The following is a 56,772-nucleotide window of genomic DNA, read 5'->3' as shown; positions in this document are numbered from 1 at the left end:
GCCATCCGTTCGGTGAGCCTGCTCACCCGCATCGTCGCCGACGCCGCGGCTGAAGGCCTTATCGAGCGTCACCAGAAGCCCGAGGCCGAGGGCAACGTCTCCGCCGTCGAGCCGCTTGCCGAGTGGGAGCAGGAGCTGCTCCAGGCCGGCACGCCCGAGCAGTCCTCGCCCGAGACCGACAAGGTCGACGGCGCAGCGGCCGAGGCCGAAGAGGTTGCCGAGGTCGTCGAGATCCTTTCGTCGGATGTCACCGCGGAAGCCGCGACCGAGTCGGCCGACGACGCTGAAGCAGCCGTCGAGGCCGAGCCGGTTGTCGAGGCCGAGCCGGTCGTCGAGGCTGACGCGGCCGTCGAGGCCGAGCCCGCAGCAGAGTCCAAGTAAGACCACGAGTCCAGGAGACTTACAGATATGGCCAACTTCACTCTCGAAGACGTCAAGAACCTGCGCGAGCGCCTCGGCACCGGCATGGTCGACACGAAGAACGCGCTCGTGGAAGCCGACGGTGACCTCGAGAAGGCCGTCGAGATCCTCCGCCTGAAGGGTGCGAAGGGCAACGCGAAGCGTGCCGATCGCTCCACCGCCGAGGGCCTCGTCGCCGCCGTCGACAACGGCGACGGCACGGCAACGCTCATCGAGCTCGCGTGCGAGACCGACTTCGTCGCCAAGGGCGTCAAGTTCGTCGGACTCGCCGACCGTGTCCTCGCCGCCGTCGCTGCGGCACGTGCCGAGACGGTCGAAGCCGCACTGGCTGCGCCGGCCGAGGGCTCGACCGTCGCGACCGTGATCGACCAAGAGGCTGCGATCCTCGGCGAGAAGGTCGAGCTTCGGCGCATCCGTCTCGTCACGGGCGAGCAGTTCTCGATCTACCTGCACAAGACGTCGAAAGACCTCCCGCCGCAGGTCGGCGTCGTGCTCGGCTTCGCCGGTGCCGATGTCGAGACCGCACGCTCGATCGCCCAGCACATCTCGTTCGCGAACCCGGAGTACCTCACCCGTGAGGACGTTCCGACGGAAGCGGTCGAGAAGGAGCGCGGCATCGTCGAGCAGATCTCCCGTGAGGAGGGCAAGCCCGAGGCCGCCCTTCCGAAGATCATCGAAGGCCGCCTCGGCGCGTTCTTCAAGCAGGTCGCCCTGCTCGAGCAGGACTACGCGAAGGACAACAAGCTGTCCGTCGCCAAGGTCCTCTCCGACGCAGGCCTGACCGTGAGCGACTTCGCTCGCTTCAAGGTCGGCGCCTAACACCAACGAAGGAGTCCGGATCGAACTCGATCCGGACTCCTTTGCTGTGTCCGGAGCATGTCCGGACGCCCGGCGAGTCGAACTCGTCGATATTTCCCGAGCACCGGCACTGCGCCGAGCTCGGCGAACCAGTAGCTTTGAGACGCGGAAGCGGAAGGATCGGTCGGGATGACGGAACACAAGCGCAGGGTCCTGCTGAAACTCTCTGGCGAGGCATTCGGGGCGGGGTCGCTCGGGGTGAACCCCGACGTGATCAGCGCACTCGCTCGCGAGATCGCCGACGCTGCTCGTACAGTCGAGATCGCCATCGTGGTCGGCGGCGGCAACTTCTTCCGCGGGGCCGAGCTCTCCCAGCGGGGCATGGACCGGGGCCGAGCCGACTACATGGGCATGCTCGGCACGGTCATGAACGCACTCGCCCTGCAGGACTTCCTCGAGCAGGCCGGCGCAGAGACTCGCGTGCAGTCCGCGATCTCGATGACGCAGGTGGCCGAGCCGTACATTCCTCGACGGGCCGAACGGCACCTCGAGAAGGGCAGGGTCGTCATCTTCGGTGCCGGCGCCGGGCTTCCGTACTTCTCGACCGACACCGTCGCCGCGCAACGCGCGCTCGAGATCGGCGCCGAGGTCGTGCTCGTCGCGAAGAACGGCGTCGACGGGGTCTATTCCGACGATCCCCGCACGAACCCCGATGCGCACAAGATCGACCGCATCAGCTACCAGGAGGCACTGCAGCGCGGACTCAAGGTCGTCGACTCGACGGCGTTCAGCCTGTGCATGGACAACGGCATGCCGATGCAGGTCTTCGGCATGGCTCCGCACGGCAACGTAACCGCGGCGATCCTCGGGGCCGATCTCGGCACGATCGTCAGCAACGGCGAAGAAGCCGTCAGTCGATAGACTGACCAGAGTAGCGAACCAGAAGGAGCCCCCGTGATCGCGGACGTACTTTCCGATGCCAACGCACGAATGCACAAGGCGGTGGAGGTTGCCAAAGACGACTTCTCGAGCGTCCGCACCGGTCGCGCGAACCCCCAGCTCTTCCAGAAGATCATGGTGAGCTACTACGGCACGCCGACGCCGCTCGCACAGCTCGCATCGCTCGCGAACCCCGAAGCGCGAACGCTCGTGGTCACTCCGTACGACAAGGGTGCGCTGCGAGACATCGAGCAGGCCATCCGCGACACGCCGAACCTCGGCGCGAACCCGTCGAACGACGGAAACATCATCCGGGTCACGTTGCCCGAGCTCACCGAGGAGCGACGTCGCGAATACGTGAAGATCGTGCGTGGCAAAGCCGAAGACGCTCGTGTCTCGGTGCGCAACATCCGTCGCAAGACGAAGGACGACCTCGATGCGCTCAAGGGCGAGGTCGGCGATGACGAGGTGTCCCGCGCCGAGAAGGAACTCGAGCAGCTCACGAAGTCTAACGTGGATGCGATCGACGACGCCTTGAAGCGCAAGGAAGCCGAACTCCTCGAGGTCTGAGGCACACAACGATGTCAGGCGTCCCAGAAGAGGATCAGTCGGACGCCGGGGGAGCTGAACGAACCTCGCGCGAGGAGTTCCGAGCGCAGGTGCACGCACGTAAGGCCGACCTCGAGCGTCAGTTCGAGGTCGGCAGGGCGCAGTTCGACCAGGCGCAGGAGAAGATCAAGGCTCGAACCGGCCGTAATCTGATACTCGCGATCCTGATCGGCCTCGCGTTCGGCGGGGCGCTGCTGCTCAGCCTGCTGGTCATCAAAGAGCTCTTCATGCTCTTCGCGGTGCTCATCGCGGCCTTCGCGAGCTACGAGCTCGCCCAGGCCTTGCGGAACGGCGACTATCACGTCCCACGCATTCCGACGGTCGTCGTTGCGGTCGCCGCGGTGCCGCTGTCGTACTACGGCGGCGCGGGCGGGCAACTCCTCGCAGTACTCGGCGGCATCGTGGTCGTGACGCTGTGGCGCATCGGCGAACAGGTGGTGCCTTCGCGGCGACGCTCGGGTCGTGATCTCGGTCGCGATATCGCTGCTGGAGCCTTCGTGCAGGGCTATGTGACGTTTCTCGCGACGTTCGCGGTCGTGCTGACCGCCGCCGAGGGCGGCGAACTCTGGACCCTGGCGTTCATCGCCGTCGCCGTCGCCGCAGATACCGGCGCCTACGCGTTCGGCCTCATGTTCGGCAAACACAAGATGGCGCCGATCATCAGCCCGAAGAAGACCTGGGAGGGCTTCGCCGGCGGAGCCGCCACCAGCCTCGTGGCCGGCGTACTGCTCGCGACCCTGATGCTCGGCAACACGTGGTGGTTCGGCATCATCTTCGGAGCGGCCATCTTCCTGAGTGCAACCCTCGGAGACCTCGTCGAGTCCTTGATCAAACGTGACATCGGCATCAAGGACATGAGTTCCTGGCTGCCCGGCCATGGCGGGTTCCTCGATCGACTCGATTCGATCCTGCCCTCGGCCGCCGTCGCCTTCGTGGCGTTCCGGATCTTCGGGTGAGCCTCCGCAATAATGGAGCGGTGGACTCCACCTTCCCTCGCGCAAGAAAGCCGAAGCTCGGGTACAACGCCGCCCAGGTCGAGGCGTTCCTTCAACTCGCCCGCCGCGCGTACGACGGCACTGCCCGGCCTGACGACGAGCCGCTGACGTCCGATCGCATCAGGCTCACCGCGTTCGCCATGCAGAAGGGCGGCTACTCCACCTCGCACGTCGATCAGGCACTGGAACGCTTGGAAGACGCATTCGCGGCGCAGGAACGCCAGGTCGCCGCCCGCCTGCACGGGGGCGAAGCCTGGCTCCGCGAAGCCCGGACGACTGCCCAAGTGGTCTCCAACCGGCTCGCGCGGCCCGAGGGTCACCGCTTCGACCGGGTCAGTCCGCTCGTTCGCGGCTACAGCGTGCGAGACGTCGACCGGTTCGCCGACAAGCTCACGCGGTATTTCCGCGACGGCTGGCCGATCTCGATCGAAGACGTGCGTACTGTCGTGTTCAAGACGCAGCGCGGCGGGTATCGCGAGGCGCAGGTCGACCTCCTGCTCGATGCGGTGGTCGATGTGATGCTGGCCGTTCGATGAACCTCCGAGTCGGACTCGCTCCGGCATCCGCTCCTCCGATACACTCGACGAATCGTGGGTAGGCATGCAGGCACAGACGAGGCGCTCGCGCCTCGTTCGGCGATTCCAGCTGCACCATCCGCCGTCGTGAGACCGACTCGGCACGGTCGTATCAAACAGGCCGTCACGGTCGTCTTCGCCTTCACGGCATCCGTGAGCTTTCTGCTCGTGAACATCGTCGACCCCTTCTCGGGCGCGACGGCATCCTCGACGTTCGCCGACGACGGCGATCGCTTCGGCGGAGCCGAAGTGCAGGCGATCGAGGTCGGCGGCGAGCACACGATAGAGGTCGGTCGCGAAGCCTACGTGGTCGAGAAGAAGCCCGAGATCAAGCTCGCGCCCGCCTCTACGAGTGCCGGCAGCGGATGGGCGCCTCCGGCCGTCACACCAGATCCCGGCTCCGCGCAGGCGTATGCGGCGGGCGCCGTCGCCGCGCGCGGCTGGTCGTCCGGAGAGTTCGACTGCCTCGTGTCGCTCTGGAACAAGGAGTCGGGCTGGCGCGTGAACGCTCACAACGCCTCCAGTGGCGCCTACGGCATTCCGCAAGCCCTGCCGGGGTCGAAGATGGCGACGGCGGGCGCCGACTGGGAGACGAATGCCGCGACTCAGGTCGAGTGGGGCCTCGGGTACATCTCAGGACGCTACGGCACGCCCTGCGGCGCGTGGGCGCACTCGCAGGACGTCGGCTGGTACTGACCCAGCCTGACGACCGCTTCGCCCGAAGCGCGGGCGGGCCGGCGCAGGGACCCACGGGAGCTCGCCTAGACTGGGTTCCATGGCACGCTCGAACCGATCCCGGAGCCGGGCGGATCGTGCCCGAGAAGAGCATCCCGAACTCGACGTCGAGCGACTCACCTCTGGTTGGCGTCGAACAGAATCGCGAGGCGGTCGCGAATGGAACGTGCAGCCCGTTTCCGAGGCACAGGCGGTGAAGGCCTACCTCTGCCCTGGTTGCGGCCTCGACGTCGCGCCGGGTGTCGCGCATCTCGTCGCCTGGCGTGCCGATGGCGTGCTCGGCGATGCCGCTGATCTCGCGTCTCGCCGGCATTGGCACCTCCACTGCTGGAAGATCGGCATCCTGTGACTGACGCACCCGTCGAGATCCGCGCGGGGGTCGAACTCCCGGCGCGGCGCGAAGAGATCGAGTTGCAGACCGCCGACGGCCTGACTCTCGTCGGAGAACTCGCCACGCCGATCGACCGCGCACCCGTGGCGACACTCGTCACGCTGCATCCGCTGCCGACCGCGGGCGGCTTCATGGACTCGCACATCCTGCGCAAGGCGGCCGCGCGGCTGCCGGCGCTCGCAGACCTCGCCGTGCTGCGCTTCAACACTCGAGGCACCTCGTCGCCACGTGGTCTGAGCGACGGCGCATTCGGCGATGGCATCGGTGAGCGGGCGGATGTCGCGGCGGCGATGTCGTTCGTGACCCAGCGAGCGTTGCCGCACCCGTGGCTCCTCGGCTGGTCGTTCGGCACCGAGCTCGCCCTGAAGTACGGGCTCGATCACGACATCGACGGCGCGATCCTGTTGTCGCCGCCGCTCCACCGCACGAGCGATGCGGAGCTCGCCCGTTGGCAGCAGGCCACGCCCGCGCTGGTAGCGCTCATCCCCGAGCTCGATGACTACCTGAGGCCGTCCGAGGCTGCGGAGCGGTTCGCGAGCGTGCCGCGCATCACACGCATCGACGTGGCCGGCGGAAGGCACCTCTGGGTGGGGGAGTCGCAGACCCGTCGCGTACTCGACGAGATCGTCGCCATCGTGAACCCGGCCGCTGCAGTGCCATTGCCGCGGGTGTGGCCGGCACAGGCCGTGGTCTGACGAGGGAACCGGTCGGCACCCGCCGGGCCAGTGGTCAGAGTTCGTTCTGGCGCGGGATCACGACCTGCTTGATGATCAGGAGGGTCGCTGCTGCCACCGGGATCGCAACAAGCGCTCCGAGTACGCCGCCGAGCGAACCGCCCGCCAGCGCGGCGATCACGACGAGCGCGCCCGGCACTTTCACCGCCCGGTTCATGATGCGAGGGCTCAGCACGTATGCCTCGACCTGCATGTAGACGATGTAGTAGATGGCCGCGACGAGCGCGGTCAGCGGCGATGAGCCGATGCCCGGGATCAGGCACACCAGCACGATGATCACCGAGCCGCTGAGGGTGCCGACGAGGGGGACGAGCGAGAACAGGAACGCGAGCAGGGCGAGGACCGCCGTGAACGGTGCTCCGATGATCGACAGGAAGATGAAGCTCGCGATGCCGTTGACGGCTGCGAGCGACACCTGCCCGAGCACATACCGTCCGACGGATTGAGTGATCTGCTCGGTCAGGTCGGCGAACCGTGCTCGCTTCGACGAGGGGACGAGCTGGTAGGTCGCCCGCTTCATGGTGTTCAACGATGCGGCGAAGTACAGCATCAGGATGAATACGATCACCACGCCGAAGACGCCCGTGCCGATCGCCAGGGCGACCTGCAAGACACCGCCGGCGAGCTCGCTCAGCTTGTCGGGGTTCGTGAAGAAGTCGGTGAGACCGGTGGTCACCTGCTCGTTGATCTCGTCGATCGGTACCTGCGGGAGCTGATCCTTCAGGTTCTCGATCCACTCCTGGGAGTTCACCCGTTCGACGATGCGGGGAATCTCCTCGACGAGCTGGCTCACCTGGTCGACGATGATGGGCACCACCGCGAGTACCAGGGCTGCGACCAGAAACCCGACACCGGTCATCACGATCAGGATGGCGGCCCATCGAGGAAGCCCTCGGCGCTCAAGCCAGCTCATCGCCGGGTCGAGGCCGAGGGCCAGGAAGAGCGCCGCTCCGATGTAGGTGATGATCGTCGACAACGTGACGATCGAGGTGAGGATGAGGAGGCCGACGCCCACACCGAGGGTACCGACGAGCCCGATGCGGAACGCGTTCTGGATCTTCATGGAACGGCCCGCGCCCCCTCCTCGCCGGCTACTTGGTCTTGGCCGCGATCTGCTCCGCCTGCGTCAGCACGCCGCGGAGGCTCTCGAAGTACCCGGCGACGGCGTCGCGTTCGATCTTGATCTGCGAGAGCCGGTCCTCGGCATCGGCGACGAGCGCACGAGTGCGCTCCTCTGCGTCGGCGATGAGTTTGCGCGCCTGCTCGTGTGCCGCGGCGATGCGATCGCGTGCCTCGTCATCTGCCTTGTCGCGAACCACGGCGATCTCGGAACGCACCTCGGTCTCGAGTCGGTCGGCCTCGGCTCGGCTCTCGGCCGTGCGGGCGACTGCCTCGGCGAGCTCGGCGTTGGCGTCTTCGAGGAACTTCTGAGTCTGCGCGACCGCCTCCTGATGGGCGGCGAGCAATTCTTGTTCGGCTTCGTCGCGCTTCGTGGAGAGTTCGGACTCGAGGTCGAGATGCGCCTTCTCGATCTCTCGACGCATGCGGTTGACCTCGTGCGTGGTCTTCTTGCGCATTGCGGTGAGCTGGTTGTCGAGATCGATGCGGGCCTGCTCCGACTCGGCGTCGAAGTCGGCGCGTGCCTGCTCCTGCTCGAGCGCGAGATCGGCGCGCATCTGCTCGAGGTCCGCCGCGTGCTTGGCGCGGATGCGCTCGAGTTCGTGCTGGAGCTTCAGGCGTGCGCCCTCTGCCTCGCGTTCGATGTCGATCTTCGCCTGGTCTCGCTGCTGTGCGAGTTCGGCCTGGCCGGCTTCGAGTTCGCGATCGAGATCGCTGCGAGCCTGCTCGAGCTCGTGCACGAGTGCTGCGCGGCGTTCGGCGATCTCGGCATCGATGGTGGCCTGTGCCTCGGCGGAGTCGCGCTCGAGGTCGAGTCGTGATTGCTCGGTCTCCGCGGCGAGGTCGATGCGGGCCTGTTCGGTCTCGCGTGCGAGCTCGGCCCGTGCGCGGTCGAGCTCGATCGCGACCTCGGCCCGGGTCTGCTCGGTCTCCTGAGTGAGCCCGGCCGCCGTCGCGCGCGCCTCGGTGGCTTCGGCGTTGGCAGCGACCAGGATCTCGGATGCCTTGCGCTCGGCTGCAGCGGTCATCGCTGCGGATTCCCGCTTGGCGCTCGTGCGGATCTCGGCGGTCTCGGTCGCGACGGCGCCGCGGATCGCTGCGGCGTCGCGGGCGGCATCCTGCCGGAGCTGCTCGCTCGACTCGTGCGAGCGCGAAACCATGTCGTCGGCTTCGGCACGGGCGTTCTCGAGGATGCGGTTCGCCTGGGCGCGGGCCTCGGTCAGGGTGCGTTCGGCGAGTTCGTGCGCGTCGGAGCGCATGAGGTGCGCCTCGTCTTCGGCCGAGCGCCGCAGTTTCTCAGCGTCGATGTCGGCCTGCGCGATGAGGCGTGTGGACTGCTCCTCTGCGACGCGCAAGGTGTTCTCGAGCTTGGTGCCGAGGCCGGAGAAGGTCGGACTACCCACTTCTTCGAGTTCGGCGGTGAGCTCTTCGATACGTGCGAGGAGCCGCTTGTTCTCCTTGACGCTGTCGGTGCTCTGGGTGTTCGCGGCGATGATGTCGCGGCGAAGTCCATTGATCGCCTTGTCGACCTCGTCCTTGTCGTATCCGCGGAACACCTGCGTGAACTCGGTCTCTTCGACGGCCATTCTTCCTCCGGGCTCTGTCCCGCGTTCGTGGGGGCGCATGCGGGATGTGAGTCCGATTGTACGGGGCGCGCCGGAGGCGCGCAGACATCGTTCGCCCAGCGAGTGGTTAGGAGTCTCCCAGATTCCGCCGGTAGTGTGGAATGTCTTTGTCAGACGTCGCCCGTGGCGACAAATGGAGGTCGGTTCGTGCGCTTCGTCTTCGCTATCGTGGCGTTCATCGCCGCGGCCGTGATGATCGGGCTCGGCATCGCTCAGCGCACGGTCCTCCTCGAACCGGATCGCGTTTCGATGTCTGCGCAGCTCTCCGGCGGTGAGGCCGACTTCATCGTGCTCGAGCCCGGCGCGCTGGCGGCCCATCCCGGCAAGCAGACCATCACCGTCTCCGGATCGTCGAAGGCCTTCCTTTCGTACGGACGCAGTTCCGACGTCGAAGCGTGGCTCGGACAGACGCAGTACGTCTCGGTCGGCTACGACGCCGCCGGGGATCAGTTGACGAACGAGATCGTCGTCAGCGATCCGGTCGACGATCCCGCGCCGTCCGTGCCGAGCCCCTCGACGCCGCCGAGCGATGCCGGCGCCGGAGCCGATGCCGATGCCGTCGTGGCGCCGTCCCCGGCCGGCTCCGACCTGTGGCTCGACGAGTTCAGCGACGACATGGTGCTCACCACGACGATCGATGTGCCCGAGGGCATCTCGGTGCTCATCACCGCGAACGGCGGCGAAGAACTCCCCTCCCGAGTGAAGATCGACTGGCCACTCGACAATGCCACGCCATGGGCCGGGCCGCTCATCGCCGGTGGGGCATTGGTCTTCCTGGTCGGCATCGCACTCGTGATCTCGGGCTTCGTGAACCACCGTCGCTCACGTGGGCCGCGACGAAACCTTCCGAAGGGGCCGCGCGGCAAGCTGCCGAGCGCGCCGAGGCCAGGTCGTGCGCAGATCGGCGGCGGCGGTCGCCGAGCCATCGGCCGCACCAAGCGAGTCGCCCTCGTGCCGCTGCTCGTGATCCCGGCACTGGCGCTGAGCGGGTGTTCGCCCGACTACTGGCCGAGTCTCGACCAGCTGGCGGCTCCCGAAACCACCGCCCCTGCGACTCCGCTCGACACGCCGATCCCGACCGATGACGCCGATGAGGACGCACCAGAGGCCGTCCCGGCGGTCACCGTGCCCCAAATGGAGCGCATCATGCGTCGGGTCGCGGTGTTCGCCACGGAGGTCGACGCCTCGCGCGACGCCGCGACCGCCGCGCAGCGATTCACCGGACCGGCTCTCGAAGCGCGTACCGCCAACTACGCGATTCGCGGCACACTCGCCGAACACCCGGCTCCCACCCCGATTCCCGCGTCGCCTCTCACCCTGACGCTGCCGCAGCAGGCCACGGGCTGGCCTCGAACCGTGCTCACCATCGCGAAGAACGCCGACGACCCCACGATCGCTCCGACGGCTCTGGTACTCGTGCAGCAGACGGCTCGTGAGAACTACAAGATCCTCTATTCCATGGCACTGGCGCCCGACGCGGATGTGCCCGAGGTCGCGCCGGCCTCCATCGGCGCGCCCCCGATCTCACCCGAGTTCAAGGGACTCGTGATGCCGACCGGGCAGGTCGCCGCGGCGTACGCCGACGTGCTGCTGAAGGGCGACACCTCCGAGTTCGCTGCGATGTTCGATCCTGAAGGCGATGCGCTGCGGGAGCAGCTCGGCGTGACCGGTCAGCAGGCCATCAACGACGCACTCCCGGCGACCGCTGACGCGACATTCTCGAATCTGGTCGGCGAGAGTCCTACGATCGCTCTCGCCACGAACGATGCAGGCGCGCTCGTGACCGTCTCGATCGAGCAGACCGAGAAGGTCGTGCCGAACGACGGTGGAACCATCGGGTTCCAGCCGGGGGCTGCGCTGGCCCTGTCGGGCTTCAGCGAGAAGAGCGCGAAGGGCGTGCAACGCGTCATAGGTGTTCAGATGTTGTTCTACGTTCCCGGTGTCGGCAACGACGCCGATGACCAGATCCGATTGCTCGGCTGGTCGGAGAGTCTCATCGGAGCTTCGGAGGTACCGTGACCAATTCGATTCCCCCCGCAGGCGCGGCGCTCCGCGGCGCCGTCGACCTGTCGGCACTCGTGCAACGACAAGCAGCCCAGGGTGGCACCGCCGCCCAGGGGGCGCATGCGGCCACGGGGCCGACCGACCAGATCGTCTTCGAGACCGACGATGCGGCGTTCGGCTCGACGCTCGAACTCTCCCGCACGGTGCCGGTCGTCGTCGCGTTGTGGGCGACGTGGAGCGAGCCGTCCAAGACACTGCTCGCCTCGCTCGAACGACTCGTGCGTGCGCGCAATGGCCGGCTCGTGCTCGCCGCCGCCGATGCCGACCGCAGTCCGCAACTCGTGCAGGCGTTCCAGGCGCAGTCGATTCCGACGGTCGTCGCCGTCGTCGCCGGTCAGCCGGTGCCGCTCTTCGCGGGCGCGCAGCCCGATGACGTGCTCGATCAATTGTTCGATCAACTGCTCGAGCTCGCCGGACAGCACGGCGTGACCGGCAGCATCGCCCCGGGCGAGGGCGGAGCAAGCGGCGATGCCGAGCCGGCGGAACCGGCCGAGCCGCCGCTGCCGCCGCTGCACCAAGAGGCGTACGACGCGATCGAGCGCGGCGACTTCGCCGCCGCTGCATCCGCGTACCGCACCGCCATCGTGCAGAACCCGCGCGATGCGCTCGCGGTCGCCGGTCTCGCGCAGGCGAATCTGCTCGGCCGTCTTCACGGCAAGACGCTCGACGAGATCCGCTCCGCGGCCGCGGCTGCGCCCGACGATCTCGGGGCGCAGCTCGACGTCGCCGACCTCGACCTCTCGGGCGGACACGTCGACGATGCGTTCGACCGTCTGCTGACACTGTTCCCGGGTCTCGATGTCGATGGCAAGAAGCTCGTGCGCGAACGGCTGGTCGAGTTGTTCGAAGTCGTGGGCGTCGATGATGCTCGCGTGGTCGAGGCGAGAAGGCGCCTGACGAACCTGCTCTACTGATCGTCGCGGAACACGCGGAGACGACGCGGGGTCTCGATACGCGCTTCGCGCTACTCGACCGGCGGGCGGCGCTTCGCGCTACTCGACCGGTGATTCGTCGAGCACGAACCACACCGCGCCGAGCGGCGGGAGCGTGAACGTCGCTGAGGCCGGGCGTCCGGCCCACGGCGTCGCGATCGCGTCGACCCTGCCGAGGTTGCCCACGCCGGAGCCGCCGAACTCCGCGGCATCCGAGTTCAGCAGTTCGCGCCAACGGCCCGCGAACGGCAGCCCGAGCCGGAACGCCTCGCGCGGCACCCCGGCGAAGTTGAGCACGCAGAGCAACGGGCGCCGGTCGCGGTCGTAGCGGAGGAACGCGATCACGTTCTCGGCAGCGGCGCCGCCCTCGATCCACTCGAAACCGGCGGCATCGTCGTCGAGCTGCCAGAGCGACGGGCTCGCCCGGTAGACGCGGTTGAGGGCCGCGACGAATTCGGCGAGCTGTCGGTGACTCGGCTGGTCGAGGATCCACCAATCGAGCCCGCGTTCTTCGCTCCATTCGGAGAGCTGGCCGAACTCCTGGCCCATGAAGAGCAGTTGCTTGCCGGGGTGCGCCCACATGAAGGCGAGGTAGGCGCGCACGTTCGCGAGCTGCTGCCAATGGTCGCCGGGCATCTTGCGCACGAGCGACCCCTTGCCGTGCACGACCTCGTCGTGACTGATCGGCAGCACGAAATGCTCGCTGAAGGTGTAGAGGAAGGAGAACGTGAGATCGTGATGGTGGTGCGATCGGTACATCGGATCGTTCTGGATGTACTGCAGCGAATCGTGCATCCAGCCCATGTTCCACTTGTAGCCGAAGCCGAGTCCGCCGCTCGAGGTCGGGGCGGTCACGCCGGGCCAGCTGGTCGATTCCTCCGCGATCATGACGATGCCGGGGTTGCGCTTGTACGCGGTCGCGGTCGCCTCCTGGAGGAACGCGATGGCCTCGAGGTGTTCACGGCCGCCGTGGATGTTGGGGAGCCACTCGCCGTCGTCTCGGGAGTAGTCGAGGTAGAGCATCGACGCGACCGCGTCGACGCGGAGCCCGTCGACGTGCATTTCTTCGAACCAGAAGAGCGCGTTGGCGACGAGGAAGTTGCGCACCCTCGGGTTGCCGTAGTCGAAGACGTAGGTGCCCCAGTCGAGTTGCTCGCCGCGCCGCGGGTCGGCGTGCTCGTAGAGCGGCTCGCCGTCGAACCTCGCGAGGGCCCAGTCGTCTTTCGGGAAGTGCCCGGGCACCCAGTCCATGATGATGCCGATGCCGGCCTGATGCAGGCGGTCGATGAGGTACTTGAGGTCATCGGGGGAGCCGAAGCGCGAGGTGATCGCGAAGTACCCGGTGACCTGATAGCCCCAGGAACCGCCGAACGGATGCTCGGCGAGCGGCATGAACTCCACGTGCGTGTATCCCAGCCATTCGAGGTACTCGATGAGTTCGTCGGCGACGTCGCGGTATCCGCGTCCGGGTCGCCATGAGCCGAGGTGCAGTTCGTAGATGCTCATCGGCTGCGAATGCAGGTCGGTCTCTGCCCGACGGGTCATCCACGCGTGGTCGCCCCAGCGATGGGTGCTCGCCGACACGATCGACGCGGTGGCGGGCGCGACCTCGGCCTGGCGTGCCATCGGGTCGGCCTTCATGATCCAATCGCCCGCGGCGGTCAGCAGCTCGAACTTGTACACCGCGCCCGGTTCGACATCGGGGACGAACAGTTCCCAGACGCCGGTCGCGCCCATGTTGCGCATCGCATGGCCGGTTCCATCCCAGCGGTTGAACGCACCGACCACTCGCGCGGCGCGGGCGCGCGGCGCCCACACGGTGAATGCGGTGCCACGGATGCTGCCGTCGACGCCCCAGTGTTCTCGCGAGTGGGCGCCGAGCACGCGCCAGAGCTCTTCATGCCGCCCCTCGCCGATGAGATGCAGGTCGAGTTCGCCGATCGTCGGCGCGAACCGGTAGGGGTCGTCGCTCGTCCACTCGGCACCCTCGGCGTAGTGGGCGCGAATGCGATAGTCGCGAGGGCCGAACACCGCGGCTCCAGCCCAGATGCCGTGGCCGACGTGCGCCAGGGGCAGTGATTCGCCGCTTTCGAACACCGCATCGACAGACTCGGCGAGCGGGCGTCGTGCTCGGATCGCCGTCAGTGGTCCGTCGGTATGCGGCAGCGCGAATCCGTGCTGCCCGAGAACCGAGTGCGGGTCGGCGTGCCGCCCCTCGGCGACGGCCTCGAGCACCTCGTCGGGGATGTCGGGCGCTGCAAGCGGTTCAAGCATCGGTGCCCCTTCTCACGTGCAGGACGTGCGCCGGCCGGGTGAAGGCGTCGAGCCGCACGTAGTTGGAGCCGCCCCACTCCCAGCGTTCGCCGGTGACGAGTTCGTCGACCTCGAAGCGCGCTCCCGGCTCGAGGCCGATCGCCTCGAGATCGAGGTGCACGCTCGTCTCCCGCACCGAGTGAGGGTCGACGTTGGCCACGACGATGATCGTGTCGTCTGCCGGGCGACGGCCCCCGCGAGGCGAGTCGATGAAGCGGCCATCGAGGTGCTTCGAATAGACGAGCACCGAATCGTCGTCGCTCGCGTGGAAATGGATGTTGCGGAGCTGGCCGAGCGCCGGGTGCTCGGCCCGGATGCGGTTGAGGATGCCGAGGTAGAGCGCGAGCGAGCGACCCTCCCGAGCCGCTGCAGCGAAGTCGCGTGGCTTGTACTCGTACTTCTCGTTGTCGATGGCCTCCTCGGCTCCCGCGCGCGCCACCGACTCGAAGTGCTCGAAGCCCGCATAGACGCCCCAGAGCGGTGCCGCGGTCGCCGCGATCGTGGCCCGCACGGTGAATGCCGCCGGACCGCCGAACTGGAGGTATTCGGTGAGGATGTCGGGCGTGTTCACGAAGAGGTTCGGTCGCATGAAGTCGGCCGTGTCCTGTGAGACCGAGGTCAGGAACTCCTCGAGTTCGGCCTTGGTGTTGCGCCAGGTGAAGTACGAGTACGACTGCTGGAAGCCGACCATGGCGAGTGCCTGCATCATCGCGGGCCGGGTGAACGCCTCGGCGAGGAAGACGACTCCCGGATCGTCGGCATTCACCGTGCTGATCAGTCGCTCCCAGAACTGGAGAGGCTTCGTGTGCGGGTTGTCGACCCGGAAGATGCGCACGCCCTGCTTCATCCAGTGCCGCACCACCCGAAGCACCTCGGTGAAGATGCCCTCGGGGTCGTCATCGAAGTTCACCGGGTAGATGTCCTGGTATTTCTTCGGCGGATTCTCGGCGTAGCGGATGGTGCCGTCGGGGAGCTGCGTGAACCAGTCGGGATGCTCGGTCACCCACGGGTGGTCGGGCGAGGCCTGCAGGGCGAGGTCGAGGGCGACCTCGATGCCGAGTGCGTCCGCTCGCCGCACGAAGGCCCGGAAATCGGCGAGGGTGCCGAGGTCGGGGTGGATGGAGTCGTGCCCGCCCCTGGTGCCGTCGGCGAGCGTTCCACCGATCGCCCACGGCGAACCGGGGTCGTTCGGTGCGGGATCGAGGGTGTTGTTGCGTCCCTTGCGATTGGTGAGCCCGATCGGATGGATCGGCGGCAGGTACACCACGTCGAACCCCATCGCGGCGACGCCGTCGAGACGCTTCGCCGCCGTGCGGAACGTGCCCGACTTCCAGGTGCCGTCCTTGAGTCTCTTCGCACCTTCGGACCGTGGGAAGAACTCGTACCAGGACCCGACTCCGGCGCGGCGGCGTTCGACCAGGATCGCGTGCTCGGCGGAATCGCTCGACAACCGGGCGAGCGGGCGCACGACGAATTCGTCGAGGGCCGGATCGTCGATGAGCGGCCTGCGAGCGGCGACGGACGACCCGGTGTCTCGCATCGCCTCGGCGAGCGCGGTCAGCCGCTTTCGAGCCGCGAGCGGCCTGGTCTTCTCGGCGATCGCCCGATCGAGCAGTCGGGCGCCGATCTCGAACATCAGCTCTGCGTCGACCCCGGCATCGACCTTCAGCGCGCCGTCGTGCCGCCAGGTCGCGATCTCGTCGTCGAACCCCGTGACCCGCCAGCGCCACTCGCCGACCTCATCGAGCCGGATCTCGGTCTCCCACCGGTCGGATCCGTCGGCCAACGGCGACATGCGTTCGCGGAGCTCGAGACCCGATGGGCTCGTGATGACGAGCATCGCACCGACCTGGTCGTGCCCCTCTCGGAAGACCGTGGCACCGAACGGCACGACTTCGCCCTCGAACGCCTTCGGTCGCCATCGATCGTCGGGCGCGGTCGGGGTGAGCCGGGCCACGGGGATCCGGCCGGCGAGCGGAGAGCTGGACGTCACCGTTCGACCGTAGCGCGTTTGCCGCGGATGAGACGGCTGAAACGGTCGGGGTCGCAGCGTGACCCCGCGTTCACGTGTTCGACACGCGCCCGACCTAGGGTGGAGGCGTGAAGCCGATCCGCAAGTTCACGGTCCGTGCCGTCGTGCCGGCCCAACTCGCCGCGCTCGAAGAGCTCGCCGGAAATCTCCGGTGGTCGTGGCACGAGCCGACGCGACGCCTCTTCCAGCACATCGACCCCGAGGCCTGGCAGGCATCCGACCACGACCCGGTCGCGTTCCTCGGAGCGGTCGAGCCCGGGCGACTCGGCGAGCTCGCGAGCGACGCGGGTTACATCGACTGGGCGGAGCGCGAACGGTCGAGCCTGCGCGAGTACCTCGCCGAGCCGCGATGGTTCCAGTCGCTCGGTGCCGAGACGCCGCGCACGATCGCGTACTTCTCGCCCGAGTTCGGTATTGCCGCCGCGCTGCCGCAGTACTCCGGCGGCCTCGGGATCCTCGCAGGCGATCACCTGAAGGCGGCATCCGACCTGGGTGTGCCCATCGTCGGCGTCGGTCTCTTCTACAAGGCCGGCTACTTCTCGCAGTCGATCTCTCCCGACGGGTGGCAGCAGGAACGCTATCCGGTGCTCGACCCCGACGGATTGCCGCTCTCGGTGCTGCGCGGACCGGATGGCGCACCGGTGCAGGTGACGCTCGCCCTGCCCGAGGGGCGCTCGCTGCACGCGCGCGTGTGGACGGCTGCGGTCGGCCGCATTCCCCTGCTGCTCCTGGACACCGACATCCCGGCCAACTCGGGGGAGCTGCGCTCGGTCACCGACCGCTTGTACGGGGGCGGTGGCGAGCACCGCCTGCTGCAGGAGCTTCTGCTCGGCGTCGGCGGGGCCCGTGCGGTGCGGGCGTGGACCGAGCTCAGCGGAGCTGCCGCACCCGATGTGTTCCACATGAACGAGGGTCATGCGGGATTCCTCGGACTCGAGCGCATCGCCGGCTACATCGGCGAGGGGCTCTCCTTCGCCGAGGCGCTGCAGCTCGTGCGCGCAGGCACCGTGTTCACGACGCACACACCGGTGCCTGCCGGCATCGACCGCTTCGAGCGTGCGCTCGTCGAGCGTTATCTCTCGAGCGGCCTGCTCCCCGGCGTCGATCCGGCCGATGCGCTCGCCCTCGGCGTGGAGCCGGGCGCCGACCCGGCGACGAGTCCGTTCAACATGGCCGTCATGGGCCTTCGTCTCGCCCAACATGCGAACGGCGTCTCCAAGCTGCACGGCGAGGTGAGCCGGCGCATGTTCGGCGACCTCTGGCCGGGCTTCGACGCCGACGAGGTGCCCATCACTTCCATCACGAACGGCGTGCACGCCCCGACGTGGACCGACCCTGTCATGCTCGGCATCGCCGAGACGACGTTGGGCACCGGCGATACCGAGCACGCCGAGTGGCGCAGCCCTGCGCTCTCCGACGGCGAGTTCTGGGCGGCCAAGCGCAGTATGCGCCGTCAGCTCGTCGACGACGCGCGGCGCCGGCTCGAGGCGTCGTGGCGCGAGCAGCACTCGGGTGCGCAGCCGCCGAAGTGGGTCTCGCAGGTGCTCGATCCCGATGTGCTCACGATCGGCTTCGCCCGACGCGTGCCGACGTACAAGAGACTGACCCTGATGCTCGCCGACCCCGAGCGGTTGAAGTCGATCCTCACGAACCCCGATCGGCCGGTGCAGTTCGTGATCGCCGGCAAGTCGCATCCGGCCGATGACGAGGGCAAGCGGCTCATCCAGCAGCTCGTGCAGTTCGCGCAGCAGCCCGAGCTCCGTGAACGCATCGTCTTCCTGCCCGACTACGACATGGCGATGGCCGAGGTGCTCTACCCGGGCTGCGACGTCTGGCTGAACAATCCGCTTCGGCCGCTCGAAGCCTGTGGCACCTCGGGCATGAAGGCGGCGATGAACGGTGCGCTGAACCTGTCGATCCTCGACGGATGGTGGGCGGAGTTCGCCGGCGACGACTTCGGCTGGGTGATTCCGTCAGCGGATGCCGCGGGCGACGCCGCCGAGCGCGACACCCTCGAGGCGTCCGCACTCTACGAACTGCTCGAGCATCGCGTCGCGACGAGGTACTACGAGCGCGACGGCGACGGCGTGCCCGTCGAATGGGTTCGGCGCGTGCGAGAGACCCTCGCCGTGCTCGCGCCCCAGCTCGGCGCCGACCGCATGGTGCGCGAGTACGTCGAACGGCTCTATCGCCCGGCGGCCGGGCACTTCGCCCGAGTCTCGGCCGAGGGAGCGCGGGGTGCGCGCGAGCTCTCGGCGTGGAGCGCCGAGGTCAGGGCCGCCTGGCCCGGCGTGAACGTGGTGCATGTCGAGTCGGGAGGCGTCGACACACCGCACGTCGGCGACGTCCTGCACCTGCGGGCCTACGTCGATCTCGGCGAGCTCGCCCCCGACGACGTCACCGTCGAGGTCGTCTACGGCCGTAGCCGCGCCGACGACACGATCGATGCCGTGCAGCGGGCCGCCCTCCAGCCCGCACCGGATGCCTCGGTGCCCTCGACCTCGTCGACGCAGCGCCTGTACACCGGCACGGTCGTGCTCGACCGTGCGGGTGCGTTCGGGTACACGGTTCGCGTGGTGCCGCGGCATCCGCTGCTGCTCTCGACGGCGGAGTTGGGTCTCGTCGCCGTGGCCGGCTGAACGGGGCTGCAGCGCGCGCATGCTGAAGAGCGAACGGCGTCGCGCCGTGGGTTCAGCCGGCTGAGGCCACGACGGGCGTACCTCGCTCGGCGTGCGCCTCGCCGGCGAGGATGAGCTCGATGTTGTCGACGGCCCAGTCTCCGACGGGTTCGAGGACCGCGAGGAGCCGCTCGCCTTGAGGGGTCATCGAATACTCCACTCGAGGCGGCACCTCGTGGTAGCTCGTTCGGAGCACGATCCCGTGGCGCTCGAGTTCGCGCAGCTGCTGCACCAGCATCTTCGGCGAGACAGCGCCGAGCGCCCGCTGCAGTGCGTTGAACCGGGTGGGCCCCGCCTTGAGCTCCCACAGGATGAGGGCCTTCCACTTGCCGCCCACGACCGCCATGGCGGCTTCGAGGCCGCACGTGAATGCTCCGAGATCGCTCATGACACTTTCCTCCAGGTGCCTACTGCACGAAAAAGTGCGTACTTCCGCTGCGAACCATGCTTCCCGAACAATAGTGTCATGACCGCACCCTCCCTGACCAGCACTCGCCTGGCCGGTGCCCGCGAGTGGATCGGCCTCGCCGTCCTCGCACTGCCGACGCTCCTGCTCTCGCTCGACATCACCGTGCTGCACCTCGCGGTGCCGCACCTGGCCGCCGATCTGGCTCCGACCGGCACGCAACTGCTGTGGATCCTCGATATCTACGGCTTCATGATCGCCGGCTTCCTCGTCACGATGGGGGTGCTCGGCGACCGCATCGGACGGCGTCGACTGCTGCTGATCGGGGCGGCCGCGTTCGGGGCGGCTTCGCTCGCGGCAGCGTTGTCGACGAGCGCCGAGATGCTCATCGCCAGCCGCGCGCTGCTCGGCATCGCCGGCGCCACCCTCATGCCCTCGACCCTGGCTCTCATCAGCAGCATGTTCGGGGATCCGCGCCAACGTGGGTTCGCCATCGGCGTCTGGGCGACGATGTTCTCCGTGGGCATCGCCATCGGACCGGTCGTCGGCGGCGCGCTGCTCGAGAACTTCTCGTGGGGCGCGGTGTTCCTCCTCGGGGTCCCCGTCATGGTTGTCCTGCTCGTCGCCGGGCCCCTCCTGCTGCCAGAGCACCGGGACCCGAGCGGCGCTCGGATCGACGTCCTGAGCGCGGTGCTCGCCGTGGTGACGCTGCTCGCCATCGTGTGGGCGTTGAAGGAGGTCGCCACTCACGGGTTCAGCACGTTGCCGATCGTCGCGGCGACGGCCGGGATCGCGCTCGCCGTCGCGTTCGTGCGCCGACAGGCTCGACTCGACGCGCCGATGATCGACCTGAGACTCTTCCGGGACCGGAGGTTCGCCGCGGCACTCGTCGCACTGCTGGCCGCGACCGCGGCCGTCGGAGGCATCTACCTGTTCATCACGCAGTACCTCCAGCTCGTGTCAGGACTCTCGCCGTTGATGGCGGGGCTCTGGCTGCTCCCGGCCGCGTCGGCGCTGATCGTGGCCACGCTCGTCGCACCGCTCATCGCGCGTCGGGTGCCCCCGGGCCTCGTCGTCGCCGGGGCACTCCTCGTATCTGCCGCCGGTTTCGTGGTGCTCGCGCAGGTCGAATCGTCGGGCGAGCTTTCAACCGTGGTCATCGGGTTCGTGCTCGTCTACGTGGGGGTGGGGCCCGTGACCGCGCTCGGCACCGACCTCGTGGTCGGGGCAGCACCTCCGGCGAAGGCCGGCGCAGCCTCGGCGCTGAGCGAGACGAGCACCGAGCTCGGCGTGAGCCTCGGCCTGGCCGTGCTCGGAAGCGTGGGTGCGGCGATCTACGCGCAGCAGATGTCGGGGCTCGGAGCCGCCGTGCCGGCCGAGGCCCGGGAGACGCTCGCCGGTGCGATGGGCGTCGCTCGCGAACTCCCGGGTGACGCCGGGATCGCGCTCGCCGAGAGCGCCTCGCAGGCCTTCGCCGACGGCTTCGCGGTGGCGGCGTGGGTTGCCGGGGCGGCTCTCGTCGTGACCGCGCTGTACGTCACCATCGGGCTGCGCGGAGATCGCGTGCAGGAGTCCGCCGACGCTCGGCCTCAGGTGTCGGCGCGGTAGACCGATCAGCCTCGGTGTCGCGCGATCGGCCCGTAGCGTCCACCGGTGACGGCGAGCAGGTCGTCGGGCGCGAGTTCGAGGTCGAGACCGCGACGCCCACCCGAGACGTAGATCGTCTCGCAGACGATCGCCGATTCGTCGAGCACCGTCGGCAGGGCGGTCTTCTGACCGATGGGGCTGATGCCGCCGACGACGTACCCGGTCTTGCGTTCGGCCACGGCGGGATCGGCCATCTCGGCTCGCTTGCCCCCGAGCGACGACGCCAGCGCCTTGAGATCGAGCTGCGACGCGACCGGCACGATTCCGACGACGAGCGCCCCGTCGACGTTCGCCAGCAGGGTCTTGAAGACACGGTCGGGATCGAGGCCGAGCTTCTCGGCGGCTTCGAGTCCGTAGGCCGCAGCGCGAGGGTCGTGCTCGTAGCCGAGGGCGGTGAAGGCGATGCCGGCGCGGGCGAGGGCGACGGTCGCGGGCGTGCCCGCGGACGCATCCGCTCGCTTGGCCATCATGCAGCGCCGTCGGCGCGGTACAGCCGCATCGAAGGTCCGTCGACGGTGATCGACTCGCCAGGGATCGATGCCGGTGCCGCGAGGGACTCGGTACCCGCCGCATCCTCGGTGCCCGGCGCTTCCTCGGTCGAATCCCAGAGCAGCGTGTAGCCGGTGATTCCAGCGGGCGCGGGAAGCACGATCTCGGTGCTCGACTCGTGGGCGTGCACCACGAGCAGGATGCGGTTGAACGCCTCGGTCTCGGGGGTGGAGGAGGCGAGGTACTGCAGCGTGCGCTCGGCGGGCGAATTCCAGTCGTCGATGCCCATCGTCAGGCCGTCGGCGTTGTACCAGTCCATCTGCGAAGCGCTCGGCACCGCTTCGCCCGGCCTGCCGAAGCGGATCGGGCGCAGGGCGGGATTCTCGGCACGCAGCGCGATGAGGCGACGAGTGGTGGCGAGCAGCTCGGGCGCGTACCGTGCGCGTTCGGCCGGATCCCACGCGAGCCACGTGAGTGACGAATCGTGGCAGTACGCGTTGTTGTTGCCGCGTTGGCTGCGTCCGAACTCGTCGCCCGCCGTGAGCATCGGCACTCCGGCCGAGAGCAGCAGCGTGCCGAGCAGGTTCCGGATGCTCCGCCGACGCGCCGCGCGGATCGCCGGGTCGGCCGCCTCGCCCTCGACGCCGTGGTTGTAGGAGTTGTTCGAGTCGGTGCCGTCGCGATTGCGCTCGCCGTTGCCCTGGTTGTGCTTGACGTCGTAGGCGGTGAGGTCGGCGAGTGTGAACCCGTCGTGCGCGGTCACGAAGTTGAGGCTCGCGAGCGGCCCCCGCTCGACGGAGAAGGTGTTCGACGAACCGGCGAGGCGCGTCGCGAATCGGCCGATGCCGCTGCCTGCCGACCCGGTCTCGCGCTCGCGGCGCAGGTCGCCCAGCCAGAAGTCGCGCATGCGGTCGCGGTAGCGGTCGTTCCACTCCGTGAATCCGGCTGGGAAGCCGCCGGTGTGCCAACCGTCGGGTCCGACGTCCCACGGCTCCGCGATGAGCTTGGTCGCGCCGACGACGGGGTCGTCGAGCATGGCCTGCAGCAGGGGATGCCCGGGGGAGTAGGCCTCGTGGTCATCGCGGCCGAGCGTGACGGCCAGGTCGAGCCGGAACCCGTCGACCTGCAGCTCATCGGCGAAGTAGCGCATCGAGTCGAGCACGAGGCGTGCCGGTGCGGGCCGTGCGATGTCGATGCTGTTGCCGCACCCCGTGGTGTCGACGTAGCGCCCGTGCGCGTCGTGGCGGTAGTACGCGGCATTGTCGATGCCACGGAGCGAGTAGGTCGGCCCTTCGCGCCCCTCTTCGGCGGTGTGGTTGTAGACCACGTCGAGCACGACCTCGAGGCCCGCCTCGTGGAGGCGGCGCACCATGCCGGCGAACTCGCGGCGCACCGCGGCCGCGCCCTCGGCCTGCGCGGCGACACTCGCGTACGGCGCATGGGCGGCGAAGAAGGCGAGGGTGTTGTAGCCCCAGTAGTTGAGCTTGCCCTGACGCACGAGCCGCTCCTCGGAGACGAAGGCGTGCACCGGGAGGAGCTCGACCGTCGTGACGCCGAGCCCCGTGAGGTACTCGAGCGAGGCGTCGTGCGCGAGTCCGGCGTAGGTGCCGCGCAGCGACTCGGGCACCGCAGGGTTGAGCTTCGAGAAGCCGCGCACATGGGCTTCGTAGACGACGGTGCGATCGAGTGGCACTCGCGGCTTCGTCGAGTCGCCCCACTCGAACCCGGTCGCGGTGAGCGGTTCGAGTGCGACGCCCCGCCATGACCCGTCATCGGCCCGGGCGAGTCCGGTGGCGTACGGGTCGAGCAGCGTGTGGACGGGGTTGAACGCATGCTCGACGCCTGCCGGGCCGTCGACGCGAAGGCCGTAGTGGGCGCCGGGGCGCAGCTCGGCCGACTCGCCCTGCCAGACGCCGTGGTCGTCGCGCACGAGCGGGGTGCGTGAGAGCGCCCAATCGAGGTCGTCGCCGTCGAAGACGACGAGCTCGACGGAGCTCGCGTGTTCCGACCAGACCCGGGCGATGCCGCCGTCGGCGCCCGCGCGAACACCGAGGTCGTGCAGGGGATCGCGCTCAGGCATGCGATCTACAGTAGTTCGTGGAGGCGACACGCCTGCAAGCGCCTGCACGCGTCGCGTCGGGCGCGGTCGAACACGTTCAGGGCTGGAGGGCCGTTGGTCTACCTCGATCACGCCGCGACGACTCCGATGCTGCCCGAGGCCATCGAGGCGCTCACCTCCGCGCTCGCCGTGGTCGGCAATCCTTCGTCGATCCACAGTGCCGGCCAGCAGGCGAAGCGTCTGCTCGAGGAGTCGCGCGAGCGCGTCGCCGCGACCCTCGGCGCCGATGGCATCGAGGTCGTCTTCACGGGCAACGGCACCGAGGCGGTGAACCTCGCGATCAAGGGGCTCTGGTGGCAGCGGCGAACGGATGCTGCGACCGGCGCGGCTCGCACCCGTCTCCTCGTGCCGGCAGGCGAGCATCATGCGACGATCGATGCCGTCGAGTGGCTCCGGGCGCACGAGGGTGCCGAGGTGATCGAGATCCCACTCGACGGGCTCGGCCGCGTGCGTCTCGACGTGCTCGCCGCCGAGCTCGAGCGCGGCGGGGCATCCGTCGCGCTCGTCACGATGCTCTGGGCGAACAACGAGGTCGGCACGATCCAGCCGGTCGACGAGGTCGCACGGATGACCGCGCGCGCCGGCGTGCCGCTGCACGTCGACGCGATCGCCGCGTACGGACAGGTGCCGATCGATTTCCGCGGCGTCAGACGTGCGACGGATGCTGCGCGCGGCACCGGTCTCGTCGCCCTCAGCGTCTCGGCGCACAAGATCGGGGGCCCGGCCGGCATCGGCGCGCTGGTCCTCGACCGCTCGGCCGCTGTGGAACCGCTGATCCACGGCGGCGGGCAGCAGCGGAAGGTGCGCTCGGGCACGCAGGACGTCGCGGCAGCGGCGTCGTTCGCGGCAGCGGCAACCGCCGTCGCGACGCGGCTCGACGGCGACGTCGCGCGCATGGCGATGCTCCGCGACCGACTCATCGCGGGCGCCCTCGACGCGGTGCCCGCGGCGCGGCTCTCGGGCGATCCGTCCGCCACCGGGCGGTTGCCGGGCAATGCGCACTTCTCCTTTCCCGGCTGCGAGGGCGATTCGCTCCTGTTCCTGCTCGACGCGGCGGGCGTCGCCGTGTCGACCGGTTCGGCGTGCCAGGCAGGCGTGCCGGAACCGTCGCACGTGCTGATCGCCATGGGCCGCTCCGAAGCGGACGCCCGCGGTGCGCTGCGCATCACGATCGGCCACGGCTCGACCGACGTCGACGTCGACGCCTTCCTCGCTGCGTTGCCCGCCGCGCACGCGCAGGCCGCTCGCGCCGGCCTCGCCGCCCGCGCGACCTCGTTCGACCGCTGACGCCTGCCCGGGGCATCCGTCCAGCGAGCACCTTTACACTGATGGGGTGAAGGTTCTTGCAGCGATGAGCGGCGGCGTCGACAGCGCCGTGGCGGCCGCGCGCGCCGTCGAGGCCGGCCACGAGGTCGTCGGCGTGCACCTCGCGCTCAGCCGCATGCCGGGCACCCTGCGCACCGGCAGCCGCGGCTGCTGCACGATCGAAGACTCGATGGACGCCCAGCGCGCCGCGAACGTGCTCGGCATTCCCTACTACGTGTGGGACTTCTCCGAGCGATTCAAGGCCGACGTCGTCGACGACTTCATCGCCGAGTACTCCGCGGGCCGCACCCCGAATCCGTGCATGCGCTGCAACGAGCGCATCAAGTTCGCCGCCCTGCTCGAGAAGGCGCTCGCGCTCGGATTCGACGCGGTGGCCACGGGGCACTACGCGAAGATCGTGACGGATGCCGCGGGCAACCGTGAGCTGCACCGTGCGAGCGCCGAGGCGAAAGACCAGAGCTACGTGCTCGGCGTGCTGACGGCCGAGCAGCTGGCCCACGCGTACTTCCCGCTCGGCGACACGCCGTCGAAGACGCTCGTGCGCGCCGAGGCGGCCGAGCGCGGGCTCTCGGTCGCCCAGAAGCCCGACTCCTACGACATCTGCTTCATTCCCGACGGCGACACGAAGGGCTGGCTCGCCGAGCGCGTCGGCACCGAGACCGGCGACATCGTCGACCGCACCGGCGCTGTCGTGGGGTCGCACGAGGGCGCGCATGCGTTCACGGTCGGCCAGCGGCGCGGCATGCGCCTCGGCACGCCCGCAGCAGACGGCAAGCCGCGCTTCGTGCTCGAGGTGCGCCCGAAAGAGAACACCGTCGTGGTCGGACCGAAGGCGGCACTCGCCATCGGCCTCATCGCCGGTTCGCGCTTCTCCTGGGCCGGGCTTCCGCCGGCCGATCCGTCGATCCCGTTCGAGTGCGAGGTGCAGATCCGCGCGCACGCCGACCCCGTTCCGGCCGTCGCCGAGCTCGTCGACGGCGAGATCGTGGTCACGCCGGGGCATCCGCTCGATGGCGTCGCGCCCGGCCAGACCGCCGTGATCTACGTCGGTACCCGGGTGCTCGGCCAGTTCACGATCGACCGCACCGTGAGCGCGGTGCCGGTCGACGCCTGAGGGCAGTCGCCACATACCACGAGGCGTGCGGGCTCTGTCAAGGCCGCGCGAAGCGTGCGCGTTCTCCAATAGGTTCAGGACTCGCGTCGTTCCGGCGCGCACCCGAACAGAACTGGAGCACCCCCGTGAGTACCACGCGAGAACCGGCAGAGCGAGACCGAGTACCGGCTGAAGATCCCGCCCGGCAGGATGCAGCGCCCCAGGTGAACGGCGTCACCGGTCGGCGCGCGGAGGGCGTGCCGGTCGCGGCGGAGGATTCGGCGGTCGGGGAGCGTCCTGTGGTGGCAGAGGGCTCGGCCGTGCAGGAGCGTCCAGTGGCGGACGAGCGCTCGGACGTGGCGGAGCGCCCGGTCACGGGAGAGCACCCAGTGGCCGTCGAGCCTCCGGTTGCGGCGGAGCGTCTGGCGGATCGAAGCGTGGTCGTCGACCGGGAACGGGCGCAGTTCGGCGGCGTGAAGGTCGGATCGGCCTTCTTCGGCTGGCTCACGGCGACCGGCACCACCGTCATCCTCACCGCACTGCTGGCCGCGAGCGGTGCGGCGCTCGGACTCGGAGTTCCGGTGAGCGCCGGCAAGGCCGCCGACGAAGCGGTGCTGCCCGCCGACACCGTCGGCTGGATCGGCGCCATCGCGCTGCTCGTCATCCTGTTCGTGGCGTACTACTGCGGCGGCTACGTCGCCGGCCGCATGGCACGGTTCAACGGTGTCGTGCAAGGTCTCGCGGTATGGGTCTGGGCCCTCGTCATGGCGATCGCCGTGGCGCTGCTGAGCGTGGCCATCGGCAGCCAGTACGACATCCTGGGTGAGGTCAACTCGTTCCCGCGTATTCCCGTGAGCGACGGCGAGCTCACCATGGGCGGCATCGTCACTGCCGTCGTCGTCGCGGTCGCAAGCCTCGGCGGTGCCATCCTCGGTGGAAAGATCGGCACCCGGTACCACCGGAAGGTCGACCGGGTCGGGTTCGGCGGCTGACCGGTGCCGATGTGCTGTGTCGGTGTGGTCGGTGATCGCGAGACCGGCCCGTGAACGACGACATCGACCAGCACATCGGCGTGAAACGACGCGGCCGAGCGAACCCCGGAGCGATGTCGCCGCGCGCCCATAGGATGGCGCTGTGAGCGACATCCCCATCGAGTTCGAAGCCGCCCGTGTCGAAGCCGAGGCGCTCGCCGAGCGCATCGAGCGGAACCGGCTCGCGTACTACGGCGACGGTGATTCCCCAGCTTCCGATGCCGAGTACGACGCCGACTTCCACCGGCTCGAGGCGCTCGAGCGCGCCTTCCCCGAGCTCGCGGGCCAAGACAGCCCGACCCAGCAGGTCGGTGCGGCGATCGTCTCCGCGGGGTTTCCCGAACACGAACATGCCGAGCGCATGCTCAGCCTCGACAACGTCTTCTCGATCGACGAATTCCGTGATTGGGCGACCAAGACCGCCGCGGCGGCGGGGCGACCGGTCCGTTGGCTCTCGGAGTTGAAGATCGACGGCCTGGCGATCAGCCTGGCCTATCGCGACGGGGCTCTCGAGACGGCGACGACCCGTGGCGACGGCCGTGTGGGAGAAGACATCACCGAGAACGTCGATTGGATTCCGGCGATCCCGCGGCGACTCGAGGGCGAGGGGTACCCGGCGTTCTTCGAGGTGCGCGGCGAGGTCTTCCTGTCGACGAGCGACTTCGAAGCACTCAACGATCGCCAGCGAGAGCTGCAGGCGGCGTACGCGGCCGAGCTGCTCGCCAAAGGTCGCGCGCTCGACGAGATCCCCACGAAGTACGCCGACTTCGCGAACGCCCGCAACACCGCAGCCGGAAGCCTGCGGCAGCGCCGTGAGAAGAAGAACGCAGTCGAGCTCTCACTCATGAGGGAGCGGCTCGGCAGGCTCGCGTTGTACCTGCACGGCATCGGCGCGTGGCAGCATCCGGATGCGCGTGACCAGTCCGAGATCTATTCGCTCCTCGCCGGGTGGGGCCTGCCGGTCTCACCCCACTCCCGGGTGTTCGACTCGGTCGATGAGGTCGCCGACTACATCGTCGAACGCGGCGAGCACCGTCACGACGTCGAGCATGAGATCGACGGCATCGTCGTCAAGGTCGATGAGCTCGCACTCCATGACGAGCTCGGCGCGACCAGTCGCGCGCCGCGCTGGGCGATCGCGTACAAGTACCCGCCAGAAGAGGTGCACACGAAGCTCCTCGACATCGTCGTGGGAGTCGGTCGCACCGGCCGCGCCACACCCTACGCCGTCATGGAACCCGTGAAAGTGGCCGGCAGCACCGTGCGCCAGGCGACGCTGCACAACCAGCAGGTCGTGAAGTCGAAGGGCGTGCTCATCGGCGACACCGTGGTGCTGCGGAAGGCGGGAGAAGTCATCCCCGAGATCCTCGGCGCGGTCGAGCAGTTGCGCGACGGCAGCGAGCGAGAGTGGCAGATGCCCGAACTCTGTCCTGAGTGCGGCACGCCGCTGCGTGCCATGAAAGACGGCGACATCGATCTGCGCTGCCCCAATGCGAGATCCTGCCCCGCCCAGGTGCGCGGGCGAGTCGAGCACATCGGCTCACGGGGCGGCCTCGACATCGAGGCACTCGGCGAGGTGACCGCGGCCGCGCTGACCCAGCCGTCCTTCCCCGCGGAACCGCCGCTGCCCACAGAGGCTCGGCTCTTCGACCTCACGATCGAGGAGCTCGTGCCGATCGAGGTCGTGGTGCGCGACGCCGAGACGGGCGAACCGAAGCTCGACGATGCGACCGGGGCACCGGTGAAGCGAACGCCGTTCCAGAAGCTCGGTCCGGCGAGCTATCCACCGGGTACCGAGACCATGACACCGGCCGAACGCCGTGCAGCAGCCGTGAAGAAGAACTTCCGCGAGGTCGGGCCCTCCGAGGCGGCGACGAAGCTGCTGGCCGAACTCGGCAAGGCGAAGACGAAGCCGCTTTCGCGCTTGCTCGTCTCGCTCAACATCCGCCACGTCGGGCCGGTTGCGGCCCGAGCGCTCGCCGACCACTTCGGCTCGCTGGACGCGATCCGCGGCGCATCCAGAGAAGAACTCGCCGAAGTCGACGGCGTCGGCGGCATCATCGCCGACTCGCTCATCGAGTGGTTCGACGTCGATTGGCACCTCGAGATCGTCGAGCGGTGGACCGCCGCCGGAGTCCAGTGGGCGACCCCGGGGCATCCTGGCCCGGGCGCCGCCGCAGAAGCAGGGGGAGTGCTCACCGGGCTGACGATCGTTGCGACAGGCTCGCTCGAGGGGTTCACGCGCGACGGCGCGCAAGAGGCGATCATCGCGGCCGGTGGCAAAGCGGCGTCGAGCGTGTCGAAGAAGACCGATTTCGTCGCTGCCGGGCCCGGCGCCGGCTCGAAACTCGGCAAGGCCGAAGAGCTCGGCATCCGGGTGCTCGACGCCGCGCAGTTCGCCGTGCTCGTGCGTGAAGGGCCCGCCGCGCTCGACGCGTGAGCAGTGCAGGGCGCGGGCGACGATCAGACCAGCGATGCGGGGGAGCGATGGCAGACGACGAGATCGAGCAGGCGAAATCCGCTGACGGCGGTGTAGCAGTCCCGGCGAGCGGGTCAGGCACGGCCCGCGGCATCGGTCGATCCAGCCGCCGCGACTTCCTGCGGCTCGGCGGTGCCGCGGCAGCCGGCGCAGTCGTCGGCGGAGGAGCCGGAGCAGCGATCGGCGCCACGATCGGGCATTCCATGGGTTTCGCAGAAGGCGCAGACGACTTCGCCGCGTTCAGCCCTCGAGAGAAGGCCGGGTTCGACCACCTCGTGGTCGTCATGGGTGAGAACCGCTCGTTCGACAACCTGCTCGGCTGGCTGTACTCGCCCGACGACCTGCCCGACGGTCAGCAGTTCGACGGACTCGCGTTCGGCGACTATCGCAACACGGCACCAGACGGAACCCCGATCGCCGCGCACGTCTACGAAGGCTCCACCGACGAGATCATGGGGCGACCGAATCCCGATCCGGGCGAAGAGTACCCGCACGTGAACACCCAGCTCTTCAACACGATCGACCCGCCCGCGAACGCCGAGCTCTTCGTCGAGAGCATGCAGGCGCCGTACAACGCACCGCCGTCCGACGCGGTGCCGAGCATGGGGGGATTCGTCACCGACTACTTCGTGAACTTCGAGCGGTTGAAGAAGGGCACTCCGCCGACCGCTCCCGAGCTCGCCCAGATCATGGGCTCCTTCTCGCCCGAGATGCTGCCGGTGCTCTCGACGCTCGCGAAGAACTTCGCCGTGTTCGATGCCTGGCACGCCGGCGTGCCGTCGCAGACGTTCTGCAATCGCTCGTTCTTCCACGCCTCGACCTCGCACGGTTTCGTCACCAACAAGCACGGCGGCGGGTACACGAAGTGGCTCGATGCGCCTGCAGCGCCGACGATCTTCAACCGCCTCGAAGAGGCCGGCGTCTCCTGGCGCATCTACTTCGACGAGTTGCAGCTCGTCTCCTTCACCGGCGTGCTGCACGCGCCGGTGCTCGAGCAGTACTGGCGCACCGACCATTTCGCCACGATGCAGCAGTTCCACGACGACGTGGAGCACGGCAATCTGCCCGCCTACGCCTTCATCGAGCCGCGCATGACGTACAACCACAACGATTTCCACCCGCCGTTCGGCAAGCTCCGCGAGAGCGACGTCGACGGCGTCGAGGTGATCGACAGCGCGATCTCCGATGTCAGGGCCGGCGAGGCCCTGATCCACGAGATCTACTCGGCCGTCAAGCACAGCGCATCGTCGACGGGGTCGAACGCGCTGAATACGATGCTCCTCATCACCTTCGACGAGCACGGAGGGTGCCACGACCACGTGCCGCCGCCATCGGCGACACCGCCGCACGACGGCGAAGACGCCGGAGAGATGGGCTTCCGCTTCGATCGACTCGGCTGTCGCGTGCCCGCCATCGCCGTCTCCGCGTACACGCGCGGCGGCACCGTGATCAACGACGAGATGCACCACGGCGCCGTCATCGCGACGCTCTCGAAGCTGTACGGGCTCAAGCCGCTCACACGGCGAGATGCCGAGGCCAACGACATGTTCTCCGCCGTGAACCTCGACGCCCCGAGGCATCCGCTGACCTGGCCGTCGACGAGCCCGCAGTACATCCCGCCGAACCCGCAGGCCTCGGCCCCGCATCCGGCCCACGCGCACAAAGACAAGCCGCTGAGCCCACCGGCACGCGGCTTGCTCGGGCTCCTGCTCGCGAAGTTCGGTCGGCCCGACGACGAAGAACCCGAGACGTACGCCGACGCCTACGAGCTGCTGCATCGGTACGGCATCGGGCTCTTCGGCGCGCCCCGATAGAATCGGAGCATCCCCATCCCGAGACGACGGAGCAGCATGTCCGAAATCACTGCGGAGCAGGTCGCGCATCTCGCGAGCCTCGCCCGTATCGCGCTCACCGATGAAGAGATCGAGCACCTCACGAAGGAGCTCGGCCAGATCATGCACGCGGTCGAGCAGGTGAGCGCCGTTGCCACACCCGACGTTCCGCCGACGAGCCACCCGATCCCGTTGCAGAACGTGTACCGCGACGATGTCGTGGGCGGAACGGTGCTCTCGGTCGACGAGGCACTCTCCGGCGCACCCGAGTCCGACGGTTCGCGCTTCAAGGTCTCGGCGATCCTGGGAGAAGAACAGTGAGCGACGAACTGATCCGGCTGTCCGCGTCGGCCCTCGGCGCGAGGCTCGCCGCAGGCGAGGTCTCTTCGGTCGAAGCGACCCGTGCCCACCTCGACCGCATCGCGGCCGTCGACGGCGCCGTGCACGCGTTCCTCCATGTCGAGGGCGAACGCGCGATCGAGACTGCAGCCGAGATCGACCGGCAGCGCGCAGCAGGGGCGCCACTCGGCCCGCTCGCGGGCGTGCCGATCGCGATCAAAGACGTGCTCGTGACGAAGGGCATGCCGTCGACATCCGGCTCCCGCATCCTCGAGGGCTGGATTCCGCCGTACGACGCGACCCCTGTCACGAAGGTGCGCGAGGCGGGCATGATCCCGCTCGGCAAGACCAACATGGACGAGTTCGCCATGGGTTCGTCGACCGAGCACTCGGCGTACGGTCCGACCCACAACCCATGGGACCTCGAGCGCATCCCCGGCGGCTCGGGCGGTGGCTCCGCGGCATCCGTGGCGGCATTCGAAGCCCCACTCGCGCTCGGCTCCGACACCGGTGGCTCGATCCGCCAGCCGGCACATGTCACCGGAACCGTCGGCGTGAAGCCCACCTACGGCGCGGTCAGCCGATACGGCTCGATCGCCCTCGCATCGTCGCTCGACCAGATCGGGCCGGTCACGCGAAACGTGCTCGACGCCGCGCTGCTGCACGACGTCATCGCCGGCCATGACCCGCTCGACTCGACCTCGATTCCCGAAGCATGGCCGTCGATGGCCGAGGCCGTTCGGCGTGCGGATGTCTCCGGCTTGCGCATCGGCGTCATCAAGGAGCTCGACGGCGAAGGCTTCCAGGCCGGTGTGCGTCAGCGGTTCCACGAGGCGCTCGAGCTGCTCGAGCGCAACGGCGCCGAGATCGTCGAGGTCTCCGCACCTCACTTCGAATACGCCATCGCGGCGTACTACCTGATCCTTCCGGCGGAAGCGTCGTCGAACCTCGCGAAGTTCGACTCGGTGCGATTCGGCTTGCGCGCGTCGCTCGAAGGCGGCGGCACCGTCGAGCAGGTCATGTCGGCGACCCGTGAGGCAGGTTTCGGTCCTGAGGTGAAGCGCCGCATCATCCTCGGCACCTATGCCCTGTCTGCCGGCTACTACGACGCTTACTACGGAAGCGCGCAGAAGGTGCGCACGCTCGTGCAACGCGATTTCGACGCGGCCTTCGCCGGCGTCGATGTGCTCGCCTCGCCGACCGCACCGACGACCGCGTTCAAGTTCGGTGAGAAGCTCGCCGACCCCGTGTCGATGTATCTGAACGACATCGCCACGATTCCCGCGAACCTCGCCGGGGTGCCGGGCATCTCGGTTCCCGCCGGCCTCGCCCCCGAAGACGGGCTGCCCGTCGGCATCCAATTCCTCGCGCCCGCACGAGAAGACGCGCGACTGTACAACGTGGGCGGCGCCCTCGAACGGTTGCTCGAAGCCCAATGGGGCGGCCCGCTTCTCGCGCAGGCTCCCGACCTCTCCGTACACGAGCTCACCGCGACCGAGGAAGGCGCACTCTGATGGCCCGCGCTGAACTGATGGACTTCGACCAGGCGCTCGAACTCTTCGAGCCGGTCATCGGCCTCGAGGTGCATGTCGAGCTCAACACCACGACGAAGATGTTCTCGTCGGCGCCGAACCCTGCGAATTCGCAGTTCCACGACGCTGCGCCGAACACCCTCACGACGCCGGTGTGCCTCGGTCTGCCCGGCTCGCTGCCGGTCGTCAACGGCGAGGCCGTGAAGTACTCGATCAGCCTCGGTCTCGCCCTCGGATGCTCGATCGCGCCGTCGAGCCGTTTCGCGCGCAAGAACTACTTCTACCCCGACCTCGCGAAGAACTACCAGATCTCGCAGTACGACGAGCCGATCGCGTTCGACGGCGAGGTCGAGGTCGAACTCGAGAACGGCCGCACGTTCACGGTGCCGATCGAGCGCGCCCACATGGAGGAAGACGCCGGCAAGCTCACGCACGTCGGAGGCTCGACCGGGCGCATCCAGGGGGCGGAGTACTCGCTCGTCGACTACAACCGCGCCGGCGTCCCGCTGGTCGAGATCGTCACCCGGCCGATCTTCGGAGGTGAAGCCGACACGCCCGCGCTCGCACGGGCGTACGTGTCGACGATCCGCGACATCGTGCTCTCGCTCGGCATCTCCGAGGCGCGCATGGAACGCGGCAACCTCCGGTGCGACGCCAATGTCTCGTTGCGCCCACGCGGTCAAGAGCAGCTCGGCACCCGCACGGAGACGAAGAACGTGAACTCGATGCGCTCGGTCGAACGTGCTGTGCGGTACGAGATCCAGCGTCAGGCGGCCATTCTCGCCGGCGGCGGCACGATCACCCAAGAGACCCGGCATTGGCACGAAGACACCGGTGCGACGAGCGCGGGCCGGCCGAAGTCCGACGCCGACGACTACCGCTACTTCCCAGAGCCCGATCTCGTGCCGGTCGTTCCCTCGAAGGAGCTCGTCGAAGGGCTGCGGGCCGCGCTGCCCGAGCCGCCCGCGGTGCGCCGTCGACGGTTGAAAGCCGAGTGGAGCTTCACCGACCTCGAGTTCCAGGATGTCGCGAACTCGGGCCTGCTCATCGAGCTGGAGGCGACGGTGAAGGCCGGCGCGACGCCGGCCGCCGCCCGCAAGTGGTGGACGGGCGAGATCGCTCGGCTCGCGAATGCGGCAGATCGCGACGCGTCGGGCCTCGTCTCGCCCGAGCACGTCGCTGAGCTCTCGCAGCTCGTCGACGCCGGCACGCTCACCGATCGGCTGGCCCGCCAGGTGCTCGAAGGGGTCATCGCCGGCGAGGGATCGCCGCAGCAGGTCATCGATGCCCGCGGACTCGCGGTCGTCTCCGACGATGGTGCGCTGATCGCGGCGATCGATGAGGCGCTCGCCTCCCAGCCCGACGTGCTCGCCAAGATCCGTGATGGCAAGGTGCAGGCTGCTGGTGCGGTGATAGGCGCGGTCATGAAGGCGATGCAGGGCAAGGCGGATGCTGCGCGCGTGCGCGAGCTCGTGCTCGAGCGCGCCGGGCAGGGCGCGTAGACGCCGTCTCACTGCCGGGCAGCATCCCGCTCGACTTCACAGCCCGCTCAAGGTCGGCGATCGTAGAGTGATCGTCCCCCTGAACGATTGACGAGGACACCATGGGATTCCTTGACCGTCTCTTCGGAACCGTGCCCGATGAGCCAGCGACTCGCCCGGCTCCTCCCTCGGCCCGAAGGCTGAGTGACGATGAGCTCGCGATCGAACGCTACCGATACCTGATGCGCACGGCGCCGCCCGAGTCGATCGAGGCGGTGCATGCCGAGGCGTTCGCGAAGCTCACCCCAGAGCAGCGGGATGCGGTGTTCGCTTCGCTGACCGAAGAGGCGCCCGCCGGGGAGCGGCTCGTCTCCGCTGAACCGGGCGCCCTCGCCCGGGCGGCGACCCGGGCGGAGCTTCGTGCTCCTGGCAGCGTGGAGCGCGCTTTCAACCGGGCCGATGCCCCTGGTGGCCGCGGCCAGCAGGGTGGGCCGTCGTTCGGCGGCATGTTCGCGGGATCCTTGCTCGGCTCCGTCGCGGGTGTGGTCGTCGGCTCGGCGATCGCACAGGCGTTCCTGCCTGATCCGTCATCGGCTGAGGCCGGTGCCGAGAGCAGCGGCGACTCCGGTGGCGACGCAGGTGCGGATTCGTCGGCCTCAGACGCATCCGGTGCCGATTCTGGCGGTGATTTCGGCGGCTTCGGCGACTTCGGTGGCGGCGACTTCGGCGGTGGCGGCGACTTCGGGTTCTGAGTTCCCGCTCGAGTTTCCGACCGACCCTCCGCTGACGGTGGTACCGGTTAGGGTCACACTATGAGCAAGCAGGACGGCTCGTCGCGACAGGTCACGACCGGTCCCGTCGATGACTCGGCGACCCCCATCCTGCACGTCGACATGGACGCGTTCTTCGTGTCGGTCGAGTTGTTGAAGCGACCGGAGCTCCGCGGCAAGCCCGTGCTGGTCGGCGGCACCGCGGGGCGTGGCGTCGTGTCGGCGGCGAGCTACGAGGCTCGCAGGTTCGGTGTGAACTCCGCCATGCCGATGTCGCTGGCGCTGCAACGGTGCCCCAGTGCGGTGGTGCTTCGCGGCGACTATGTGAGCTATGCCGAGTACTCGCGCCGAGTGATGACGATCTTCGAAGAGGTGACGCCGCTCGTCGAGAAGCTCTCGATCGACGAGGCGTTCCTCGACGTATCAGGCGCGCGCCGGCTGCATGGCAGCCCCGCCGAGATCGCGTGGACCCTGCGCCAGCGGGTTCAGCGCGAGACGGGACTCACCTGCTCGGTCGGTGTGGCGGCGACGAAGTTCGTGGCAAAGGTCGCGTCGAGCCGGGCGAAACCAGACGGCATGCTCGTCGTTCCAGCCGATCGCACGCTCGAGTTCCTGCATCCGCTGCCGGTTTCGGCGCTGTGGGGCGTCGGTCGTGTGACCGAAGACGCATTGACGCGCATCGGGCTCCGTACGGTCGGCGACGTCGCTGCGATGCCTGCAGATGCACTCGCACGTGCACTCGGGCCGGCGCTTGCAGCCAAGCTCGGTCACTTGGCCATGGGCGTCGACGCTCGCGACGTCGTCACGGGTCGCGAAGAGAAGAGCATCGGCCACGAGGTCACCTTCGGCTACGACCTCACCGACATCGAGCAATTGCGGCGCGAGCTCCTCCGGCTCTCCGACGACGTCGCCGTGCGGCTGCGCAAGGCAAGTCTCCTCGGGCGCACGGTCGTGCTGAAGCTCCGTTACGGGGACTTTCGCACGGTGACGAGGTCGCGCACGCTGGGGGAGCCCACGGATGTCGCACGCCGCATCTACGACGAGGCATCTGCGGCCCTCGGCGAGCTCGCCGGTGACGGCGCTCGAATCCGTCTCGTCGGGGTTCGCGCCGAGCAACTTCGGCCGTCGGGCAGCGGCGCCATGCTGTGGGATCCCGACGAGGAGTGGCGCGAGGCGGAGCGCACGATCGACGAGGTGACCGCGCGCTTCGGCCGAGGAGCGGTGCGACCCGCGTCGCTGGTACGCCCCGCCACGGGTCGCGTGGAATCGTCACGGCGCAGAGACGCAGCCGACGATTGACGGGGCGTTCAGCCCGATCGACGAAAGCGCAAGGGGTGGCCCGCCGACGCGTCCGCCGGTAGCGTTGCCAGCATGGCTGAACTCGTGTTGGAACTTGCTGAGACCGTCGCCGGCGTCGGCGTGAAGACCTCGTACGGCGATGCCGTCGAAATCGACGGCACCACGCTCGTACCGGTAGCACTCGCATACTACGGTTTCGGGGCCGGGAGCGGGTCCGACGAGCAGGGCGACCAAGCGGGTGGCGGGGGCGGCGGCGGACTTTCCATTCCGCTCGGCGCATACGTCGGCCGTGGCAGCGGCGACGTCCGCTTCGAACCGAACCTCATCGGGCTGCTGCTCGTCGCCACACCACTCGTGTGGGTCACCGGCAAGGCCCTGCGAATGGTGATCAGAGCCCTCAAGCGCTGACCACGCATTCTCTCGGCGTCCACTGACCCCCTTCCCTGCTGTCGTCGGCGTATACTCGTCAGCGAAACACGGGAGTCCGGTGAGCCGGGCTGAGAGGAAGGTTCTCAACCTTCGACCGTCGAACCTGATCTGGGTCATGCCAGCGCAGGGAGGCCAATCACATCTCATTTCCCGTGCCTCTTTCCACGAATCGAAAGGGCACGACAGTGCACACTGCATCCTCTGAAGTCAGCGTCGGTCCCGTCGCATCGAAGCCGCGCGTTCTGCGTTGGCGGGTCGTCGACATCGTCGTCGCCAGCGTCATCGGCGTCGCCACCGGGCTGCTCTTCCTCTTCTGGAACAACGTCGGCTACGCCTGGTTCAGCGCTGCCGACGCGCTCACCCCCGGGCTCGGCGGCATCGCCGTCGGCATCTGGCTCATCGGCGGTGTGCTCGGCGGACTCATCATCCGCAAGCCCGGCGCCGCGCTCTTCGTCGAATTGCTCGCCGCGATCGTGTCGGCACTGATCGGCAACCAATGGGGCATCGAGACGATCTACTCCGGACTCGCCCAGGGCCTCGGCGCGGAGCTGGTCTTCGCCGTGCTCGCGTATCGCAGGTTCGGGGTGCTTCCCGCGATGCTCGCGGGGGCCGCTGCGGGTGCTGCGGCGTGGACGCTCGAGCTCTTCCTGTCCGGCAACCTGCAGAAGTCGCCTGAATTCCTCGGGCTCTACTTCACCACCGTCGTGATCTCCGGAGCCGTGCTCGCCGGACTGCTCGGTTGGCTCATCGTGCGCGGCCTCGCGGCGACAGGAGCGCTGAGTCGCTTCGCCGCCGGCCAAGATGTGGCACAGCGGGTCTGACGTGGACCACGGCTCCGAAGCACCCCGACCCGCGCGTGTGGAGGCGCGCGGGTGGGGGTGGCGGCACGCCGGCCGCAGGCGTTCGGCTCTCGACGGCATCGACCTGCGCATCGCACCCGGGGAGCGGGTACTGCTGCTCGGCCCCTCGGGTTCCGGCAAGTCGACGCTGCTGCACGCACTCGCCGGCGTGCACGGCGGCGCAGAAGAGGGCGAGGAGAGCGGGTCACTGCTGATCGACGGCGAGTGGCCCGGCTCCGTACGCGGGCGCGCGAGCCTCGTGCTGCAGGATCCCGATTCGCAGGTGATCCTGGCTCGAGTCGGCGACGACGTCGCCTTCGGCTGCGAGAACCTGGGCGTGCCGCGCGACGAGATCTGGCCCCGGGTGCGCGCGGCGCTCGAGCAGGTCGGTCTCGATCTCCCTCTCGACCACCCCACGAATTCGCTCTCCGGCGGGCAGAAGCAGCGTCTCGCGCTGGCTGGCGCGCTCGCGATGCGACCGGGGCTGCTCCTGCTCGACGAGCCGACCGCGAACCTCGACCCGCAGGGCGTCGCCGAGGTGAGGCTCGCTGTCGCGCGCACGCTCGATCGCACGGGGGCGACGTTCGTCGTGGTCGAGCATCGCGTCGACGTCTGGATCGACCTCGTCACGCGCGTCATCGTGCTCGGTCGCGATGGTCGGCTCATCGCCGATGGCGACCCGGGGCACGTCATCGAGACGCAACGGGAAGCGCTGCTCGGCGCCGGCGTCTGGGTGCCGGGTGCGCCGCCGACGGTGACGGGCGCCCGGTCCGTCGACGCGGCATCCGTCGTCGATCTCGAGTCGGTCGATCTCGCCATCGGTCGCCGCAGCGATGCGATCGTTCGTGAGGGCCTCGAGATCTCCCTTCCGCACGCGGCATCAACCGTACTGACCGGACCGAACGGCGCCGGCAAGTCGACGCTCGCGTTGACGATGGGCGGGCTGCTGCCGCCGATCAGCGGCCGTGTGCGAGCTGCACCCGAACTTGCGGCCGGGCTCAGAGCGGATCCGATCCGGTGGCGCTCGCGCGAACTGCTGACCCGCATCGGTACCGTGTTCCAGGAACCCGAGCATCAGTTCGTGGCGTCCACGGTGCTTCGCGAGCTCGAGGTCGCGCCGCGTGCGCTCGGCCTCGATACGGCGACGACGGCGCGACGCACGAGCGAGATGCTCGATCGCCTCGGCCTCGACCGGCTCGCCGAGGCGAATCCGTTCACGCTGTCCGGAGGCGAGCAACGGCGACTCACGGTGGCATGTGCGCTCGTCGCACAGCCGCGAGTGATCATCCTCGACGAACCCACGTTCGGCCAGGACCGGTTGACCTGGATGGAGCTCGTGACGCTCCTGCGGGGGCTCGTCGACGACGGCGTCACCCTGCTCTCGGTGAGCCACGACCCGGCCTACCTCGTCGCTCTCGGCGATCAGCATCTCGACCTCAGTCGCGACGCGCTGCGCGTGAAGGCGACCGCATGATCGCGGCACCTCGACTCCGACTCGTCGACCGCGTCAACCCGGTCAGCCGGCTTGCGGCGGCGATGCTGCTCACCACTCCGCTCCTGCTGACGGTCGACTGGGTGAGCGCTGCCGTGGCGCTCGCCGTGCAGCTCCTGCTGTTCGCACTGGCGGGTGTGACGCCGCGGGTGCTCGTGGCTCGTACGTGGCCGATCCTCATCGCGGCGCCCGTCGCGGGGCTCAGCATGTTGCTCTACGGCCGGCCCGAGGGCACTGAGTACTGGTCGTTCTGGCTGGCACGCATCACCGAGGGGTCCATCGAACTCGCCGTCGCCGTGACGGTGCGGGTGCTCGCGATCGGTCTGCCCGCCGTGCTGCTCTTCATGAATGTCGACCCCACTGAGCTCGCCGACGGTCTCGCGCAGATCGCTCACCTCCCGAGCCGGTTCGTGCTGGGCGCGCTTGCCGGGGCCCGCCTGGTCGGACTCTTCATCGAGGACTGGCGGGCGATGGCGTTGTCACGGCGGGCACGTGGCATCGGCGATCACGGGGCCATCCGCCGCTTCGCGACGATGGCGTTCGCGCTTCTCGTGCTCGCCATCCGTCGGGGAAGCAAGCTCGCGACCGCGATGGAGGCGCGTGGTTTCGGTTCCGACCAGCCGCGAACGTGGGCACGCGAATCGCGCGTCGGCTGGACGGATGCCGCGCTGCTCTGCCTGGCTGTCGGCATCGCCGCCCTCGCGATCTGCGCCGCGATCTGGGCCGGCACCTTCCACCCGGTGTGGTCGTGACGGCTCCTCGCGACGACGGTGCATCGGCAGCCGCGGTGCACCGGGTGCTCGCTCTGGCGCGAGAGCACGCGCGCTCCGGGCGGGCATTGATCATCGCGATCGATGGGCCGAGCGGTTCGGGCAAGAGCACCCTGGCAGATGCCATGGTGCGAGCATGGCCGGGTTGGGCGCCCGAGCTGGTTCGGCTCGATGACGTCTACCCGGGGTGGGGCGGGCTCGAACGGGCGGGCATCGAGGTGTCGCACGAGCTCATCGCGCGGCGCAGGCGCGGTGCAGCCGGGCAGTGGCGACGCTGGGACTGGGCGGCGGAGCAGGTCGGCGCGATCGAACGCAGTCGACCGGGGAGGCCGTTGATCGTCGAGGGCTGCGGTGCGTTCGCCGCCGTCGCCTCGGCTGACGCGGTGCGCGTCTGGGTCGAGGCGTCGGCCCAGACGCGCAAGCGCCGGGCGCTCGCTCGAGACGCCGGCGCGTTCGACCCGTACTGGAACATGTGGGAGCGGCAGTGGCGCCGGTACCTCGCTCGCGCCAGGCCCGCGCGGAGCGCCGACGTGCGGGTGCGTGTCGTCGGCACGTGATCGCGACCCGCGCAACCCCCGTCACGCGGCCTCCCTCGGGGGCTACGGTAGTGACATGAGCACAGACACGGCAGGCGCCCAGTACCTCGCGGAGTTCCTCGACGGCCCGCTCGAGGGCGAATTCGAGCAGCGCATCCTGGTCGGCGGCAAGGCCGAGCAACGCGTCGGCATGGTGGCCGCGGTCGACGGGCTGGAATCGTTGTTCTGGTACGACGCCGTCGATGAGCGCGAGGTAAATGGCCAGATGCGAGTACAGTTCCGCTTCGACGCAGACGACTCCGACCCGGTGGAGTCCGACGACGAGAACGATTGAGCCGCGCCGACGAATGCTGCTGAGCCGAATCAGTCCTGCTGATCGGCGAAGAACGCCCCGATGAGCGCGGCCGGGTTCGACAGCCGCCAGAGCGGCCCGGGATCGCGGATGTCGCTCGTCAACTCGAGCGGTGAGGCGAGATCACCGCGCGACGTCGCAACGCTGACGCGGCCGACGTCGCGGCCGGCCGAGGCGGTCGTGAACCGTTCGACGGAGACGGATGTCTCACCGACCGGGTTGCCCCACGCGGCATCCGCTCGGCTGACAGAGGCGATGAGGTCGGCACCGTCGCCCCAAGCGGATTCGACCCTCGCATACGTGGTGCCGGCCGTGATGACCTCGATCGGCGCAGCCGCGGCGCTGCTCGAGGCGATCGCCGCCTGCACGGCCGCGTCGAGCGTCTCGTAATCGGGCATGAGCGTCATGCCGCTCACCAGGCGGTGCGGAGGTTCGCCCTCGGCTCCGGCCACCTCGGTGGCGAAGACGAACGTGACCCCCGCCTGGTCGGTATAACTGCGGGAGATCGCTCGTGCACCGGCATCACCGAGATGGGAGACGACGTCCGGAACGTCGCGCTCGCCCGGAGTGGCGGGCGCGTCTGCACCGTCGAAGAGCTCGGCGAGGCGTGGGTCGGCGAGCACGAGGGCGCCGAGTCGGGTGAGTTCTTCGGCCGTGCCGACGTTGTCGCCCGAGAGCCCGGTCGCGTCGGCGACGCGCGTCGCCGTGAAGTCGTTCTCGGCGAGCCATTCATTTGCCGCTTCGACATACGGGTCGACGCCGCCGAAGGCCCAACGGGCGAGAGTGTCGGCGTGGTTGTTGCTCGAAGCGAGGAGGACGGCGCGCACGACGTCGCGCTCGGTCCAGCTCTCACCCGGCAGCACCGCGAGAGTCCGGGAGTCCTCGGCGACGTAACGAAGGTAGTCGGTGTAGTCGGCCGGGCCGATCGTGATCGCGGGGCCCGCGCCCTCGGCCGCAAGCGGCAGGGAATCGAGCGTGGTGAGCACCGTGACGAGTTTCGCGGCCCCGCCGATGGGAACGGCGGCTGTATCGCCTGCGGCGGCGAGGGTCGTCGCCATGCCGGCGTCGTCCACCGCCGCGATCGCACTCGCGCCCGTGTCGGGGAGCATGATCGCGGTTGCAACGCTCTCTCCCGCAGCAGTGGCGTCGGGATCGACCTTCACGGTGACCGCTGGAAGCGGCCCGAGCAGCATCGCCGGGCCGTAGACCCCGATGCCGAGAATCGCGATCGCTCCGACGGCGATGCCGACGATGCGGCCGGGGGTGGTGCTCATGGAACGAGCGTAACCCGACCTGGCTTCACGCCCAGCCCAGCTCGTGCAGTCGTGCGTCGTCGATGCCGTAGAAATGGGCGATCTCGTGCACGAGTGTCACATGGATCTCTTCGCGGAGTTCGTCTTCATCGGCCGCGATCGCCAGCAGCGGTTCGCGATACAGCACGATGCGATCGGGCATCTCGCCGAAGCCGTAACGATCGCGCTCGGTCAGCGCCCAGCCGTCATACAGGCCAAGCAGGTCGAGCGATCCGTCTTCTGGTCGATCTTCGACGACGAACACGATGTTCTCGAGGCCGTCGACCATGTCGTCTGGCAACTGATCGAGCTCATCGACCACGATCGCTTCGAACGCCTCGGCGTCGAGTTCCACGAGCGGCTCCGATCGGGATGCGAATCGGTACTCGGCCGGTGAAGCGAGCCGTTCGGCCGGTGTACAACATTGGGGTGAGTAACGGGGCTTGAACCCGCGACCTCCTGGACCACAACCAGGCGCTCTGCCAACTGAGCTATACCCACCATGTGCCGACCGCCGAAGCAATCTGGCAACTCAAAGAGACTACTACACCTTGGCGTCGAACTCGTCCACCACGGTCGCCGCGAGAGTCTGCAGCTCTTGCGTCGACGGTCCGGGCTCCGCGACGAAGACCGCGCGACGGTAGTAGTGCAGCTCGCGGATGGACTCGAGGATGTCGGCGAGTGCGCGGTGCCCGCCGTTCTTCTGCGGTGAGTTGAAGTACGCGCGGGGGAACCAGCGCTTGGCGAGCTCCTTGATGGAGGAGACATCGACGCTGCGGTAGTGGAGGTGCGCATCGAGGCGCGGCATGAACTTCGAGAGGAACGCGCGGTCGGTGCCGATGGAGTTGCCGGCGAGCGGCGCCTTCTGCTCGTCGGGCACGTGCTTGAGCACGTATTCGAGTACTTCGTACTCGGCTTCGGCGACGCTGACACCGTTCGGGATCTCTTCGATGAGCCCCGACTGGGTATGCATCGTACGTACGAACTCGCCCATCGATTCGAGTGCACTCGAGTCGGGCTTGATCACGATGCTGAGCCCAGCATCGACGGGGTTCAGGTCGTAGTCGGTGATGACGACGGCGATCTCGACCAGTTCATCGACCTCGAGGTCGAGTCCGGTCATCTCGCAGTCGATCCAGACCAATCGGTCACTCGAGGAAGCCATGCGGCGATTCTATCGGGGCCGTCAGACGTGCTTCGCTCGAGTCGTCTGGGATCGGAGTACGACTGCGAATCGCGCTTCGGGATGCATCGATCGATGCTCTGGGTGCCCCCGGCAGGAATTGAACCTGCGACCAAGAGATTAGAAGGCTCCTGCTCTATCCGCTGAGCTACGGGGGCGGCGCTGCCAAGCATACCGGGGCGGGCCGGGAGAGCCCTGATGTGCAGGCGGCCGACGAGGGGTCGGGTGGCACGTCATCCCTCGATCGGGATGTGCTGTCCGCCGTCCGAGGGTGCCGGCTCAGCGGTCTTCGCCCGATCCCTGCGCAACGAGAGCGCGATGAGCGGGAAGAGCAGCACCGAGAGCATCCCGGCACCCACGAGCGCCGCCGCCGTTCCGCTCGGCAGGTCGCCGTTGTCGACGCCGATCGCCGTCACCGCGACGATGATGGGTAGGCCGGTGGCGCCGAACAGTGCCGTCGCGGCGAGTTCTCGGCGGCTCGAACCCTTCGGTGCGGCGAGCATTGATGGGATGCCGCGGATGACGAGCATGAGCACGAGGAAGATCGGCAGGAGCGCGATCGTGCGGAGGTCGCCGAAGAGCGAGCCCAGGTCGAACGTCACTCCGGTGTTGATGAAGAACACCGGCACGAGGAACCCGTAGCCGACGGCTTCGAGCTTCGTCTCGACGAGTTCGGCGTCCCGTTCGGGGGCCCCCGTGAGCAGAAGGCGGTAGAGCACGCCCGCGGTGAATGCGCCGAGGAGCATGTCGAGGTCGAGGACGATGCTGAGCGCCACGAGGGCCAGCAGCACGAAGATCACGAGGCGCACGGCGAATTGGCCGCTGGTGTGCAGGGTCGCGGTGATCACTCGATGCAGACGTCTGCCGCCCCCCTTCGCGGCCAGCCAGATCGCGATGCCGGCGATGACGGCGAACGTCAGGAGCACCGCGGCGGCGAGGAGCGGTGTGCGACCGCTCAGGAAGATCGAGATCGCAAGCAACGGGCCGAACTCGCCCACCGCGCCGAGCGCGATGACGGCGACGCCGAACGGGGTGGCGAGGTCGCCGGAGTCGCGCAGCACCGGCATGATCGTGCCGAGCGCCGTCGAGGTCAGCGCGATGCCGATGAATGCGGCGGCAGGCAGATCGACGGCGAGCACGGTCGCGACGCCGATGCCGGCGGCGAGGGAGATGATCCAGCCGATGGCGGCGCGGCTCAACGGACGGCCGCGGATGGCGCGGAAGTCGATCTCGTTGCCGGCGAGGAAGAAGAGCATCGCGAGGCCGAAGTCGGCGAGGAGGCCCATGAACGCGTCGGGTACCACCCAGCCGAGCATCGCGGGGCCGAGGGCGAGGCCGAGGACGATCTCGAAGACCACGAGTGGGATCGTCACCCATCGTCCGACACCGCGCACGAGCAGCGGTGCTGCGACGGCGATGGCCGGCACGAGCACCATCGTTCCGACTGAGACGTCCATGCGTCTTCCCCCTCCGGGCACGATCGTGCATCAATCGCGATGCTAGTGGAGCCGCCGGTTGACGCAGTCGACGACGCGGCCTCCGGTTTGCGTGCCGGAAACATCTCGGCGGTATCGTCGTGGGATGCGAGAGCTGCAGTCGAGAATCATCGCCGACCTGAATGTCACCCCCGTCATCGACCCCGCCGAACAGGTGCGTGCCCGAATCGACTTCGTGAAGTCGTACCTGCGCGCCACCGGCGCGGGCGGTCTCGTGCTGGGCATCAGCGGGGGCCAGGACTCGACGCTCGCAGGCAGGCTCTGTCGGATCGCGGTCGAGGAGATCGTCGCGGAGGGCGGCGTTGCGCGATTCGTCGCGGTTCGGCTTCCCTACGGTGTGCAGCGCGACGAAGACGACGCGCAGCTGGCACTCGACTTCATCGCTCCTCAAGAGACGGTCGTCTTCAACATCAAGGGCGGTGTCGACGGGCTGACGGCGGACTACGCCGAGGCGGCCGGCTCACCGCTCAGCGATTTCGGCAAGGGCAATGTGAAGGCCCGCATGCGGATGGTTGCGCAATACGCTCTCGCCGGCGAAGGCGGCCTGCTCGTGGTCGGTACCGACCACGCCGCCGAGGCGGTAACGGGGTTCTTCACGAAGTACGGAGACGGCGGCGCCGACATCCTGCCGCTCACCGGCCTCACGAAGCGTCAGGGTCGAGCGCTGCTCGAGCACCTGGGATCCCCGGAGCGGCTATTTCTCAAGGTGCCCACGGCCGATCTCCTCGACGCGGATCCCGGTCAGTCCGACGAGGCGAATCTCGGCTTGAGCTACCGGGATCTCGACGACTACCTCGAGGGCGCTGAGATCGACGAGGCGGTCGCGGAGCGCATCGAAGCTCGCTATCTGCAGACGCGGCACAAGCGCGCCGTGCCGGTGTCGATGTTCGACGACTGGTGGCGCTGAGCGCGCTCGAGCCGAGTGACCGACGGTGTGATCCGAAGCAATCGCACCTCGGGTCGAGCGTCTCGAGCGCCGCTGATCAGCGGAGCGATTCGCTCTGCACGGTCGGCGTCGGCGCGGTGCTGGCCGTCGCCGTGTGTGCGTCGTCGAACGTGACCGCACCCTGGTATCGCTGCTGGTGCTGTTCGGCGACCCAGGCGTCTTGCTGGTCGACGGCTGCCTGCTCAGGTTCCTGACGCTGCGCGCGCCACCGGGTGAGATCGTTCTGGAACTGCCGGCGTGTGCGCGACGGACGTCGCTGCCATTCGAGGAGGCGGTCGCGGAATTCGACCACGGCCGGGTCGAGCTGGTATCCGAATGTCGCCGAGGCACGCTTGAGTTCGTGCAGTTGGTGTGCCGCCCAGTTCGCCGCGACATCCGATCCTCGGATCGGAAGCAGGCGCACGATGATGTCCGCCTGACCGACCGCGCGGTCGGCGAGCACCTGCTCTTGCGGGGTCAACGAGTTCCACACCGAGGCTTCGGTCGCTGCATCGACCAGAGCTGCGATCGCGGCCGCTTTGGCCTCACGATCGCGCTGGGCGACCAGGCGTTTGATCGCGAGATTGGCGATCCACACGGCGAGAAGGCCGGCCGCGAGGACTGCGAAGAACAGCACGACGGCCGAGAAGACGGCCGGACGTGCCGCGCTCGATCCGAGCCACGAAATGAGATCGTTCCACCACTGCATGGCCGCAGGCTACCGCGCGCGAGCGCCGCCACGGCCGAGCGGCTGCGGCGTGCCCCGAACACCGGACCGGCGACGGTCAGCGAAACACTTCTGCTGCGTCGCGAGGTGACCAGAACTCGCCGAGATCGATCGAGCGGATGCCGCCGGCGAGCAGTCGTTTCGCCCCGAACCGCACCTCGTCTCCGGCGCCCCGCTGCTCGATGTGCCCGAGCACCGCGCCCTGCGGCCGAGTGACCCGCCAGAGCCCCGGGGCAGCCGGGAAGATGAGCAGGCCCGGCACGAGGTCGGGAAACGGCTCCCGAGTGCGTGCAACGCTGACGATCGCGGCGGACATATCGCTCCTCTCGTGTTGCAGCCAGCCCTGCGGTGGTGTCACGAGAGTACGGCGTGCCGCCGACATCCGATCGCGGTGGATTCGCAGGCGTCACTCGCGCGCCGTGGTCGACGACGACGCCGCGCCACCGTTCGATGCGAACGATGGCGCGGCGTGATGCGATGCCGGGCGGCCGAGTCTCAGATCAGCGAAGTGCCGTGCGCTGCGTGCGGCTCGATGCGGGCGATCTCCGCCTCGGTGAGGGGCGCGGAATCGAGAGCCGCGACGTTCTGCTCGAGCTGCGCGACGCTCGACGCTCCGATGAGGGCGCTCGCGACGAGCGGCTGCCGCAGCACCCAGGAGAGCGCGAGCTGGGCGAGCGTCTGGCTGCGCTCCTTCGCGATCGCGTCGAGGGCACGAGCGCGGTCGAGGTACTCGGCGCTGATGCGATCGGCGGAGAGGAAGCGACTCGTCGCAGCCCGTGAGTCAGCGGGAACATCGCCCGCCAGGTAACGGTCGGTGAGCAGCCCCTGCGCGAGCGGGGAGAACACGATGCTCGCTGCGCCGACCTCCTCGAGCGCGGGGAACAGACCGTCTTCGATGTGGCGGTCGAACATCGAGTAACGGGGCTGGTGGATCAGCAGCGGAACCCCTTCGGCGTCGAGGGCTGCCGCGGCCGCTCGGGTCTGCTCGGGGTCGTAGTTCGAGATGCCCACGTAGAGGGCCTTGCCCTGCCGCACTGCCGACGCGAGCGCGCCCATCGTCTCCTCGATGGGCGTCTCGGGGTCGGGCCGGTGGGAGTAGAAGACGTCGACGTAGTCGAGGCCGAGTCGCCCGAGGCTCTGGTCGAGCGAGGCGAGCAGGTACTTGCGCGACCCGAAGTCGCCGTAGGGGCCGGGCCACATGTCGTATCCGGCCTTCGACGAGATGACCAGCTCGTCGCGGTACGAGGTCAGGTCGTCGGTGAGGATGCGGCCGAACGTCTCTTCGGCGCTTCCGGCCGGCGGCCCGTAGTTGTTCGCCAGGTCGAAGTGCGTGATGCCCAGGTCGAACGCCCGCCGCACGATTGCACGCTGGGTGTCGTAGGGCCGCTCGTGACCGAAGTTGTGCCAGAGCCCGAGCGAGAGCGCCGGCAGTTTCAGGCCGCTGCGGCCGACACGGTTGTACTGCATGCGGTCGTATCGTTCGGGGAGTGCGACGTAGCTCATCCTGAAACTCTACGGCGGCGCAACGCAGTGCTTCGCTTCGCTCACGCCGAGATCGTCATCCGGCGACTCTTCCTCAACAACGGGCGTCGGGGCGCACGCCCGCACCGATCCTCACGCCCGACCGAGGACGCCTCGCAACGGCAGCGATGCTGGTGCGACGCGGCTCCGGAGTGACGATCCGGCACGAGCGCACCTCGGAGCCGCGTGCCGTCGATTCGCGGCGGCATTCGACTGAGGAGTGCAGCACATGACCGACATCATTACCGTGACCGGCGTCGTGGGAACCGATCCCAAACACACCGTCACGAACGGGGGACTCGCCATCACCTCGTTCCGATTGGCCTCGACCCGAAGGGTCTTCGATCGCGCGAAGGGCACCTGGGAAGACGGCGAGACCAATTGGTTCACCGTCTCCGCATTCCGCCAGCTGGCATCGAACGCGAGCCTCTCGATTCGCAAGGGCGAGCGACTGATCGTGCGCGGGCGGCTCCGGCTCCGTGCGTGGGAGACCGGCGAGCGGTCCGGGACCGCCGTCGAGATCGAAGCCGATTCCATCGGGCACGACCTCGCCTGGTGCGTGACGTCCTACGCCAAGGTGCGTTCATCGCGTCCATCGGATGCCGCAGCCGACGAATCGCCGACGCCGACGTCGAACGCGGGATTCGACGGGCCGACGGGCGAGCAGCCCGGTGCCACGTGGCCGGGCGTGTCGAGTCCCGGCGTGCCCGAGTCCGACCTCGACGCCCACGCCGATTCCGACGACCACGCGATCGAACTGCTCGAGGTCGACGACGAGGTGGTCGCCGTCTGAGCCGCCACGCACGGCCGCGTGCCGACCGACCAGGCATCCGTCGACTGCGAACGCATAGACTCGCCTCGGGCGGTCGGCACCGTCGGTGAGGGGAACGATGAGGCGTCGGTTCGGTACTTCCGCGGCTCTGGCTATGGTCGGAGTCGGCATCATCCTCGGCACCGCCGCATGCACGTCGGGCGATCCGCAGCCGACATCGTCCGAGACCGGCCGGCCGACGCCGACGGCGACGACCGCGCCGACGGCGACCGCGCCGGTGCTCCGGCCTGAACTCTCGGCGACCGAGAACCTCGCATTCTTCGATTGGGTGAATTCGGGGGTCGTGGCCGCGAACGGTGCGGCCGGCGGTCGGGAGTTCATCGACGCGCTCGCCGCTGCCGGGTTCGACAAGGCGCAGATGCAGGTCACCGCCGACACCACCACGATCGGAGAAGCCGCCGACTCGGTGCAGTTCTCCGTGCTGTTCCAGGGAGAGTGCCTCGTCGGGCAGTACGGTCCGAAGTCCGGCGGGTACCATGGCGCGATCAGGCCGCCGCTCGGCACCGGTGCCTGTCTCGTCGGCCAGACGCGCCCCATAGACTGGTAGACGACATGGCTGATTACATTTACTCGATGGTTCGCGCCCGCAAAGCGGTCGGCGACAAGGTCATCCTCGACGACGTGACGATGGCGTTCCTGCCCGGTGCGAAGATCGGCGTGGTCGGACCGAACGGCGCCGGCAAGTCGACGATCCTGAAGATCATGGCCGGTCTCGACCAGCCGTCGAACGGCGAGGCGAAGCTGAGTCCGGGCTTCTCCGTGGGAATCCTCATGCAGGAGCCCGTGCTCGATGAGTCCAAGACGGTGCTCGAGAACGTGCAAGAGGGGGTCGGGCCGATCAAGCAGAAGCTCGACCGCTTCAACGAGATCTCGCTGGCGATGGCCGATCCCGACGCGGACTTCGATGCACTGCTCGCCGAGATGGGCGTGCTGCAAGAGGCTATCGACGCTGCCGATGCCTGGGATCTCGACTCGCAGCTCGAGCAGGCCATGGACGCCCTGCGCTGCCCACCGGGCGACGAGCAGGTGTCCGTGCTCTCCGGCGGTGAGAAGCGTCGCGTGGCGCTCTGCAAGCTGCTCCTGCAGAAGCCCGACCTGCTGCTCCTCGACGAGCCCACCAACCACCTCGACGCCGAGAGCGTGCTCTGGCTCGAGCAGCACCTCGCCAAGTACCCCGGCGCCGTGCTCGCGGTGACGCACGACCGGTACTTCCTCGACCACGTCGCAGAGTGGATCTGCGAGGTCGACCGCGGTCGCCTCTACCCCTACGAGGGCAACTACTCGACGTATCTCGAGAAGAAGCAAGAACGACTGCAGGTGCAGGGCAAGAAAGACGCGAAGCTCGCCAAGCGTCTCTCCGAAGAGCTCGAGTGGGTCCGCTCCAATGCAAAGGGTCGCCAGGCGAAGTCGAAGGCCCGCCTCGCCCGATACGAAGAGATGGCGACCGAGGCCGAGCGCACGCGCAAGCTCGACTTCGAAGAGATCGTGATCCCCGTCGGCCCGCGCCTCGGCGCGCAGGTGATCGAGGCGAAGAAGCTCCGCAAGGGGTTCGGCGAGCGAATCCTCATCGAAGATCTCAGCTTCAGCCTGCCGCGCAACGGAATCGTCGGAATCATCGGCCCGAACGGCGTCGGCAAGACGACGCTGTTCAAGACGATCGTCGGGCTCGAACCGCTCGACGCAGGCGAGCTGAAGATCGGCGAGACGGTCGACATCTCCTACGTCGACCAGAGCCGCGGCGGCATCGACCCGAACAAGAACCTGTGGGAGGTCGTCTCCGACGGTCTCGACTACATCATCGTCGGCAAGACCGAGATCCCCTCGCGTGCCTACGTCTCGCAGTTCGGCTTCAAGGGCCCCGACCAGCAGAAGAAGGCGGGTGTGCTCTCGGGTGGTGAACGCAACCGGCTGAACCTCGCGCTCACCCTCAAGCAGGGCGGCAACCTCCTGCTCCTCGACGAGCCGACCAACGACCTCGATGTCGAGACGTTGTCGAGCCTCGAGAACGCGCTGCTCGAGTTCCCGGGCTGCGCCGTCGTGATCACCCACGATCGATGGTTCCTCGACCGCATCGCGACGCACATCCTGGCCTACGAGGGCACCGCTGACGATCCGGCCAACTGGTACTGGTTCGAGGGCAACTTCGAGTCCTACGAGCAGAACAAGATCGAGCGACTCGGCCCCGATGCCGCGAAGCCGCATCGCTCGGCGTACCGCAAGCTCACGCGAGACTGACATGCGACTCCACGTGCCGACGTCGCTCCGTTGGAGCGACCTCGATGCCTACGGCCACGTGAACAACGCCCGCATGCTGAGCCTGCTCGAAGAGGCTCGCATCCAGGCGTTCTGGGTGAGCGACGACACGTCCGAGCACGCGGTCGGCGCGTCGACCGCGGTGCTCGACGCCACGCCCGGCTCGACGACCATCACCCTGATCGCACGTCAAGAAATCGAGTACCTTGCGCCGATCCCGTATCAGCGTCAACCCGTCGACATCGAACTCTGGATCGGTCACATGGGCGGGGCGAGCCTCGACGTCTGCTACGAGGTCTACTCGCCCGTCGACGTCGAACCTCGGGTGCTGTACACGCGTGCGGTCACGACGATCGTGCTCGTCGACGCTGCGACTGAACGTCCGCGTCGCATCGAGGACTCGGAACGTGCAGCATGGGAGCCCTACGTCGGCGACCCGATCGTCTTCCGCAGGCGCTGACTAGCCGTCCAGCGGCTCGTCGCTGAACGATCCCTCCCAGACTGCTCGACTTCCGGCCTCCGCGATCTGCACGAGCGTCCAGCTCGATCCTGCTGCGACGGCGAGTGCCGAGAACGTCAGCACGATGCCGACGGCGACCCGGATGCCTCGGCGCGGGCGGGCGCCGTCGGGGTCCGCCGTGCTGTCGCGTCTGACCGCGACCCGCTCGATGATCGCCCACGCCGCGACCGCCACGGCGAGCACGAGCAGTGCGATGAGCCACGGCACGAGGTCTTCGCCCTGCGCCGTGTGCTCCTGGATCAGCGGCGCCGGTGGAACCCGCGCTTCGAGCCATTTGCCGGCTTCGATCGTAATGAGTCCGAGCGGAAGCAGCAGCGCCGCTCCGAGCAGCACCGGGAGCCACAGCACGCGGCGCGCGCCGGGCCAGGCGGCCACCACGATGAGGCAGAGCGCGATCAGTGGGGTGAGCACGATGACTGCGTGCACGAGCAGCACGTGCAGTGGCAACCCGGCGAACGTGTAGTCCATCGTCAGGAAGTGGCGACGATGCGGTCACCGGAGACGGCGACCGGGATCGCGGCCAGCGGCTCGAGCGCCGGTCCCTGGATGACGTCGCCCGTGGTGGCATCGAACATCGAGCCGTGGCATGGGCAATGGAACTCGTTGCCGGCCGCGGCGACGACGCATTGCTGATGCGTGCAGATCGCGCTGAACGCGACGACTTGGCCGGCCGTCGGCTGTGAGATGAGGGCGGGTCCGCCGTGGATCTCGGCATCGATGCTGCCGCCGACGGGAACGTCGGTGAGGGCGGCGATGTCGTCGCCGATGGCGGGCGCATCGGGTGCGGCGCTGGGCTCTGTCGGTGTCTCTTCGACGAGCGGAGGTGCCGTGGTGGGCGGCGAGGTGCTGCTGCTCGGGGCATCCGCTGCGCACCCGGCGAGGGCGAGCGCCCCGCCGACCGCGCCGGCCGAGCCGAGCGTGAGGATGGTGCGTCGGGTGAGATCGGTGGGATCGGTCATCGCCGGAGCTCCTTCGTCCGCGTCGCTCACGTCGCGCGAGCGCCTGATGCACCCCATTGTGTTCCCCCGCGCGGCAGCGGCGGCGGATTCCACAGCATCTCCTCAGGCGGGACGCACCGCAGGTCGGCGCACCTACCGCTCTGATGCGCTACGGCACTCGCACCATGCCCTCTTGGGCGACGCTGGCGACCAGCACACCCTCGCGGGTGTAGATGCGCCCGAGCGACAAGCCGCGGCCACCGCTGGCCGAGGGCGATTCCTGCGTGTACAGCAGCCACTCGTCGACGCGGGCATCGCGGTGCCACCACATCGCATGGTCGAGGCTCGCGACCTTGAGTCCCGGAGTCGCCCAGGCGACGCCGTGCGCACGCAGGATCGGCTCGAGGATCGAATAGTCGCTCGCGTAGGCGAGCGCGGCGCGATGCTGCTTGGGGTCGTCGGGAAGCCGGCCGAACGCCTTCATCCAGACCGCCTGCCGGGGCACTCGCTCACCGTCGACGCTGAGGTAGACGGGCGAGGGGATGTGCCGCACATCGAAGGCGCGCTCGTTCGACCAGTACCTGGCGATGTCGTGGTCGAACGCGCCGAGCACATCGGCCGTCGACGGCAGCGTCTCGGGGTCAGGGAGGTCCGTCGGCATGTCCACCTGGTGCTCGACGCCGTCGTCGGCAGTCTGGAACGAGGCGATCAGCGAGAGAATCGGTTCGCCGTTCTGGAACGCGTGGGTGCGGCGTGTCGAGAACGAGCGGCCGTCGTGCAGCCGGTCGACCGAGAAGGTGATCGGGTGCGCGACGTCGCCGGGGCGCAGAAAGTAGCCGTGCATCGAGTGGATCGTTCGGTCGTCGGGCACGGTGTGCATGGCTGCCGTGAGCGACTGGGCAAGCACCTGACCGCCGAAGACACGCCCGAGCGGCATCCACTGCGACGGTCCGGTGAAGATGTCTTCAGTCGTGCGAGCGCCCGTGTCGGTGAGGTGCAGGGTGCTCAACAGGCCGTCGATGGGACCGTTCATCGTTCCTCCGTGTCGGTGGTCGGTGACCGCCCGGCTCCCGCAGAGCGCAAGACCGCCCGGGCGGCGTCGCTCACTTGGTAGTTTAGACAGGAGATGGTTCAACAACTCACGCTCGCCGACAGCCTGTCGCTCGGAGACCTGCATACCTACCTGCAACGCGCAGGCCGCGTCGAAGACGGTTCCGTGCGCCTGATCGCCGGCTCGGGCATCCTCGCCGTGTACACCGCGATCCTGTACCCGCGCGGAATCCTCGACGAGAGCCCGACGGTGCTCGGCCTGCGCACCTTCGCGCTCGCCGACGACGAGGAGTTCGATTCGGTGGTGCCGATGCGCTCCCTCGTCGAACGCATCGTGCGCGCCAGAGGCGAACTCGGCGAAGACGACGATTCACGTCCGGTGTCGATGTCGCGACCGCCCGAGGTGAATACGGTCACCTGGGCGGGCATCTCCCCGCCCCGGGGCGGCTGGCGCCCACTCGGCACGACGGATGCGCCGACGCTCGAGTCCGCCGCTCGTGCGGGCATCGACGAGGTGGCCGAGGCGATTCCCGCAGGCACGGGCGAGCAACTCGTGCAGCGGGTGCGCTCGGAGGTCTGGGGGCGAGGCGTCGACGGTGTCGAGTACGTGCCGACCGGCGCCGCGTTCGCGGCGTTCAGCCTCGGCTTCCTCGGTGATGACGAGGTGAAGCTCTTCGAGACCGGTCCGTGGACTCGCCTCTCCACCCGTCGCGGTCACGTGCTCGTGCGCCGCAAGCCCTGGACCCTGAAGGCGTAGACCCCGCCGCTGGTCGAGTAACGACGAAGGAGCGTATCGAGACCGATTGCGTGGTCTCGACACGCTTCGCTACTCGATCGACGGAAGTTGGGCGATCGCGCGCCCCGCGGCTCGGCCCGTGAAGAGGCATCCGCCGAGGAACGTGCCCTCGAGTGCGCGATAGCCGTGCACGCCGCCACCGCCGAAGCCCGATGCCTCGCCGACCGCGTACAGGCCCGGAACGGGTGCGCCGTCGCTGCCGAGCGCACGGGAATCGAGGTCGGTCTGAATACCGCCGAGGCTCTTGCGGGTGAGGATGTGCAGCTTCACCGCGATGAGCGGCCCGGCCTTCGGATCGAGGATCTTGTGCGGCGTGGCCACCCGGATGAGCTTGTCGCCGCGATACCTGCGTGCACCCCGCACGGCGGTCAACTGCAGGTCTTTGGAGAACTCGTTGTCGACCTCGCGGTCACGCGCGACGACCTCCCGTTCGATGTTGTCGGTGTCGAGCTCGACCTCGGGCGCGAGGCCGCGCATGCCCGCGAGCAGCTCGGGCAGTGTGTCCGCCACCACGAAGTCCACGCCGTGCCGCTTGAACGCCTCGACCGGCCCCGGCGCGCCGGAGCCGAGCCGCTCGGCGAGCAGCTTCACGTCTTTGCCGGTGAGGTCGGGGTTCTGTTCGCTGCCCGAGAGGGCGAACTCCTTCTCGATGATCTTCTGCGTGAGCACGAACCACGAGTAGTCGTGGCCGGTGGCGGTGATGTGCTCGAGCGTTCCGAGCGTGTCGAAGCCGGGGAAGAGCGGCACCGGCAGTCGCTTGCCCGTCGCGTCGAACCAGAGCGACGACGGGCCGGGGAGGATGCGGATGCCGTGCATCGGCCAGATCGGGTTCCAGTTCGTGATGCCCTCGGTGTAGTGCCACATGCGGTCGCCGTTGACGAGGCGCGCACCGGCGCGTTCCGTGATCGGCAGCATCCGCCCGTCGACGTGCGCCGGCACACCGGAGAGCATCGAGGCGGGCGGCGTGCCCATGCGCTCGGGCCAGAACTGCCGCACGAGTTCGTGGTTGCCGCCGATGCCCCCGGACGCGACGACGACGGCAGGCGCCCGGACCTCGAACTCGCCGACCTCGTCACGATTGCTCGACTCTCCACGTGCCGCGTCGTCGGCCGCGAGCACCGCGCCGCGAACACCGGTGACGGCCCCGCCCTCGACGATCAGTTCATCCACGCGGTGGCGATGGCGCAGTTCGACGAGCCCTGCCGCTTCGCCCGCCTTGACCTTGGCGATGAACGGCGCGAGCACGCCCGGTCCGGTGCCCCACGTGATGTGGAATCGCGGTACCGAGTTGCCGTGTCCGATGGCGTTGTAGCCGCCCCGCTCGGCCCAACCGACGACGGGGAAGAAGCGCACACCCTTCTCGTGCAGCCAGGCGCGCTTCTCTCCGGCCGCGAACTCGACGTAGGCCTCGGCCCAGCGCCGGCCCCACTCGTCGTCGGTGCGGTCGAACCCGGCCGTGCCGTCCCAGTCCTGACGGGCGAGTTCGAGCGAGTCCTTCACGCCCATGCGCCGCTGTTCCGGCGAGTCGACGAGGAAGAGGCCGCCGAACGACCAATGCGCTTGCCCGCCGAGGCTCGCTTCGGGCTCCTGGTCGACGATGACGACACGCTTGCCGGCATCGACGAGTTCTGCTGCCGCGACGAGGCCCGAGAGGCCGGCCCCGACGATGATCGCGTCGGCGGGCTTCCGGTCGTTGCGGTTCGCTGCGGGGTCGGGTGAGGCGGCCACGGGGACTCCTTCGTCTCGGGTGGTGAACTGGGGTGTCTGGGTGTTGCTACTCGTCGAAGGTGTTGACCATCGCGTAGGCCGCCCGCTGAAGATAGTCCCACAACGTCTCTTCGGCGAGCGGCGGCAGCTCGAGTGAGTCGACAGCGACGCGCATGTGCGCGAGCCACCGGTCGCGCGCATCGGGATTCACCTTGAACGGCTGGTGCCGCATGCGCAGTCGCGGGTGGCCTCGCTGCTCGCTGTAGGTGCCGGGGCCGCCCCAGTACTGCTCGAGGAACATCGTGAGCCGCT

Annotated in this window: 54 protein-coding genes, 2 tRNA genes and 1 riboswitch (2 of these 57 cut by a window edge); of the genes, 35 read left to right on the top strand and 21 right to left on the bottom strand. The window is 68.5% G+C overall.

Features of this window, described 5'->3' with window-relative positions; genetic code table 11:
• The 9 genes from rpsB to AC6CH0_RS14615 all read left to right on the top strand — a co-directional run.
• Positions 1-381 carry the 3' end of a 30S ribosomal protein S2 gene (rpsB, locus tag AC6CH0_RS14655; RefSeq protein ID WP_498102106.1) on the top strand. It extends 615 nt beyond the left edge of the window, so the window shows 381 of its 996 coding nt (coding positions 616-996); its start codon lies beyond the left edge, outside the window; it ends in the stop codon at positions 379-381.
• A gap of 27 nt (positions 382-408) precedes the next feature.
• On the top strand, positions 409-1,239 hold the full coding sequence (tsf, locus tag AC6CH0_RS14650) for a translation elongation factor Ts (RefSeq protein ID WP_498102104.1): 831 nt from the start codon (positions 409-411) through the stop codon (positions 1,237-1,239).
• Between the two features lie 168 nt (positions 1,240-1,407).
• Positions 1,408-2,139 carry a UMP kinase gene (gene pyrH / locus AC6CH0_RS14645; RefSeq protein ID WP_022891852.1) on the top strand — a complete coding sequence of 244 codons (732 nt, stop codon included), beginning with the start codon at positions 1,408-1,410 and terminating at the stop codon, positions 2,137-2,139.
• 33 nt (positions 2,140-2,172) lie between these two features.
• Positions 2,173-2,727, top strand: coding sequence for a ribosome recycling factor (gene frr / locus AC6CH0_RS14640; protein WP_498102102.1), 555 nt, complete (start codon positions 2,173-2,175; stop codon positions 2,725-2,727).
• 89 nt (positions 2,728-2,816) lie between these two features.
• Positions 2,817-3,722, top strand: coding sequence for a phosphatidate cytidylyltransferase (locus tag AC6CH0_RS14635; protein WP_498102100.1), 906 nt, complete (start codon positions 2,817-2,819; stop codon positions 3,720-3,722).
• Between the two features lie 20 nt (positions 3,723-3,742).
• Positions 3,743-4,297 carry a DivIVA domain-containing protein gene (locus tag AC6CH0_RS14630; RefSeq protein ID WP_498102098.1) on the top strand — a complete coding sequence of 185 codons (555 nt, stop codon included), beginning with the start codon at positions 3,743-3,745 and terminating at the stop codon, positions 4,295-4,297.
• A gap of 126 nt (positions 4,298-4,423) precedes the next feature.
• A complete protein-coding gene (locus tag AC6CH0_RS14625) occupies positions 4,424-5,032 on the top strand; it encodes an aggregation-promoting factor C-terminal-like domain-containing protein (protein WP_498102096.1) in 609 nt (202 codons plus the stop codon).
• 79 nt (positions 5,033-5,111) lie between these two features.
• The gene (locus tag AC6CH0_RS14620; protein ID WP_498102094.1) at positions 5,112-5,420 is read left to right on the top strand and encodes an Rv1322 family protein; all 309 of its coding nucleotides are present in this window, start codon (positions 5,112-5,114) and stop codon (positions 5,418-5,420) included.
• Complete coding sequence (locus AC6CH0_RS14615; RefSeq protein ID WP_498102092.1) at positions 5,417-6,157, top strand: alpha/beta hydrolase; 741 nt, start codon at positions 5,417-5,419, stop codon at positions 6,155-6,157. The genes AC6CH0_RS14620 and AC6CH0_RS14615 overlap by 4 nt, the downstream gene beginning before the upstream one ends.
• A 34-nt stretch (positions 6,158-6,191) precedes the next feature.
• Here the strand turns inward: AC6CH0_RS14615 and AC6CH0_RS14610 are convergent, their stop codons facing one another.
• Both AC6CH0_RS14610 and AC6CH0_RS14605 read right to left on the bottom strand, forming a co-directional pair.
• Complete coding sequence (locus AC6CH0_RS14610; RefSeq protein ID WP_498102090.1) at positions 6,192-7,259, bottom strand: AI-2E family transporter; 1,068 nt, start codon at positions 7,257-7,259, stop codon at positions 6,192-6,194.
• A 28-nt stretch (positions 7,260-7,287) separates the two neighbouring features.
• Positions 7,288-8,901 carry a DivIVA domain-containing protein gene (locus AC6CH0_RS14605; RefSeq protein ID WP_498102088.1) on the bottom strand — a complete coding sequence of 538 codons (1,614 nt, stop codon included), beginning with the start codon at positions 8,899-8,901 and terminating at the stop codon, positions 7,288-7,290.
• A gap of 162 nt (positions 8,902-9,063) precedes the next feature.
• On the opposite strand from AC6CH0_RS14605, the gene AC6CH0_RS14600 reads away from it, so the two are divergent.
• Both AC6CH0_RS14600 and AC6CH0_RS14595 read left to right on the top strand, forming a co-directional pair.
• A complete protein-coding gene (locus tag AC6CH0_RS14600) occupies positions 9,064-10,959 on the top strand; it encodes a DUF8094 domain-containing protein (protein ID WP_498102086.1) in 1,896 nt (631 codons plus the stop codon).
• The gene (locus tag AC6CH0_RS14595) at positions 10,956-11,918 is read left to right on the top strand and encodes a co-chaperone YbbN (RefSeq protein WP_498102084.1); all 963 of its coding nucleotides are present in this window, start codon (positions 10,956-10,958) and stop codon (positions 11,916-11,918) included. Before AC6CH0_RS14600 ends, AC6CH0_RS14595 begins: the two co-directional genes overlap by 4 nt.
• Before the next feature lie 78 nt (positions 11,919-11,996).
• Here the strand turns inward: AC6CH0_RS14595 and glgB are convergent, their stop codons facing one another.
• Both glgB and AC6CH0_RS14585 read right to left on the bottom strand, forming a co-directional pair.
• Positions 11,997-14,210, bottom strand: a complete 2,214-nt coding sequence (glgB, locus tag AC6CH0_RS14590) for a 1,4-alpha-glucan branching protein GlgB (protein WP_498102082.1) — start codon at positions 14,208-14,210, stop codon at positions 11,997-11,999.
• Entirely contained in the window at positions 14,203-16,242 is a 2,040-nt protein-coding gene (locus AC6CH0_RS14585; protein ID WP_498102080.1) for an alpha-1,4-glucan--maltose-1-phosphate maltosyltransferase, read from the bottom strand. The genes glgB and AC6CH0_RS14585 overlap by 8 nt, the downstream gene beginning before the upstream one ends.
• A gap of 107 nt (positions 16,243-16,349) precedes the next feature.
• Here AC6CH0_RS14585 and glgP point away from each other — a divergent pair, with 107 nt between their 5' ends.
• Positions 16,350-18,920, top strand: a complete 2,571-nt coding sequence (glgP, locus tag AC6CH0_RS14580; protein ID WP_498102078.1) for an alpha-glucan family phosphorylase — start codon at positions 16,350-16,352, stop codon at positions 18,918-18,920.
• Positions 18,921-18,972: 52 nt separating this feature from the next.
• Here the strand turns inward: glgP and AC6CH0_RS14575 are convergent, their stop codons facing one another.
• Positions 18,973-19,347: a winged helix-turn-helix transcriptional regulator gene (locus AC6CH0_RS14575; protein WP_498102076.1), complete on the bottom strand. Its 375-nt coding sequence runs from the start codon at positions 19,345-19,347 to the stop codon at positions 18,973-18,975.
• Between the two features lie 78 nt (positions 19,348-19,425).
• On the opposite strand from AC6CH0_RS14575, the gene AC6CH0_RS14570 reads away from it, so the two are divergent.
• Positions 19,426-20,973: an MFS transporter gene (locus AC6CH0_RS14570; protein ID WP_498102074.1), complete on the top strand. Its 1,548-nt coding sequence runs from the start codon at positions 19,426-19,428 to the stop codon at positions 20,971-20,973.
• Between the two features lie 5 nt (positions 20,974-20,978).
• On the opposite strand, the gene ybaK is transcribed toward AC6CH0_RS14570, so the two are convergent.
• Together ybaK and glgX are read right to left on the bottom strand one after the other, a co-directional pair.
• Positions 20,979-21,482, bottom strand: a complete 504-nt coding sequence (ybaK, locus tag AC6CH0_RS14565) for a Cys-tRNA(Pro) deacylase (RefSeq protein WP_498102072.1) — start codon at positions 21,480-21,482, stop codon at positions 20,979-20,981.
• Positions 21,479-23,581 carry a glycogen debranching protein GlgX gene (glgX, locus tag AC6CH0_RS14560; RefSeq protein WP_498102070.1) on the bottom strand — a complete coding sequence of 701 codons (2,103 nt, stop codon included), beginning with the start codon at positions 23,579-23,581 and terminating at the stop codon, positions 21,479-21,481. The genes ybaK and glgX overlap by 4 nt, the downstream gene beginning before the upstream one ends.
• A 93-nt stretch (positions 23,582-23,674) precedes the next feature.
• On the opposite strand from glgX, the gene AC6CH0_RS14555 reads away from it, so the two are divergent.
• From AC6CH0_RS14555 to AC6CH0_RS14480, 16 genes are all read left to right on the top strand, one after another.
• Positions 23,675-24,907, top strand: coding sequence for a cysteine desulfurase family protein (locus AC6CH0_RS14555; protein ID WP_498102068.1), 1,233 nt, complete (start codon positions 23,675-23,677; stop codon positions 24,905-24,907).
• A gap of 46 nt (positions 24,908-24,953) precedes the next feature.
• Positions 24,954-26,060, top strand: coding sequence for a tRNA 2-thiouridine(34) synthase MnmA (mnmA, locus tag AC6CH0_RS14550; protein WP_498102066.1), 1,107 nt, complete (start codon positions 24,954-24,956; stop codon positions 26,058-26,060).
• 125 nt (positions 26,061-26,185) lie between these two features.
• Positions 26,186-27,031 (top strand): hypothetical protein, encoded by an 846-nt coding sequence (locus AC6CH0_RS14545; protein ID WP_498102064.1) that lies wholly within the window; start codon positions 26,186-26,188, stop codon positions 27,029-27,031.
• 142 nt (positions 27,032-27,173) lie between these two features.
• Positions 27,174-29,510 carry an NAD-dependent DNA ligase LigA gene (gene ligA, locus AC6CH0_RS14540; RefSeq protein WP_498102062.1) on the top strand — a complete coding sequence of 779 codons (2,337 nt, stop codon included), beginning with the start codon at positions 27,174-27,176 and terminating at the stop codon, positions 29,508-29,510.
• A gap of 47 nt (positions 29,511-29,557) precedes the next feature.
• Positions 29,558-31,363, top strand: coding sequence for an alkaline phosphatase family protein (locus AC6CH0_RS14535; RefSeq protein WP_498102060.1), 1,806 nt, complete (start codon positions 29,558-29,560; stop codon positions 31,361-31,363).
• Between the two features lie 36 nt (positions 31,364-31,399).
• Entirely contained in the window at positions 31,400-31,702 is a 303-nt protein-coding gene (gene gatC, locus AC6CH0_RS14530; protein WP_498102058.1) for an Asp-tRNA(Asn)/Glu-tRNA(Gln) amidotransferase subunit GatC, read from the top strand.
• Positions 31,699-33,234, top strand: coding sequence for an Asp-tRNA(Asn)/Glu-tRNA(Gln) amidotransferase subunit GatA (gene gatA / locus AC6CH0_RS14525; protein ID WP_498102056.1), 1,536 nt, complete (start codon positions 31,699-31,701; stop codon positions 33,232-33,234). Before gatC ends, gatA begins: the two co-directional genes overlap by 4 nt.
• Positions 33,234-34,754, top strand: coding sequence for an Asp-tRNA(Asn)/Glu-tRNA(Gln) amidotransferase subunit GatB (gatB, locus tag AC6CH0_RS14520; RefSeq protein ID WP_498102054.1), 1,521 nt, complete (start codon positions 33,234-33,236; stop codon positions 34,752-34,754). Before gatA ends, gatB begins: the two co-directional genes overlap by 1 nt.
• Positions 34,755-34,855: 101 nt before the next feature.
• Positions 34,856-35,485: a hypothetical protein gene (locus tag AC6CH0_RS14515; protein ID WP_498102052.1), complete on the top strand. Its 630-nt coding sequence runs from the start codon at positions 34,856-34,858 to the stop codon at positions 35,483-35,485.
• A gap of 60 nt (positions 35,486-35,545) precedes the next feature.
• Positions 35,546-36,802 (top strand): DNA polymerase IV, encoded by a 1,257-nt coding sequence (locus tag AC6CH0_RS14510; RefSeq protein WP_498102050.1) that lies wholly within the window; start codon positions 35,546-35,548, stop codon positions 36,800-36,802.
• 72 nt (positions 36,803-36,874) lie between these two features.
• Positions 36,875-37,210, top strand: coding sequence for a spore germination protein GerW family protein (locus AC6CH0_RS14505; protein ID WP_498102048.1), 336 nt, complete (start codon positions 36,875-36,877; stop codon positions 37,208-37,210).
• A gap of 67 nt (positions 37,211-37,277) precedes the next feature.
• A riboswitch (TPP riboswitch) is annotated at positions 37,278-37,378 on the top strand.
• A gap of 38 nt (positions 37,379-37,416) precedes the next feature.
• On the top strand, positions 37,417-38,052 hold the full coding sequence (locus AC6CH0_RS14500; RefSeq protein WP_498102046.1) for an ECF transporter S component: 636 nt from the start codon (positions 37,417-37,419) through the stop codon (positions 38,050-38,052).
• 1 nt (position 38,053) lies between these two features.
• Entirely contained in the window at positions 38,054-39,544 is a 1,491-nt protein-coding gene (locus AC6CH0_RS14495) for an ABC transporter ATP-binding protein (RefSeq protein WP_498102044.1), read from the top strand.
• Positions 39,541-40,314 carry an energy-coupling factor transporter transmembrane component T family protein gene (locus AC6CH0_RS14490; RefSeq protein ID WP_498102042.1) on the top strand — a complete coding sequence of 258 codons (774 nt, stop codon included), beginning with the start codon at positions 39,541-39,543 and terminating at the stop codon, positions 40,312-40,314. The genes AC6CH0_RS14495 and AC6CH0_RS14490 overlap by 4 nt, the downstream gene beginning before the upstream one ends.
• Entirely contained in the window at positions 40,311-40,889 is a 579-nt protein-coding gene (locus tag AC6CH0_RS14485) for a nucleoside/nucleotide kinase family protein (RefSeq protein ID WP_498102040.1), read from the top strand. Before AC6CH0_RS14490 ends, AC6CH0_RS14485 begins: the two co-directional genes overlap by 4 nt.
• 55 nt (positions 40,890-40,944) lie before the next feature.
• Positions 40,945-41,202, top strand: a complete 258-nt coding sequence (locus tag AC6CH0_RS14480) for a hypothetical protein (RefSeq protein ID WP_498102038.1) — start codon at positions 40,945-40,947, stop codon at positions 41,200-41,202.
• A 29-nt stretch (positions 41,203-41,231) separates the two neighbouring features.
• Here the strand turns inward: AC6CH0_RS14480 and AC6CH0_RS14475 are convergent, their stop codons facing one another.
• From AC6CH0_RS14475 to AC6CH0_RS14450, 6 genes are all read right to left on the bottom strand, one after another.
• Positions 41,232-42,494 (bottom strand): D-alanyl-D-alanine carboxypeptidase family protein, encoded by a 1,263-nt coding sequence (locus AC6CH0_RS14475; RefSeq protein WP_498102036.1) that lies wholly within the window; start codon positions 42,492-42,494, stop codon positions 41,232-41,234.
• A gap of 25 nt (positions 42,495-42,519) precedes the next feature.
• Complete coding sequence (locus AC6CH0_RS14470) at positions 42,520-42,867, bottom strand: metallopeptidase family protein (protein WP_498102034.1); 348 nt, start codon at positions 42,865-42,867, stop codon at positions 42,520-42,522.
• Positions 42,868-42,937: 70 nt separating this feature from the next.
• Positions 42,938-43,013, bottom strand: a tRNA-His gene (locus tag AC6CH0_RS14465).
• A 43-nt stretch (positions 43,014-43,056) separates the two neighbouring features.
• Positions 43,057-43,677 (bottom strand): oligoribonuclease, encoded by a 621-nt coding sequence (orn, locus tag AC6CH0_RS14460; RefSeq protein ID WP_498102032.1) that lies wholly within the window; start codon positions 43,675-43,677, stop codon positions 43,057-43,059.
• A gap of 103 nt (positions 43,678-43,780) precedes the next feature.
• Positions 43,781-43,853: transfer RNA gene (locus tag AC6CH0_RS14455), tRNA-Arg, on the bottom strand.
• Between the two features lie 75 nt (positions 43,854-43,928).
• On the bottom strand, positions 43,929-45,152 hold the full coding sequence (locus AC6CH0_RS14450) for a cation:proton antiporter (protein ID WP_498102030.1): 1,224 nt from the start codon (positions 45,150-45,152) through the stop codon (positions 43,929-43,931).
• Positions 45,153-45,276: 124 nt separating this feature from the next.
• Here AC6CH0_RS14450 and nadE point away from each other — a divergent pair, with 124 nt between their 5' ends.
• Positions 45,277-46,098 (top strand): NAD(+) synthase, encoded by an 822-nt coding sequence (nadE, locus tag AC6CH0_RS14445; RefSeq protein ID WP_498102028.1) that lies wholly within the window; start codon positions 45,277-45,279, stop codon positions 46,096-46,098.
• Positions 46,099-46,174: 76 nt separating this feature from the next.
• Here the strand turns inward: nadE and AC6CH0_RS14440 are convergent, their stop codons facing one another.
• The 3 genes from AC6CH0_RS14440 to AC6CH0_RS14430 form a co-directional block, all read right to left on the bottom strand.
• Positions 46,175-46,825 (bottom strand): hypothetical protein, encoded by a 651-nt coding sequence (locus tag AC6CH0_RS14440; protein WP_498102026.1) that lies wholly within the window; start codon positions 46,823-46,825, stop codon positions 46,175-46,177.
• Positions 46,826-46,901: 76 nt separating this feature from the next.
• Positions 46,902-47,159 carry a hypothetical protein gene (locus AC6CH0_RS14435; protein ID WP_498102024.1) on the bottom strand — a complete coding sequence of 86 codons (258 nt, stop codon included), beginning with the start codon at positions 47,157-47,159 and terminating at the stop codon, positions 46,902-46,904.
• A gap of 179 nt (positions 47,160-47,338) precedes the next feature.
• Entirely contained in the window at positions 47,339-48,346 is a 1,008-nt protein-coding gene (locus AC6CH0_RS14430) for an aldo/keto reductase (RefSeq protein ID WP_498102022.1), read from the bottom strand.
• A 247-nt stretch (positions 48,347-48,593) separates the two neighbouring features.
• Here AC6CH0_RS14430 and ssb point away from each other — a divergent pair, with 247 nt between their 5' ends.
• The 4 genes from ssb (at position 48,594) to AC6CH0_RS14410 (ending at position 51,909) form a co-directional block, all read left to right on the top strand.
• Positions 48,594-49,157, top strand: a complete 564-nt coding sequence (gene ssb, locus AC6CH0_RS14425) for a single-stranded DNA-binding protein (protein ID WP_498102020.1) — start codon at positions 48,594-48,596, stop codon at positions 49,155-49,157.
• A 133-nt stretch (positions 49,158-49,290) separates the two neighbouring features.
• On the top strand, positions 49,291-49,743 hold the full coding sequence (locus AC6CH0_RS14420) for a DUF6993 domain-containing protein (RefSeq protein ID WP_498102018.1): 453 nt from the start codon (positions 49,291-49,293) through the stop codon (positions 49,741-49,743).
• A gap of 5 nt (positions 49,744-49,748) precedes the next feature.
• On the top strand, positions 49,749-51,431 hold the full coding sequence (gene ettA, locus AC6CH0_RS14415) for an energy-dependent translational throttle protein EttA (protein ID WP_498102016.1): 1,683 nt from the start codon (positions 49,749-49,751) through the stop codon (positions 51,429-51,431).
• A 1-nt stretch (position 51,432) separates the two neighbouring features.
• The gene (locus tag AC6CH0_RS14410) at positions 51,433-51,909 is read left to right on the top strand and encodes an acyl-CoA thioesterase (RefSeq protein WP_498102014.1); all 477 of its coding nucleotides are present in this window, start codon (positions 51,433-51,435) and stop codon (positions 51,907-51,909) included.
• Here AC6CH0_RS14410 and AC6CH0_RS14405 read toward each other — a convergent pair whose 3' ends face one another.
• The 3 genes from AC6CH0_RS14405 to AC6CH0_RS14395 all read right to left on the bottom strand — a co-directional run bounded on the left by AC6CH0_RS14405 (position 51,910) and on the right by AC6CH0_RS14395 (position 53,940).
• Positions 51,910-52,437 carry a hypothetical protein gene (locus AC6CH0_RS14405; RefSeq protein WP_498102012.1) on the bottom strand — a complete coding sequence of 176 codons (528 nt, stop codon included), beginning with the start codon at positions 52,435-52,437 and terminating at the stop codon, positions 51,910-51,912. It abuts the gene before it with no gap.
• Positions 52,438-52,439: 2 nt separating this feature from the next.
• Positions 52,440-52,928 carry a QcrA and Rieske domain-containing protein gene (locus tag AC6CH0_RS14400; RefSeq protein WP_498102010.1) on the bottom strand — a complete coding sequence of 163 codons (489 nt, stop codon included), beginning with the start codon at positions 52,926-52,928 and terminating at the stop codon, positions 52,440-52,442.
• Positions 52,929-53,076: 148 nt separating this feature from the next.
• Positions 53,077-53,940, bottom strand: a complete 864-nt coding sequence (locus AC6CH0_RS14395) for an acyl-CoA thioesterase (RefSeq protein ID WP_498102008.1) — start codon at positions 53,938-53,940, stop codon at positions 53,077-53,079.
• A 93-nt stretch (positions 53,941-54,033) separates the two neighbouring features.
• On the opposite strand from AC6CH0_RS14395, the gene AC6CH0_RS14390 reads away from it, so the two are divergent.
• The gene (locus tag AC6CH0_RS14390) at positions 54,034-54,714 is read left to right on the top strand and encodes a DUF8185 domain-containing protein (RefSeq protein WP_498102006.1); all 681 of its coding nucleotides are present in this window, start codon (positions 54,034-54,036) and stop codon (positions 54,712-54,714) included.
• Between the two features lie 69 nt (positions 54,715-54,783).
• On the opposite strand, the gene AC6CH0_RS14385 is transcribed toward AC6CH0_RS14390, so the two are convergent.
• Complete coding sequence (locus AC6CH0_RS14385; protein WP_498102004.1) at positions 54,784-56,481, bottom strand: FAD-binding dehydrogenase; 1,698 nt, start codon at positions 56,479-56,481, stop codon at positions 54,784-54,786.
• A gap of 46 nt (positions 56,482-56,527) precedes the next feature.
• Positions 56,528-56,772, bottom strand: the 3' portion of a protein-coding gene (locus AC6CH0_RS14380; RefSeq protein ID WP_498102002.1) for a globin. 220 nt of this gene lie beyond the right edge of the window; only the last 245 of its 465 coding nucleotides appear in the window; its start codon lies off the right edge, out of view; the stop codon is at positions 56,528-56,530.

It is taken from the genome of Agromyces sp. GQ35 (assembly GCF_059758475.1).
The sequence above is the reverse complement of the archived record's forward strand: the minus strand, read 5'-3'. Positions and strand labels throughout refer to the sequence as shown.

Excerpts from the sequence above, each read along its gene's own strand:
- gatB (WP_498102054.1), top strand. The coding sequence starts at position 33,234 with ATGGCCCGCGCTGAACTGATGGACTTCGACCAGGCGCTCGAACTCTTC.
- glgX (WP_498102070.1), bottom strand. The coding sequence starts at position 23,581 with ATGCCTGAGCGCGATCCCCTGCACGACCTCGGTGTTCGCGCGGGCGCC.
- AC6CH0_RS14450 (WP_498102030.1), bottom strand. The coding sequence starts at position 45,152 with ATGGACGTCTCAGTCGGAACGATGGTGCTCGTGCCGGCCATCGCCGTC.
- ettA (WP_498102016.1), top strand. The coding sequence starts at position 49,749 with ATGGCTGATTACATTTACTCGATGGTTCGCGCCCGCAAAGCGGTCGGC.
- glgB (WP_498102082.1), bottom strand. The coding sequence starts at position 14,210 with ATGCTTGAACCGCTTGCAGCGCCCGACATCCCCGACGAGGTGCTCGAG.
- AC6CH0_RS14395 (WP_498102008.1), bottom strand. The coding sequence starts at position 53,940 with ATGAACGGTCCCATCGACGGCCTGTTGAGCACCCTGCACCTCACCGAC.
- AC6CH0_RS14610 (WP_498102090.1), bottom strand. The coding sequence starts at position 7,259 with ATGAAGATCCAGAACGCGTTCCGCATCGGGCTCGTCGGTACCCTCGGT.
- pyrH (WP_022891852.1), top strand. The coding sequence starts at position 1,408 with ATGACGGAACACAAGCGCAGGGTCCTGCTGAAACTCTCTGGCGAGGCA.
- AC6CH0_RS14435 (WP_498102024.1), bottom strand. The coding sequence starts at position 47,159 with ATGTCCGCCGCGATCGTCAGCGTTGCACGCACTCGGGAGCCGTTTCCC.
- ybaK (WP_498102072.1), bottom strand. The coding sequence starts at position 21,482 with ATGATGGCCAAGCGAGCGGATGCGTCCGCGGGCACGCCCGCGACCGTC.
- AC6CH0_RS14505 (WP_498102048.1), top strand. The coding sequence starts at position 36,875 with ATGGCTGAACTCGTGTTGGAACTTGCTGAGACCGTCGCCGGCGTCGGC.
- AC6CH0_RS14620 (WP_498102094.1), top strand. The coding sequence starts at position 5,112 with ATGGCACGCTCGAACCGATCCCGGAGCCGGGCGGATCGTGCCCGAGAA.
- AC6CH0_RS14490 (WP_498102042.1), top strand. The coding sequence starts at position 39,541 with ATGATCGCGGCACCTCGACTCCGACTCGTCGACCGCGTCAACCCGGTC.
- AC6CH0_RS14390 (WP_498102006.1), top strand. The coding sequence starts at position 54,034 with ATGGTTCAACAACTCACGCTCGCCGACAGCCTGTCGCTCGGAGACCTG.
- orn (WP_498102032.1), bottom strand. The coding sequence starts at position 43,677 with ATGGCTTCCTCGAGTGACCGATTGGTCTGGATCGACTGCGAGATGACC.
- AC6CH0_RS14440 (WP_498102026.1), bottom strand. The coding sequence starts at position 46,825 with ATGCAGTGGTGGAACGATCTCATTTCGTGGCTCGGATCGAGCGCGGCA.
- AC6CH0_RS14405 (WP_498102012.1), bottom strand. The coding sequence starts at position 52,437 with ATGGACTACACGTTCGCCGGGTTGCCACTGCACGTGCTGCTCGTGCAC.
- AC6CH0_RS14420 (WP_498102018.1), top strand. The coding sequence starts at position 49,291 with ATGGTCGGAGTCGGCATCATCCTCGGCACCGCCGCATGCACGTCGGGC.
- AC6CH0_RS14480 (WP_498102038.1), top strand. The coding sequence starts at position 40,945 with ATGAGCACAGACACGGCAGGCGCCCAGTACCTCGCGGAGTTCCTCGAC.
- AC6CH0_RS14535 (WP_498102060.1), top strand. The coding sequence starts at position 29,558 with ATGGCAGACGACGAGATCGAGCAGGCGAAATCCGCTGACGGCGGTGTA.
- ssb (WP_498102020.1), top strand. The coding sequence starts at position 48,594 with ATGACCGACATCATTACCGTGACCGGCGTCGTGGGAACCGATCCCAAA.
- nadE (WP_498102028.1), top strand. The coding sequence starts at position 45,277 with ATGCGAGAGCTGCAGTCGAGAATCATCGCCGACCTGAATGTCACCCCC.
- AC6CH0_RS14430 (WP_498102022.1), bottom strand. The coding sequence starts at position 48,346 with ATGAGCTACGTCGCACTCCCCGAACGATACGACCGCATGCAGTACAAC.
- AC6CH0_RS14510 (WP_498102050.1), top strand. The coding sequence starts at position 35,546 with ATGAGCAAGCAGGACGGCTCGTCGCGACAGGTCACGACCGGTCCCGTC.
- AC6CH0_RS14400 (WP_498102010.1), bottom strand. The coding sequence starts at position 52,928 with ATGACCGATCCCACCGATCTCACCCGACGCACCATCCTCACGCTCGGC.
- AC6CH0_RS14410 (WP_498102014.1), top strand. The coding sequence starts at position 51,433 with ATGCGACTCCACGTGCCGACGTCGCTCCGTTGGAGCGACCTCGATGCC.
- AC6CH0_RS14575 (WP_498102076.1), bottom strand. The coding sequence starts at position 19,347 with ATGAGCGATCTCGGAGCATTCACGTGCGGCCTCGAAGCCGCCATGGCG.
- AC6CH0_RS14570 (WP_498102074.1), top strand. The coding sequence starts at position 19,426 with ATGACCGCACCCTCCCTGACCAGCACTCGCCTGGCCGGTGCCCGCGAG.
- AC6CH0_RS14605 (WP_498102088.1), bottom strand. The coding sequence starts at position 8,901 with ATGGCCGTCGAAGAGACCGAGTTCACGCAGGTGTTCCGCGGATACGAC.
- AC6CH0_RS14475 (WP_498102036.1), bottom strand. The coding sequence starts at position 42,494 with ATGAGCACCACCCCCGGCCGCATCGTCGGCATCGCCGTCGGAGCGATC.
- gatC (WP_498102058.1), top strand. The coding sequence starts at position 31,400 with ATGTCCGAAATCACTGCGGAGCAGGTCGCGCATCTCGCGAGCCTCGCC.
- AC6CH0_RS14515 (WP_498102052.1), top strand. The coding sequence starts at position 34,856 with ATGGGATTCCTTGACCGTCTCTTCGGAACCGTGCCCGATGAGCCAGCG.
- tsf (WP_498102104.1), top strand. The coding sequence starts at position 409 with ATGGCCAACTTCACTCTCGAAGACGTCAAGAACCTGCGCGAGCGCCTC.